This is a genomic window from Bradyrhizobium sp. HKCCYLRH2015 (assembly GCF_051168215.1).
Taxonomy (GTDB): domain Bacteria; phylum Pseudomonadota; class Alphaproteobacteria; order Rhizobiales; family Xanthobacteraceae; genus Bradyrhizobium.
Genome location: NZ_JBNPUO010000004.1, coordinates 391,915 through 448,916, shown reverse-complemented (window position 1 = coordinate 448,916; position 57,002 = coordinate 391,915). Strand labels below are relative to the sequence as shown.

The following is a 57,002-nucleotide window of genomic DNA, read 5'->3' as shown; positions in this document are numbered from 1 at the left end:
GATCCGCCAGGTGCATACGGAAGCGTATTCGCTGCCGCAGCCCATCACCCGCATCTGAACCAGCGGCAGCATCAAAGCTGCCGATCCGCCAGAGGATCCATAGACCTGTCCATCGGCGTAGGTCGCTTTTGCAGCCGCCAATTGTACATGGATCGATCCGAGCTCCGCCGGCTCGCCGGTACGGCCCAGCGGGGTCTGGCCGCCGCGCGTCCAGCGTCTCCATTTCAGCTCCGCCGGAGACCTGAAGCGGGGTCCAGGTCGGCCGGGAGCGACGGCGTTACGAGTACCCTTCGGCCCGGCTGCTTGGCCAACGACTTTACGTAGTTCGTTGGCTGATCCCGGCTTGAGGTGAGGGCAGGCGGCCTTGATGATCCAGAACGGGGCATGAATGTCGGCCTTCATGGTTGCATCGAAATCTTCGGACGAGACGTCCCGGATCGACTGACGCGTCTGCTGCCGCGACGATGTCGAGTCCGCCGAGCGCTTCGATGGCCTGTTGCACCAGCCGCCGGCAGAACTCCTCGTCGCGCAGGTCGCCAGTGATGGCGACGGCCTTCCGCCCTCCCGCCCGGATCAAGGCGATGACCTCCTGCGCATCCGGCTCTTCGGTTGGGTCGTCGCTCGGCGCGTTTCGGCGAGGGCGTCAGTGCGTCCCATGCAGCAGTCGCTCCCCGGTGATCAGCGCCTTGCGCCGGCGAGGGCCTCCGAACTGCGCTGAGCCGGGTGACGCGGTCGATTCTGCGACGTGTTGGCTCAAGGAGGGAACGAACAGGCGTAGCCGGCGTCGTTACGGCGCGAACCGCGGCCGCGTCGGCGCTAGCCAGCTCGGCGCGCTTGGATCACCGACAGAAGGAGCTATCCGATGACGCAGCCAAGCCAAGGCATTGTCAGGACTGAACGCGGCGAGGACCAGCCCGCCGACAAGGAGCGTGCGCAGCGGGTGCATCAGACTACATCGCCGGATGCGCCCTCGCGCGAGGCGACGCGGCATCCTTCGCAGGATCGCAAGCAACACAGCGGAGACTTGGATTCGGACTGAGCGTCCGGCGGGACTTGAGAACAGCCGGTGACGGTCGAACGTTGCCGATCCATTGGCATGGGAGGATCACATGACATCGATGCTCGATGAACGCGAATATGGCAACCTGATTGGAAGCGACAAGGTCGAAGGCACGGCCGTCTATGGCGCCGACGACACCAAGATCGGCACCATCGAACGCGTGATGATCGACAAGCTGAGCGGGCGGGTCTCGTATGCCGTCCTGGGCTTCGGCGGTTTCCTCGGGCTTGGCAATGACCACTACCCGTTGCCCTGGCAATCCCTGAAGTACGACACGCGACTCGGCGGCTACGTTACCGGCGTGACCGAGAATCAGCTGCGAGGTGCGCCGAAATATTCCGACGAGCGTGAGTGGGACTGGGGCGATGCCGGAGCAGGGCGCAAGGTCGACGACTATTACGGCGTCCAACTCGCTTAGGACCGCCGAACCCGTTCATTGCGCTGTCCAGGCCGTTGACGAACCTCGCACGTCGCGGCCATGTCAGCGCTCCCCGATGAAATCTCAGGCGGCCGGCGGCTGAGCGCTGTTTTCGGCCGCCGATCCAGCCATCATGCTGCGGCGGCTCGACAGCCAGATCGGAATCTCGCGGTAGCAGGTGCCTTTTTCATTCATCTCTGCGACCGTCCACCGGCTCGGATGCCGTTCCTTGCCGACGAAGACCCAGTCGTCGGCGGCAGGTGGCGGCTCATTCGGCCTCGTCCTCAGCCATGCCGAACGGGCTCCTTTCGGCAAGCGATCCTGCTTCATCTGATAGAGATCATATACTGGTGAACGCATGACGCTACTCGTCCTCAAGCAACCGCAATTCTCAACACCCTCAGCGTGTCGCGTGGTCGCGGCGGAATTGTGGGAGCGACGCGGCCAGGCTGTGCAATAGCACGATCAAGCCTGTGATGGACGGTCTCTGCCATATTCTTCGCATGACACGCGTATCGTTGCGAAAAAGGCGACGCGCGGGGCCGTTCAATAACCCCGCGAGCCGGGACCGGCGCCGATTGCGTCCGGCAATGAAGAGTACCAGCCCGCGACCGGCGGACTGATCAAATCAGAAGAAAGCGTAGCTGAGATCGAGACCGTAGGTGGCGTGGAGAATGAAGCCAAACGCCGTGGCGCCGCAGAGCATCAGGATCGTGCGCAGCTTCTCGGAGTCGATACGAGTCTCTTCGAGATGGGTCGGGAGAGCCTTGATGAGTGTTGTCATTGTGGGACCTCTGTACGCGAAACGAAGACGGAGAGTGAGTTATGAAAAGTATATCTGAGGTTGTTAGATCCCGTTCTGGGGAGGTGGTTTTTGTAGAGTCCCAGAAGAGTTCTAATTGTGAAAGAGGAACCCAGCATCGTGCAGTTTTTGGGGCAAAGTTGCGGAAAGTAAATGATCAGTAAATTAAATCTGAGGTTGATATTAGTTGCGTACAGTATTGTTGCACGTCTTGGCTGCTGAAAGAAGTTGCCAAGTTGCGGCGACGCGGCGCCGCACGTTTTTAAGCTTAATTCCATCGGGGAAGCGGTTTGAGTGTTCTCAGCCTGTGCGGCCCGCTGGCCGATGAGCAGTGTCCGAGCCACGACGCCAATGCGGTTGCAAAAGCAACTCGAAGTATAGAGGCGGCTCACCTCGACCTCGGCCAATTTGTGACGCGGCGTTAACGGCTATGGCAATGTCGCCACTCGCTCGCCGGCTTCTTTAGCATGACTGGTATCATGTGAGTGGTGACGACGGAAGCCGTTCGCTGAAATCTCGCAGGTGGGTGTGCTCATCAAACAACAGCCGCATAATCATCGAGCAGGGATCGCACGGGCGTCTCGTGTCGAGCCCAGTTGAGGCGCCAGCGTGATGGGCAGTTCATGGATGATGGAGGAAGCGCGCGTGGCATGCCCGCCCTCCGGTGACGGCCTGGACGGATGCTGCGCGTTCTCGCTGCCCTGTCGAGCTTCCGATCACCGGTCCCATCTCAGTACCGGGATGTCCCGACCGGCCGCCCTCCTGATGCGAAGCGGATGACGCCGCAGGCGAATGGGAGCCGGGCCGCGCCCGCGATCCTCCAGCATCCCGCATGATGGGCCCCTGAGGTGGGTGCGGCAATTCGGATACACCAACCATCAACGGTATTTTCGTGTGTTTCTGCACGTTGCAATTCATTTGGCGGTATGTCAGCAGGTAACTTGTTAGGGCGAACGGCCCGCCCGGGCTGCCAGCATGACGCGTGCAAAGGTTTTAGAGTACCGTTCGGACATCGATTGGCTGCGCGCCGTCGCCGTGATTTCGGTCATTGGATTTCATTACGAGTTGCCAGGCTTTGGCGGGGGGTTTGTCGGGGTCGATATCTTCTTCGTCATCTCCGGCTATGTGATCTCCCGTCTCATCTGGACCGGCATTCAATCCAATTCCTTTTCGTTCATCGCCTTCTACGAACGAAGGGCGCGGCGCCTGCTTCCGGCGCTCTATCTGATGATCGTCGTCACCGGGATGGTCGCGTGGTTCTTGACGCCTCCTGGCGACTACCGGATGTTCTTCGGAAGCGCGATCTCCACGGTTCTGTTTTCGTCAAACGTCTTCTTCTGGTCGCAGACCGGCTATTTCGATCTGCCAACGATCGGGAAGATTCTGATCCACACCTGGTCATTGTCGGTGGAGGAGCAGTTCTATTTCCTGTTTCCGGTCGTGACATGGCTCTGGAGCCGGCTGTTTCCCGACCCAACGTCGAAGCCGTCACTCGGGCTGGTCATCCTCGGAACGGTCGCGCTGTGTGTGCTCGACGAGCTTTGGATCAAGCAATCGCCCTCGACCGCCTTCTACATCGCCCCGCTGCGGGCCTGGGAGTTCTTGATCGGAAGCATTGCGTTTTTCCTGCATCGATGGTCACCGGTCAGAGGCGAGACGCGCCTGGCCTTCGCGGCCTTGGGCTTGGTCTCCATGCTGCTCGCCGTGGTCACCTTCCGCGCAGAGACCCGCTTCCCGGGATTGCACGCGCTGATCCCCTGTGTCGGTGCTGCGGTCTACATCGTCGCGTTCAATCAGGAGGAGGGCAGACCCAGGCTGCCATTCAGCGAGATCGGAGCATTCCTCGGTCGTCTGTCCTATTCGCTCTATCTTTGGCACTGGCCGGTTTTCGTCCTCGGCAGGGCCGCGCTGCCGCTGGATGTTGCGACCTCAGCCGCCGCTACAGCTGGACTCCTACTGTGCTCGCTGCTGCTGGCCTATTTCTCCTATGTCATCGTCGAGCGGCCGGCGCGCGCGCGAACCGTGTGGGTCGGCGTGCGTGGCTCACCGGTGATCGCGGGCGTTGCCGCCGTCCTGGTTGCGGTCGGAGTTCACGGCGTCGCGCATGACGGCTACGCCGATCGCTTCCCGCAATCACAGGCGCGAATGCTCCGGTACGATTCCCGGACGATGGAGCCGTTCTATCGGGCGCATAGCTGCTTCTTGCAGCCCGATGAGCCGGCATCGGCCTACGATTTCGAGGCGTGCCTGAAGCCGGCTGCAAACAAGCGCAACATTCTGCTCGCCGGCGACAGCCTTGCCGCGCATTATGCCTGGGCGTTGCGCAGCTACCTATCGTCCGATGCCTACCATCTTCTGCAGCTCACGTCAGGGGGCTGCCCGCCGTTTGTCGAGCTCAAGCTGCGCAGCTCGCGAAACTGTAACGACGTCAATCAGCTGCTACGCGATCAGATCAGGGCGCACCGCTTTGACGCCATCATTCTTTCCGGCAATTGGCGCGCCTATCTCGAAACTTATGGCCAGCCCCCCGCACGGCGCGTCGACGGTTATTTGAACGCGCTGCTGGCGGTCGCTCAGGAAACGGGAGTTCCAGTTCTGCTCCTCGGTCCCTCGATCGAGTTTCCAGCTCCCTTGGCGTCGACGTTGTTCAACCATGAGCAGACGCACGTCCCGATCGGCAATTCGCTGATGCCGAAAGATGCGTCGTTCGAGGCGGACGATCGTCTGCGAGAGATCGCCCGCGCGTATCCGCTCGTTCAATACGTTTCCATTCTCGGCACGATTTGCAGCAAGAGGCGTTGTCCGCTGACGATCGACGCGGAAACACCGATCGTTTGGGATACCATCCATTTCACCCCGGAAGGCTCGAGGTTCGTCGTCTCGCAACTCGCTCCGCAACTGGATGCATTCTTGCAGAGACTGGAGCAGCCCTCCGGGGCCGGGACGAACGAGATCCTGGCGGGTGACGGCCCGACGGCAACCCGGAACCCCGCTCCGTCCCGGATTCAATGATGGGAAGCGACCGAGCACGGGACCTGCGGGAGCCATGAACTTCGGCGAGTGTCGTGCGTTCCCCTGCCGTTGATGTCGGACGTTGCCTTCGCGCGGCCGTGAAAGTGGTCCAACGTCATCGGTTTCTCAAGCCGTTCGGGACGACACACATGAATCCGATCATCAAGGCGATGGCAGTGCTTGCGTGCGCCGCCTGCTGGAGCACCGCCGCGACAGCCCAATCGGTGCGCTGGAACACCTACAGGATCCCGGAGACCGGCACCTCGGTCGACATTCCGGTCTCGATCTTCAGGGACACGGCGGGCCAACCCGAGGGCTACGGCCAACGCTTCCAGACTGCCGACGGCCGCGCCAATCTGACCGTGCAGTCGATATCCAACAACGCGCAGGAGTCACCTGCGCGGTTCCTCGCCAGGAAGAACCCGCCGCCGAACATCCAATACAAGCGCGTCACCTCGCGCTTCTTCGCGGTGTCGAGCTATAAGGGCGACTACGTCTGGTACAATCGCTGCAACTTCGTTGGGGGCTATGTGCACTGCGTGCTGATCAACTATCCCCGGGCCTGGGAACGCGATTGGGACGGCATCGTCACCCGTATCAGCCTGTCGCTGAACCGGAGCTGAGCGGGGCGCCTTTAACGAAGTCTTCGGCTGGCGGCTTTGATCCACCTCAATGATGCCCTCGGGCTCCTCTGAATAAGCTTCGGCTTCATTTCAGCCGCCGCTTACAGACGAGCCAGCCCTACATGGCCGCAGCGTCCTTCACCGTACGAGCCCAAAGCGCCAGCGCGATCGCCACCATCAGGTGCCGCAGCGCGCAGGACGCGCTGCTTACGGCCAACGCCTATCTGCGTCTCGGCGCCGCCTGCGTCAGCATTGAAACGCCGGGCGGACAAAGCATGAGCCCGGATCGGCTCGATGCGTTGCTCAACGAGGCCGGTGGGCGCATCGGCTTGTGAAGCCGGACGGTCCAGCGGCCACCAATTTTCCCTGACGTGATCGTGGCGCCTGCGGAGTGGGCTTCTGAGAGCCTGTCCAGGTCAAGACGAGGACGCCTCCATGCGGTCGTCGGGCAGCGCCGTCGGCCACGAGACGTCCGAGATGTAGGGACCGTACAGAACGTCCTGGCGCCGCTGGTAGATGATCGTGAGGGCAACAACGGCAATGAAACAGATTGCAGTCAGAATGGCCAATTCAAACATGATGCAACTCCATCGCCCCAGACGTGGCGGATGAAGGGCGCCGGCGTCAAATGGAAGCCGGCGTTAAGCTGAAGAGGAAAGCTTAACGCGCGCGGTTCATCCTGCGTCGCAGGCTGCAGGCGAACAGCTAAAGCAGAACCGCTGGGCCCGCGCGGCGGAATCGCAGATCGCGAGTCCTGCCGTTTGGAGCGTACTACTCAGCGACGGTCGATTGATCGGTATCGAGCTCTGGAAACATCGCCCGGCAGCTCAGGCAATAGGACTCGAAAATGAAGCTCAGCAACGTGGACATCGGTAAACCCCATCAGTCGACGTGATGCTCGGCAACATGCCGGGGGTCTGTTTCAAGACGACTTCGTGCGCCCAGCGAAGTGGTTTCGATCGGAGCCAGGAAAGCTTCGCGGTCATAGGACATGGGCGCGCGCACGCTCCTGAAGATGAAGTTGTTGCAATAGTCCTTCCGCTTCCAGAACCATTCGCCATCGGCGCGCTGATGGATTTCCGGGTCGAAGGCAGACAACGGAAGCAATCTCCCGCGGCTCAGGAATTGGCCCTGATAGCCGAGACCCCGCAGGAACAAGAATGTCTCCTTCACCCTGTCGAGCGTCGCCAGGCGGCGGTCGCACTCGACCACGATCAACGGCCGGCATCGGCGCAAGGTGCGCTCGGCGCCGCGCAGCACGTCGAGTTCGGCGCCCTCGACGTCGATCTTGATCGCAGAGACGTTTCCGGTGTCAGGGAGATAGTCGTCCAGCGACGTCGTCTGCACCTGGATCGCCCTCGAGGTCTCGGCGGGCCGGAGCAGCGAGGCCCCGGGCTGATGCCCCTCGGGAACGAACAGGGTTTTCCTGCTGGAGCACGAATAGACGGCGCGCGGTTCGACCACGACATTGTCGAGCGAGAACCGGGAACAGAGCCGCGCCAATCGCTCGGCAAGATCCGGCTGGGGCTCGAAGGCGACGACCCGCCCCGGCGCCGACCACCGTGCCAGCCAGTAGAGAAAACTGCCCTTGTTGGCGCCGATGTCGCAAACGATGTCGCCGCGCCGGATGTGACGCCGCAACTCGGACAGCTCCGTCTTGTGGTCGCGGAATCGGGACCGCAGGATTCTGACCAGAAACCGGGATGCCTCATGCTTCGCCAACCTAGCCTCCCAACGCCATGGCCACGCGCCCGGCAAACGAAGGCAAGCCTAGTGGCGCACGCCCTGTCGCTCACGGCGATGCTTCGAAATGAACGAGCGGCGGGGCGCCACGATGGCGCTGGCGTGGCGATTGGCGATCCCAGCAGGACTCGAACCTGCAACCCGCGGAGTAGAAATCCGCTACTCTATCCAGTTGAGCTATGGGACCGTCGTCGCGAGACGAGCATCGCCGGGTGACCATCCCAAGATGAACGTCCGGAGGATGAGCGTCATGGGATGGGTGCCGGAGGGCGACGTCCGGCCAGCGCGCTTTCCATAGCACGGGTCATATGAAAAATCTTCCGTTTCGCCAAGAGCGGCCGAACCCGACGGAGGCCCGGGGAGACCAAGCGGAGGCGGAGGTGGGTCTATCGCCCCATTTGCGCGTCAGCGGCGTCGGATCAGCGGCCGCCGCGGCTTGTCTGTATGCCATGTCCCGTGAATTGCCCGTCGATGAACAGATTTTCCTGTCGCATGTGCATGCCGATGATCGCGCCTGCGACGGGCCGCTCAGCGGTCCACTGCAACCTTTGCCATCAGTCCGTCACCATTTCGCGTCCATTCTCGCCACGAATCGGCCAAACACGGACATCCCTCCGCGTGTCCCGAACAGCCGCCGAAATCGCCGTCCAAGGAGCTGCCCCATGATCGGTCTGGTCCGCGCCGCCGTCCTCTGCGCCATCATGGCGCTCGGTCTTGCTTCTGCCCACGCCGCCGACAAGGCGTTCAAGCGCGACGACCTGGCGGATGCCGCAATCAAGCTGGAGGCGCAGATCAAGAGCGAGGCGGGGGCGGTGAACAAGCCGCTGGCGACCTTGCGCACGGACGCCGACGCGGCGCTTCGCCGGAACGACCTGCGCACCGGGCTGCAGATCCTCGGGCAGATCGCCACCGCGGCGCCGGATGATTCCGGCAACTGGCTGCGGCTGGCGCGCACTGTGTTGAACCAGATCAAGCCGGCCAACTCGTCGGAGCAGACTTTCCTGCTCGAGCGCGCCTCGACGGCGGCCTACATCGCCTATCAGCGCGCCGGCAATGCCGGGGAGGAGGCCGACGCGCTCGCGGTGCTCGGAAAGACCATGGCCGAGCGCAAGCTGTGGCGTCCGGCGCTGGATACGCTCAGGATGTCGCTCGAGCTCCGTGAGGTCGCCGACGTCCGCGGCCAGTATGAGCGGATGCGCGACGAACACGGCTTCAGGCTGCTCGACTATACCGTGGATTCGGACTCGGCGAGCCCGCGCGCCTGCTTCCAGTTCTCCGAGGATCTGGCCAAGCGCACCGACTTTTCGCCCTTCGTGGCACAGGCCGGCAATGACAAGCCGGCGCTGACCTCGGAGGACAAGCAGCTCTGCGTCGAGGGACTCAAGCATGGCGAGCGCTACAACATCAATCTGCGCGCCGGCCTGCCCTCTAGCGTCAAGGAGAGCCTGCCGAAATCGGCCGAGTTCAATATCTATGTCCGCGACCGCAAGCCGTTCGTGCGCTTCACCGGCAAGGCCTATGTGCTGCCGCGCACCGGGCAGAAGGGCATTCCGCTGGTCAGCGTCAACACGCCCGCGGTCAATATCAACGTGTTCCGGATCGGCGACCGCAACCTGATCAACACCGTCATCGACAGCGACTTCCAGCGTCCGCTGTCGAGCTACCAGCTCACCGATCTCGGCAACGAGCGCGGCATGAAGGTGTGGAGCGGCGAGCTGTCGACCGCGATGACCCTGAACCAGGACGTCACCACTGCCTTCCCGGTCGACCAGGCGCTGAGCGACATGCAGCCGGGCGTCTATGTGATGACGGCCGCGCCGAAGGGCCCGACCAGCGGCAACAGTGACGAGGACAGCGGCGGCCAGCTCGCGACGCAATGGTTCATCGTCTCCGATCTCGGCGTCGCCGCGTTCTCCGGCAATGACGGCATTCACGTGTTCGTCAATTCGCTGGCCTCGACCGATCCGGTCGCGCGCGCCGAGGTGCGGCTGGTGGCACGCAACAACGAGATCCTGGCGACGCGCAAGACCGACGACGCCGGCCACGTGCTGTTCGAGACGGGCCTGGCGCGTGGCGAGGGGGGGCTGTCGCCGGCGATGCTGACCGTATCGGGCGAGAAGACCGACTATGCCTTCCTCAGCCTGAAGACGTCCGCCTTCGACCTGTCCGATCGCGGCGTCGCCGGGCGCGAGGCGCCCACGGGGCCCGACGCTTTCGTCTATTCCGAGCGCGGCGTCTACCGCTCCAACGAGACGGTCTACCTCACCGCGCTGCTGCGCGACGGCAAGGGCAACGCCATGACCGGCACGCCGCTGACGCTCGTCGTCGAGCGTCCCGATGGCGTCGAGTTCCGCCGCGCCGTGCTGCCGGATCAGGGCGCCGGCGGCCGTTCGTTCAGCGTGGCGCTAAACTCGGCAGTGCCGACCGGGACCTATCGCGTCCGCGCCTTCACCGATCCGAAGGGGACGGCGGTCGGCGAGACCACGTTCATGGTCGAGGACTACGTCCCCGAGCGGCTGGAATTCGACTTGTCCTCCAAGGACAAGCAGATCAAGGCTGAGACTCCGGTGGAGGTGAAGGTCGACGGCCATTTCCTCTATGGTGCGCCGGCCTCCGGCCTGCAGCTTGAAGGCGACCTGCTGGTGACCACGGCCTCGGAGCGGCCGGGCTTCCCCGGCTATCAGTTCGGCGTCGCCGACGAGGAGAGCGCCTCCAACGAGCGCACGCCGATCGAGGGGCTGCCCGAGACCGACGACAAGGGCGCGGCGACCTTCCCGGTCAGCCTGCCGAAGCCGCCGTCGTCGAGCCGGCCGCAGGAGGCGCAGATCTTCGTGCGCATGGCCGAGACCGGCGGCCGCGCCGTCGAGCGCAAGCTGGTGCTCCCCGTGGCGCCCAAGGCGGCGCAGATCGGCATCAAGCCGTCGTTTTCCGGCAAGAGTGTCGGCGAGGGCGACAAGGCCGAGTTCGAAATCGTGTTCGTCTCGCCCGAGGGGAAGACGCTAGCGCGCAATGGCCTGCGCTATGAGCTCCTGAAGATCGAGTCGCGCTATCAATGGTACCGGCAGAACTCCTATTGGGAGTATGAGCCGGTGAAGTCGACCAAACGCGTCGGTGACGGCGACGTCGCAATCGCTGCCAACAAGCCGGCGCGGCTGAGCTTCCAGCCGGAGGCCGGACGCTATCGGCTCGACATCAAGTCGGCCGAGGCCGACGGTCCAGTGACGTCGCTGCAGTTCGACGTCGGCTGGTACACCGAGGGCAGCGCCGATACGCCTGACCTCCTGGAGACCTCGCTCGACAAGCCGCAGTACCAGTCGGGCGACACCATGGTGGTGACGGTGAATGCGCGCACCGCTGGCAAGCTCACGGTCAACGTGCTTGGCGACCGGCTGCTGACGACGCAGACCACCGAGGTCAAGGAAGGCACCAACCAGGTCAAGCTCGCGGTCGGCAGGGACTGGGGCGCGGGCGCCTATGTCGTGACGACCTTGCGCCGTCCGCTCGATGCGGCCGCGCAGCGCATGCCGGGCCGCGCGCTCGGCGTTGCCTGGTTCGGCATCGACAAGTCGGCGCGCACGTTGAATGTCGCGCTGACACCTCCGGCACTGGTGCGGCCGGGCTCGGCGTTGAATATCCCGGTCAAGATCGGCGGCCTCAATCCCGGCGAGGACGCCAAGATCGTCATCGCGGCGGTCGATGTCGGCATTCTCAACCTCACCAACTATAAGCCGCCGGCGCCGGACGAGTATTATCTCGGCCAGCGCCAGCTCTCTGCCGAGATCCGCGATCTCTATGGCCAGCTGATCGACGGCATGCAGGGCACGCGCGGCCAGATCCGCTCCGGCGGTGACTCCGGCGGCGCCGAGCTGCAGGGCTCGCCGCCGACGCAGAAACCGCTGGCGCTGTATTCGGGCATCGTCACCGTCGGACCGGACGGCACGGCTGAGGTCAGCTTCGACATTCCGGAGTTCGCGGGCACGGCGCGCGTGATGGCGGTGGCGTGGAGCGCGACCAAGGTCGGCCGTGCCAACATCGATGTCACCGTGCGCGATCCCGTGGTGTTGACCGCGACCTTGCCGCGCTTCCTGCTGTCGGGCGACCGCGGCACGCTGTCATTCGACGTCGACAATGTCGAGGGCGCGCCCGGAGACTATGTCGTGGCCGTGAAAGCGAGCGGTCCGGTCAAGCTGTCCGGCAATGCCAATGTGACGTTGAAGCTTGCGGCCAAGCAGCGGGGCTCATCGACCCTGCCGCTGGACGCCTCGGGCACCGGCACGGCGCAGCTCGACGTCGACATCAAGGGGCCGAACGGGCTGAGCCTCGCGCGGCATTATCAGCTCGATGTCAAGCCGGCGACACAGGTGCTGGCGCGGCGCTCGATCCGGACGCTGGCCAAGGGCGAGAGCCTGACGCTGACGTCGGACATGTTCTCCGACCTCGTGGCGGGCACCGGCACGGTGTCGCTGTCGGCGGGACTGTCGACCGCGCTCGACGCGGCGACGATCCTCAAGGCGCTCGACCGCTACCCGCACGGCTGCTCGGAGCAGATCACCAGCCGAGCGATGCCGCTGCTCTATGTCAATGAGCTCGCGGCCGGCGCGCATCTGGCGATGGACACCGAGGTCGATCAGCGCATCCGCGACTCGATCGATCGCTTGCTGGCGCGGCAGGGCTCGAACGGCTCGTTCGGCCTCTGGTCAGCCGGCGGCGATGATCCCTGGCTCGACGCCTACGTGACGGACTTCCTGACCCGCGCCCGCGAAAAGGGCTTTGCGGTGCCCGACGTGCTGTTCAAGAGCGCGCTGGATCGCGTCAGGAACTCGGTGGTCAATGCCGAGGAGCCGGAGAAGACAGGAGGCCGCGATCTTGCCTATGGCCTCTACGTGCTGGCGCGCAACGGCGCGGCGCCGATCGGCGACCTGCGCTATCTCGCCGACACCAAGCTCGGCAATCTGGCAACTCCAATTGCCAAGGCGCAACTCGCCGCCGCGCTCGCGCTGGTCGGCGATCGCGCCCGCGCCGAGCGGGTCTATGGTGCCGCAGCCGACAGCCTCGCGCCGAAGCCGGTGCTGGTGTTCGGCCGCACCGACTACGGCTCCGACCTGCGCGATGCCGCGGCGCTGGTGTCGCTGGCGGGCGAGGGCAATGCGCCGCGCGCGACGCTGACGCAGGCGGTGGCCCGCGTCGAGGCCGCGCGCGGGCTGACGCCCTACACCTCGACGCAGGAAAATGCGTGGATGGTGCTGGCGGCGCGGGCGCTCGCCAAGGAGACCTTGACGCTCGACGTGAACGGCCAGGCGGTGAAGCAGGCGCTGTACCGTAGCTACAAGGCGGCTGAGCTCTCAGGCCAGCCGCTGAAGATCACCAATACCGGCGATGCGCCGGTGCAGGCGGTGGTCTCGGTGTCCGGCTCGCCGCTGACGCCGGAGCCCGCGGCGTCCAACGGCTTCAAGATCGAGCGCGGCTACTACACGCTCGACGGCAAGCCGGCGGATATCAGAACCGCGAAGCAGAACGACCGTTTCGCTGTCGTGCTGAAGGTCACCGAGGCCAAGCCGGAATATGGGCACATCATGGTGTCGGACTATCTGCCGGCGGGGCTGGAGATCGACAATCCGCATCTGGTGTCGTCGGGAGACAGCGGAACGCTCGACTGGATCGAGGACGGCCAGGAACCGGTCAATACCGAGTTCCGCGACGACCGCTTCGCCGCCGCGCTCGACCGCGCCGCGGATTCCAAGTCCGTGTTCACGGTCGCTTACGTCGTGCGCGCGGTGTCGCCCGGCAAATACGTGCTGCCGCAGGCCTATGTCGAGGACATGTACAATCCGTCGCGCTATGGTCGGACCGGGACGGGGTCCGTGGAGGTCCGCGCGGCGAAATGAGCGAGGCTGGAACGAGCGGTGATGGGCGCAGGACGGAGCCACATACTCCGTCATGCCCGGGCTTGTCCCGGGCACCCACGCTGCCTCCGCACGACGTGGATGGCCGGGACAAGCCCGGCCATGACGGGAGGAGGGGGCGGGGCGTCAAACGGCTGTTGGTGTGTACGCTCCTGTCGATCGTTGCAATCGTTCTCGCACTCACCGCCTACGCCATCTCCCTCGGCCCGCTGCCGTTGCGCGAGGCCGAGGCGCTGTCCACCACCGTCGTCGACCGCCACGGCAAGCTCTTGCGCGCCTATGCGATGGCGGACGGGCGCTGGCGGCTGCCGGTCAGCGCGAAGAAGGACGTCGATCCGACCTATCTGAAGCTGCTGTTCGCCTATGAGGACCAGCGCTTCTACGACCACCACGGCGTCGATCCACGCGCGCTGGCGCGGGCCGCGATCCAACTCGGCTCGCATGGCCATATCGTCTCCGGCGGCTCGACCATCACGATGCAGCTGGCGCGGCTGCTGGAGCCGCGACGGCAGCGTTCGCTGCACGCCAAGCTCAGGCAGATCGTGCGCGCGCTCGAGCTCGAGCATCAGAAGAGCAAGGACGAGATCCTTGATCTTTATCTGACGCTCGCGCCCTATGGCGGCAATCTCGAAGGCATCCGCGCCGCCTCGATCGCATATTTCGGCAAGGAGCCGAAGCGGCTGTCGCTGGCAGAAGCGGCCCTCTTGGTGGCGCTGCCGCAGTCACCGGAGACGCGCCGGCTCGACCGCCATCCCGAGGCCGCTCGACGCGGCCGGGACCGCGTGCTCGACCGCATGGTGTCGGAGAACGTGATCTCCGCCGAGGACGCGGCGCAGGCGAAGGCGCAAGCCGTGCCTACCTTCCGCAAGCCGATGCCGATCCTGGCGCCGCATGCCGCCGACCAGGCCTCGGCGGCCGTCAAGGGTCAGCCGATGATCCGCCTTACGCTGGATGCCTCGCTGCAGAAGGTGCTGGAGCCGCTGGCGCGCGATCGCGCCATCGCATTGGGACCAAACGTCTCGGTCGGCATCATCGTGGTCGACAATGACAGCGGCGACGTGCTCGCCCATGTCGGATCGGCCGACTATTTCGACGAGAAGCGGGCAGGGCAGGTCGACATGACTCGCGCGGTGCGCTCGCCCGGCTCGACCTTGAAGCCGTTCATCTACGGGCTCGCCTTCGAGGACGGCTTCGTGCACCCGGAGAGCCTGATCGAGGACCGCCCGGTGCGCTTCGGCTCCTATGCGCCGGAGAATTTCGACATGACGTTCCAGGGCACGGTGCCGGTGCGCAAGGCGCTGCAACTGTCGCTGAACGTACCGGCGATCGTGCTGCTGGACCGCGTCGGCGCCAGCCGGCTGTCGTCGCGGCTGAAGCAGGCGGGCGGCAATCTGGTGCTGCCGAAGGACGAGGCCCCGGGCCTCGCCATGGGCCTTGGCGGCGTCGGTGTGACCCTGCAGGACCTCGCCCAGCTCTATACCGGCTTTCCGCGGCTCGGCACCACCAGGCCGCTGCGCGAGATCATGACGGCTGACGGTGCGCAGGATAACGCCCGCGAGCCGATGCGGCTGATGGACTCGGCGGCCGCCTGGCAGGTCGGCAACGTGCTGCTGGGGACGCCGCCGCCGGAAAACGCAGCCCGGAACCGGATCGCCTTCAAGACCGGCACCAGCTACGGCTATCGTGACGCCTGGTCGGTCGGCTTCGACGGCCGCATCACGATCGGCGTTTGGGTCGGCCGGCCCGATGGTGCGCCGGTGCCCGGCCTGATCGGCCGCGTCGCCGCGGCGCCGATCCTGTTCGACGCTTTTGCCCGCAGCGGCAAGCTGCCGGCGACACTGCCAAAGGCGCCCAAAGGGGCGCTTGTCGCCAGCAATTCAAAGTTGCCAATGCCCCTTCGCCGGTTCCGGCCGGTCGGGGAATTGGTGCGGACCGGCGCAGAGCAGGCGCCGCACATTCAGTTCCCGCTGAACGGCTCCCGGATCGATGTCGACCGATCCGCGGGACGCGAGGCGTCGGTGATGCCGGTGAAAGTGTCCGGGGGCGTGCTGCCGCTGACCATGCTGGTCAATGGACTGGCCGTCGGCGAGATCGACGGCCGGCGCCAGCGCCTGATCGATCCGCCCGGGCCGGGCTTTGCCCGCCTCACCGTGATCGATGCCACGGGCGCTGCGGACACAGTTGTGGTCAGAATCCAGTGAGGGTTCGCTAAGCGGTTGTCGGCATGGCGGTTTCAGCGTATTCGGAACCCCATGGTCGAGACCTATGCCCGCCCCCGTTTTGGAGAGCCGCGCGAGCCGAAGAACCTGGTCAATCCAGGCAATCGGCTGGTGCGGATGATCGATGCCGTCACCGTGAGCCACACCAGGGCGGTGGCGTTCCTGCTCGTCTGCGGGCTGCTGTTGTTCCTGCCGGGCTTCTTCACCATCCCGCCGATCGATCGTGACGAGGCGCGCTTCGCCCAGGCGACCAAGCAGATGGTCGAGAGCGGCGATTATGTCGACATCCGCTTCCAGGACGACGTGCGCTACAAGAAGCCAGTCGGCATCTACTGGTTGCAATCGGCTGCGGTCGAGACGGCGTCGGCGATCGGGCTGCCGCGTGCGCAGCTCCGCATCTGGGTCTACCGCATTCCCTCGCTGATCGGCGCGACCGGCGCGGTGCTGCTGACCTATTGGACCGCGCTCTCCTTCGTGACACGGCGCGGCGCGGTATTCGCCGCCCTGCTGATGTGCTGCTCGGTCCTGCTCGGGGTGGAAGCCCGGCTCGCCAAGACCGACGCGATGCTGCTGTTCACCGTGGTGGCCGCGATGGGCGCGCTGGCCCGCGTCTATCTGTCGTGGCAGCGCGGCGAGGATCCGGTGCATCCGCCGTGGGGACCGCCTGCGATCTTCTGGACGGCGCTCGCCGGCGGCATCCTGATCAAGGGCCCGCTGATCCTGATGTTCGCAGGACTGACGATCTTGGCGTTGGCGATCATGGATCGCGGCGCCGGCTGGCTGTCGCGTCTGCGCCCTCTGTGGGGGCTGATGTGGATGCTGGTGCTGGTGCTGCCCTGGTTCGTGCTGATCTTCCTGCGCGCCGGCGACACCTTCTTCGCCGATTCCGTCGGCGGCGACATGCTGAGCAAAATCGGCGCCCAGGAGTCGCACGGCGCACCGCCGGGACTTTATCTGCTGCTGCTGTTCATCACCTTCTGGCCCGGCGCGCCGCTGGCCGCAATGGCAGCCCCCGCGGTGTGGCGCGCGCGGCGCGAGCCCGGTGCGCAGTTCCTCCTGGCCTGGCTGGTGCCGTCCTGGATCGTGTTCGAGGCGGTACTGACCAAGCTGCCGCACTATGTGCTGCCGCTGTATCCGGCGATCGCCATCCTGACCGTGGGCGCGCTGGAGCGGCGGGTGCTGTCGCGCTCGTGGCTGCGCCGCGGCGCCGCCTGGTGGTTCGCGATTCCCGCCATCACCTCGGTCGTGGCCGTGATCGGCGCCATCATCGTCGCGCATCAGCCGGTGTTCCTGGCCTGGCCGTTCGTGGCGGCATCGCTGATTTTCGGCCTGTTCGCCTGGTGGCTCTATGACGATGGCCGTGCCGAGCGCTCGCTCTTGAATGCCGGCGTGGCGGCGATGTTCCTGGCGTTCGTGGTGTATGGCGCCGTGCTGCCGGCGCTGACGCCGCTGTTTCCCAGCGCGGAGATTGCGCGCGCGCTGCGCAACGTGGTCTGCGTCGGGCCGAAGGCGGCGGCGGCAGGTTTCCACGAGCCGAGCCTCGTGTTCATGACGGGAACCTCGACCCAGCTCACCGACGGTTCGGGGGCGGCCGACTTCCTCAACCACGGCACGTGCCGCTTCGCGCTTGTCGAGCAGCGCACCGAGCGCGCCTTCGTGCAGCGCGCCGAGGCGATCGGGCTGCGCTACAACGTCGCCAAGCGGATCGACGGCTACAACATCTCGCAGGGCCGCCCGGTCTCGATCGCGATCTATCGCTCGGAGGGCACCGAATAGATGTCGGCGCCCGACACCTCTCCGTCTTCCTCCGGCTATGTCTCGCAGCTCGCGCTGGTCGGCAAATTCTCGCTGGGACGGCTGGTGCGCCGGCCGCAGACGGCGCCTGATGCAGCGAGCCGGCAGCGTCTGTGGCGCGAACTTCTCCTGCTGATTGGCATCGGTTTGGGCGCGATCGTGATCCTGATGGTTGCCTTCGATGCCTATGAGATCGGGTTGATGCCCGCCCGCGGCACCCCCAGCATGTGGCCATGGCGCATCGTCACCGAGTTCGGCCAGGATGAATACGTGCTGGGTCTGCTGGCAGTCGGCGTCATCGTGACGATCCTGATCGCGCCGCTATGGCCCGAGGCCACGCGCAGCCGCCTGCTGAATTTCGCCGGCCACGTTCAGTACGCCTTCTTCGCGGTGCTGGGCTCGGTGCTCATGGCTCAGGTGCTGAAATACATCATCGGGCGCGGCCGTCCCTTCGTCGGCGGCAAGGCGAATGCCTTCAACTTCGACCCGTTCAATGGCACACCTGCCTATTTCAGCATGCCCTCCGCGCATGCGGTGACGGCCTTCGCGCTGGCCTTCGCCGTTGCCGCCGTCTGGCCGCGATGGCGCGTTCCCGCGTTCATCTATGCCGTCGTGATCGCCCTGAGCCGGCTGGTGCTGCTGGCCCATCATCCAAGCGATGTGGTCGCCGGCGCCGTGGTCGGATTGGCCTGCGCCATGCTGGTCCGCTACTGGTTCGCAGCCCGGCGGCTGGGTTTCCGCCTGGGCAAGGACGGCCAAATCGTACCGCGCTAAAGGGGTTGATAGGCGGCCCCAAGCCCCATAAGAAGCCTCCGCCGCAGCGCCCGGGGCAGCAACCGGTCCAGTCACGCCATTACGAGTTCTCATCTTGTCGACCGAAACCCCCGTTGCCGTCTCCATCGTCGTTCCCGTGCGCAACGAGGCCGGCAATATCGTTCCGCTGATCACCGAGATCGCGGCGGCGCTCGATGGTCTGTGGTCCTACGAGATCATCTACGTCAACGATGGCTCGACCGATGACACCGCGCAGCGGCTCGCCGAGGAAATGGCACGGCGGCCGAACCTGCGTGTGCTGCGGCATGAGAAATCGACCGGCCAATCGGCTGCGGTTCGTAGCGGCATCCGCGCGGCCCATGGCGCCATGGTGGCCACGCTGGATGGCGATGGCCAGAACAATCCCGCGTTCTTGCCCGACCTCATTGCCGCGCTCGAAAAGGGCGGTGCAGGCGTCGGCCTCGTCGCAGGGCAGCGCGTCGGCCGCAAGGATACCGGCTTCAAGAAGCTACAGTCGCGGCTGGCCAACAAGATCCGCAATGCGGTGCTGCATGACGGCACCCGCGATACCGGCTGCGGCCTCAAGGCGGTCCGTCGCGACGTGTTCCTGATGATGCCGTATTTCGATGGTCTGCACCGCTTCCTTCCCGCCCTGGTGCGGCGCGAGGGCTACGACATCGCCTATATCGACGTGATCGATCGTCCCCGGCATTCGGGCGTGTCGAACTACGGGTTCTTCGACCGGCTGTGGATCGGGATCATGGATCTCGCCGGCGTGTGGTGGCTGATCCGCCGCAAGAAGCCGACGCCGGTTGCGATCGAGGTGAAGTCATGCTGATTCAATTCGGGCAGGCGTTCAGCAACTATCTCTATGACATCTTCGTCGCCAAATTCGATTTCTGGCTGGTGTTCGGCCTTGCCGCCCAGCTGGCCTTCGCCGCGCGCTTCGTTGTGCAGTGGATCGCCAGCGAGCGCGCGGGCAAGAGCGTGGTGCCGATCGCCTTCTGGTTCTTCTCGATCGGGGGAGGGCTGATGACGCTGATCTACGGTCTCGTGAAGCGCGAGCCGGTCATCATCTTCGGCCAGCTGCTGTCGAACATCATCTACGTCCGCAACGTGATGTTGATCTTCAAGAACCGCCAGCGGGAATCCCAGACGCTGAGCAATTGATCGGGGCCGTCTTCAGGTTCACAGGGCGGATGTTCGCTGGCGCAGGACAGGCATTGCCTCTCCCATCGCAGTTCGCGCCCAGCTCTCTCCGCGCCGAAGGCGCTTCGGCCCCGGCGCGGGCATGCGGAACAACCGGTTCGTAGCGCCGTCCTACGCTCAGCGCGGCAGCGGCTTTGCAGAGGATGCGGGCAGGGCGACGGTGGCCCCGCTGTCTGCCGCCTCGCTGCGGCGGCTGGCCGCTTCGCCGGCCGCGTCCAGGACGGGATAGGCGACCGAGCAGATGTGGGAGTGGATACGCCTGAGGTCACGCAGCACGTCGAGATGCAGTGAGGTGGTTTCGAGCGTCTCCGAGCGGCCCTCGCGCAGACGTTCGAGGTGCCGCTCGGTCGCGCCGAGCTCTGCGTTGCGGAGCTCGGCTTTCTGATCGAGCAGTTGGTGGGCTTGCTGCGCATCGCCGGACATGAAGATGCCGAACGCGACGCGGAGCGCCTCCATGATCTGGCGGTGAAAGGCCTGCAGCTCGTCGGCGCCCTCCGCAGAGAACTGGAACCTGCGCTTGATCTTCTTGGTCGCGAGCTCGCTCAGGTTCTTGTCGATGATGTCGCCGATGTGTTCGAGGTTGATCGCGAAGGAGATGATCTCCATCGCGCGCTTGCCCTCACGGTCGTCCAGGCTGCCCCGCGTCAGCTTGGTGATGTAGAGCTTGATGGCTTCGTCGAGCCGGTCGACGACATTGTCCGCGCGTGACACCTGATCCACGAGGCCACGGTCGTTGGTCATCATCGCGGTCATGACATTGCGCAACATGGTCTCGACCAGATCGCCCATTCGCAGCGCCTCGCGCGCGGCGTCCGCAAGCGCCAGCGACGGTGTCTCCAGCGCGGTCTCGTCGAGATAGCGCGGTTTGGCCGGATCGACCTCCGCCGGGCGGTCGGGGAACAGTCTGACGAGCAGCTTCTCCATGACGCCGAGCAGGCCGATGAACACCACGGCCGTGCCGAGATTGAAAGCCATGTGGAACTGGGCCGTCAGCTTCGACAGATCGGGCTGAAATTGCTGCAATTGCGCTGCGAGCGGATGCAGGAACGGCGCGATCAGCGCGACTCCGATGACACGGTTGAGGAGATTGCCGACGGGCAGGCGATAGCTCGCCGGGTTGTCACGGCGCGCGCCCTCGAACACCGGATTGACGGCGCTGCCGAGATTGGCGCCAAGCACGAGCGCCAACGCGGCATCGGCCGTGATGAAGTGCGCATAGGCCAGCGACATCACCAGCAGCACGCTGGCGACGCTGGAATGCACGATCCAGGTGACGACGGCGCCGAAGATGATGCACAGCGTGACATCGGCCGTGATCGCCTGCATGAACACGCGCATCGCCGGCGCTTCTTCAGCGGGCGCCAGGGTGTCGATCAGGATGTGCAGCGACAGCAGCATCAGGCCGAGGCCAATCGACACCCGCCCCAGGTCCTTGATGCGCGATCGCGGCCCGCTGCGGAACGCCACCAGGCCGAGCACGAACAGGATGGGGGCGACCGCCGCCACGTTGAACGACAGGACCTGCACGATCAGCGTGGTGCCGATATTGGCGCCGAGCATGATCGCCAGCGCCGGGATCAGGCCGACCAGGCCTTCCGCCGCGAAGGAGGTCGTGATCAGCGCGGTCGCCGTGCTGCTCTGGAGCAGAGCGGTCAGACCGAGTCCGGCGGCGAGCGCGCTGAAGCGGTTACGCAGCGCCCGCGATAGCAGCAGCCGGAGATCCGGGCCGAAGGCGCGAAGAATGCCGCTGTGGACCATGTGAAGGCCCCACAGCAGCAACGCCACGCCGCCCATCAGATCGAGCAGAACCATGATTTCCGTTCGTTCCAGCTTTCCTTGCCGCGCAGGCTACCCCCAATCGGCGGGACATCAACGCCAATTTGTCAGCCCAGGCTGCCCGATCGCGCGACGCTCCGCTTGCTGCGGGCGTGCTTAAGCTGCGTTGAACGCCGCAAAGCCTCGGTCGAGATCCTCCTTGAGGTCCTCTACATTCTCCAGGCCAATATGCAGACGCAGCGTGGGGCCGCCGGGCGCCCAGGTGGTGGCCGTGCGATAGCTCGCGCAGTCGAACGGAATCGCCAGGCTCTCGAAGCCGCCCCAGGAATAGCCCATTCCGAACAGCGTCAGCGTGTCGAGCATCGCATCAACCGCGGCTTGCGGCTTTGGTTGCAGCACGATGCTGAACAGGCCGGAGGCGCCGGTGAAGTCCCGCTTCCAGATCGCATGCCCCGGATGGCTCTCCAGCGCAGGATGCAGGACCTCGATCACCTCGGGGCGGGCGGCGAGCCAGCGTGCCATCTCCAGGCCGGACCGATGATGCTGCGCCAGCCGCACGCCGAGCGTCCGCACGCCGCGCAGCGCCAGGAAGACGTCGTCCGGCCCGGCGCAGACGCCGAGCAGGCGGATGCCTTCGGAGATCAGCGGCCACGCCTTCGCATTGGCCGAAATCGTCCCGAACATGATGTCGGAGTGGCCGCCGATATATTTGGTGGCCGCCTGCATGCTGACGTCGACGCCCTGGTCGAGGGAGCGGTGGTAGAGCGGCGTCGCCCAGGTGTTGTCGTCGATGACGAGTGCGCCATGCGCATGCGCAACCGCCGCAATGGCGGGGATGTCCGGCATTTCGAACGACTGCGAGCCGGGCGCCTCGACCACTACCGCGCGTGTATTTGGTTTGAGCAGTTGCTCAATTCCTGTGCCGATCAATGGGTCGAAATAGGTCGTCTCGACGCCGTAGCGCGCCAGCATGCCGTTGCAGAAATTGCGGGTCGGGCGATAGATGCTGTCGCAGACCAGCACGTGGTCGCCGGCCTTGAGCACCGACAGCAGGGTCGTCGAGATCGCCCCGAGACCTGACGGCGCGATGCCGACGCCGGCGCATTGCGGGCCCTCCAACGCCATCAGCGCCTGCTGCAACGCCTTCGTGGTCGGCGTGCCGTGGCGGCCATATTGGAATTCGCCGCGGTGTGCATGCAGATCTTCAGCCGTTGGATACAGGACCGTCGACCCATGAACGACCGGAGGATTCACGAATCCGTGCTGCGCTTTCGTGTCCCGCCCCGCCGTGACCAGCCGTGTCTCGACGTTTTGTCGCACCGCCGCAGCGGGGTCGTTCGATAATGCCATTCGCGTGTCTTTTCTCTTTGAACCTGCCGGGATAGCTGGAAATCAGGCCGCACTGCGGTCGTTAATAACAGAATGCAGAACAGGCCCGTCAACCCCTTGACCCGGACCGCCAGTCGTTCTGTGATGCCGGCGCAATTCGATCGCTGCACGTTGAGGGGCTTGCCGCGATTCCCGCTTCATCTCGCATGCACGGCTCCGTTGTGCATTGCGTGCGCCATATTCTTGGTATGGCGTTTGCAAAGGCGGATTCAGGTCGGCCCCATCTTCGCGCTGAGATTTCATCGCTCCCCAAGGACGACCGCGAAAGGCTGTATTTATGAAACGCGTCACTCTGGCTCTCACTCTTGCTCTCGCCCCGATGCTGGCGAGCGTCGGCGCCCAGGCCGAAACGCTCAAGACCGTCAAGGATCGCGGCATGCTCGCCTGCGGCGTCAGCCAGGGCCTGCCCGGTTTCTCGAACCCGGACGACAAGGGCAACTGGACCGGGCTCGACGTCGACGTCTGCCGCGCCATTGCCGCCGCGATCTTCAACGATCCGACCAAGGTCAAGTTCGTGCCGCTCTCCGCCAAGGATCGCTTCACCGCGCTGCAATCGGGCGAAGTCGACGTGCTGTCGCGCAACACCACCTGGACCCTGTCGCGTGACACCTCGCTCGGCGCGAACTTCGCCGGAATTACCTATTATGACGGCCAGGGCTTCATGGTGAAGAAGGCCCTCAAGGTCAACTCGGCGCTGGAGCTGAACAGCGCTTCGGTTTGCGTGCAGACTGGGACCACGACCGAGCAAAACCTCGCCGACTACTTCAAGGCCAACAAGATGAAGTACGAGGTGATCGCGTTCGCCGGCGCCGACGAGACCGTGAAAGCCTATGAATCCGGCCGCTGCGACGTGTTCACCACCGACGTCTCCGGCCTCTATGCCGAGCGCCTGAAGCTCTCCAATCCGGCCGACCATGTTGTGCTGCCCGAGGTGATCTCGAAGGAACCGCTCGGCCCAATGGTGCGCCACGGCGACGACCAGTGGTTCGACATCGTGAAGTGGACGTTGTTCGGGCTGATCACGGCCGAGGAAATGGGCGTCACCCAGGCGAACGTGGACGAGATGGCCAAGTCGGACAAGCCTGATTTCAAGCGCGCCTTCGGCACCGATGGCAATCTCGGCGAGCAGCTCGGCCTCACCAAGGACTGGTTCTCCCGGATCGTGAAAGCGGTCGGAAACTACGGCGAGATGTATGACCGCAACGTCGGCGCGGGCTCCAAGCTGCAGATCGCGCGCGGTCTGAACCAGCTCTGGAACAAGGGCGGCCTGCAGTACGCGCCGCCGATCCGCTGATCACTGCACGATAGCGGGGCTGCGGCGAATGAGTATCGAAGCGAGGTTACCGCCTGCGCAATATGGGCTTCGGCTGAAGCGCATGCTGGGTGGCAAGGCAGGATGGAACGGCATCATCCTGCAGATCCTGTTCGTCGCAGTCCTGGTGTGGGTTGGCTACGAGATCGTGGCCAACGCACGCAGCAACCTCGCCGCCCAGCGCATCACGTCGGGCTTCGGTTTCCTCAACAACACGGCCGGCTTCGACGTCAACCAGACCCTGATCAGCTACTCCGGCTCCGACAGCTACAGTCGCGTGCTGATCGTCGGCGTGCTGAACACGCTGCTGGTCTCCGTCATAGGTATCGTGCTGGCGACCATCCTTGGCTTTCTGGTTGCGCTTGGCCGCTTGTCACCGAACGCATTGCTGTCGCGAGTCTCCGGCGCCTATGTCGAGCTGATCCGCAACCTGCCGCTGCTGTTTCAGATCCTGTTCTGGTATCTTGCGGTGTTGGCGGCTCTGCCCGGACCGCGACAGAGCATCTCTCTTTTCTCGACCTTCTTTCTCAACAACCGCGGCTTCATCGTTCCGCGCCCGATTGAGGAGCCCGGCTTCATGCCGTTCGTGATCGCGCTCGGTGTGGCGATCGTGGTCTCGGTCGGTCTGCATTATTATGCGCGGCGCGAGCTGTTCCTCCGCGGCCATGTGATGCGGATCTGGCCCTGGGTGCTGGGGCTGCTGATCGGCCTGCCGCTGATTGCAGCGCTCGTGTTCGGCGTGCCTATTTCGTTCGAGGTACCGGCGCTCAAGGGATTCAACTTCGCCGGCGGTTCGCGCATCATTCCAGAGCTCGTCGCGCTGACCCTGGCGCTGACCATGTACACGGCGTCGTTCATCGCCGAGGTCGTGCGCGCCGGCATTCTCTCGGTCCACAAGGGACAGATGGAAGCGGGGCTCTCGCTTGGACTGAGCCGAGGCACCGTGCTGCGCCTGATCGTCGTGCCGCAGGCGCTTCGCGTCATCCTGCCGCCGCTGACGAACCAGTATTTGAACCTGACCAAGAACTCCTCGCTCGCGGTCGCTATCGGTTATCCCGATCTCGTGTCGGTGTTCGCGGGCACGACGATGAGCCAGACGGGTCAGGCCATCGAGATCATCGGAATCACGATGGGCGTCTATCTGGCGCTGTCGCTGATCACGAGCGCGATGATGAGCTTCTACAGCTGGCGGCTTGGGAAGAGACTTGGCGCATGAAGAGACTTGGCGCATGACCGACATCACGGCCTCAACCTTCATCCGTCAGGACATGGCCGGAGAACGCCCGGCGCCCATCAAGACGACGGGTTTCGTCGGCTTCGTTCGCACGAGGCTGTTGAACTCGCCGACCAATATCCTGCTCACCCTGGTGAGCGCGCTGTTGATCTGGTTCACCGTGATCCCGGCGGTCAAGTTCCTGCTGGTCGACGCGGTGTGGGTCGGCAAGGACCGCGAAGCATGCCTGGCGCAGAACGCCGGCCATCCGGTCGGCGCCTGTTGGCCCTACATTTCGGCGAAGTTCGGCCAGTTCATGTACGGCTTCTACCCGGAGGCCGACCGCTGGCGCGTCAATCTGACCTATGTGCTGGCGGTGGTGCTGCTGGTGCCGCTGCTGATTCCGCGCCTGCCTGCCAAAGGATTGAACGCGGGCCTGTTCTTCTTCGCGCTGCCGGTGGTCGCGTTCTTCCTGCTCTATGGCGGTGGGCTGGAGGGCTTCGGCGTGAGCTGGACCACAGGCGCCCTCCAGGTGTTCGTCGAGAGCATCGATACGGCCGGCAACGCGCTGATGCGCGCCGGCGACAACGTGCCGGTGGTCGGCATGCTGCTGTGGCTGCTCGGCAAGCTGGTCGTTCTGATCGGAACGCTCGCATCGCTCGTGATCTGGCCACTGGTCTGGATCCGCAACGAACTGCAGCAATCTCACCAGCCCGTGTGGAATGATCTCGCGCTCTCGGCGATCATTGTCACCGCGCTGGTGTTCATCGTCGGCGGCGGGAGCAGGGCGCTGCGCAGCGTCATCGCCACGGCCGCGACCTTCGCTGGCATTGCCGTCGTCATTGCGATCATGGGCCTCGATCGCGGCGGCCTTCCCATCGTCGACACAAGGCTGTGGGGCGGAATGCTGGTGACGCTGGTCGTCTCGGTGATCGGCATCGTTGCGTCGATGCCGATCGGCATTGCGCTTGCGCTCGGCCGCCGCTCGACCATTCCACTGATCCGCATCTTTTCGATCGCCTTCATCGAGCTGGTCCGCGGCGTGCCGCTGATCACCGTGCTGTTCTTCGCCACCTACATGCTGCCGCTGTTCCTGCCCGGCAATGCCAGGGTCGATGGCCTGGTACGGGCGCTGATCGGCGTTGCGCTGTTCTCCGGCGCCTACATGGCCGAGGTGATCCGCGGCGGTCTGCAGGCCATTCCGCGCGGCCAAGCGGAGGCGTCGAGCGCGCTCGGCCTGTCCTGGTGGAAGACGACGAGCTTCATCGTGCTGCCGCAGGCGCTGCGCCACGTGATCCCCGGCATCGTCAACAGCTTCATCTCGCTGTTCAAGGACACCTCGCTGGTGTCCATCGTGGCGCTGTTCGACCTGCTCGGCAGCCTCAAGGCCTCGTTTGCCGATCCGGTCTGGGCGACGCCGACCACGGCCTTCACCGGCTTTGCCTTCACGGGGCTGATCTACTTCGCCTTCTGCTTCGGCATGTCACGCTACTCCCTGCTGGTCGAGCGCCGCGTCAACGCGCACCGGCGCCATTGAGCCAGAGATCATCGAGAGATCCATGACTGCAAATTCGATCGTCAGCATTTCCGCCCTCAACAAGTGGTACGGCGAATTCCACGTCTTGCGCGACATCAATCTCTCGGTCGGGAAGGGTGAGCGCATCGTGATCTGCGGGCCTTCGGGCTCAGGCAAGTCGACCTTGATCCGCTGCATCAACGCGCTCGAGGAATTCCAGGAGGGCGAGATCAATGTCGACGGCATCGACCTCGGTCCGAACCTCAAGCGCGTGGACGAGGTTCGCCGCGAGGTCGGCATGGTGTTCCAGAGCTTCAACCTGTTTCCGCACCTGACCGTGCTGGAGAACTGCACCCTGGCGCCGATCTGGGTGCGCAACATCCCGCAGAAGGAAGCCGAGGCGACCGCGATGAAGTTCCTGGAGCGGGTCAAGATCCCGCATCAGGCGCAGAAATACCCGGGCCAGATGTCGGGCGGTCAGCAGCAGCGTGTCGCCATCGCGCGCGCGCTGACGATGAACCCCAAGGTCATGCTGTTCGACGAGCCGACCTCGGCGCTCGATCCGGAGATGGTGAAGGAGGTGCTCGACACCATGGTCGATCTCGCGAAGGAGGGCATGACCATGCTGGTCGTGACCCACGAGATGGGCTTCGCGCGCGAGGTCGCCAACCGCGTCGTGTTCATGGACGCCGGCCAGATCATCGAATCGAACACGCCGCAGGAGTTCTTCGCCAATCCGCAGCATGCGCGCAGCAAGCTGTTCCTGAGCCAGATCCTGCGGCATTGATGGGGCGAATTGGGAGATGCGAATAGCGAATAGAGGTCGTTTCTCGTTCGCTACTCGTCTTTCGCGTCCTACATGAACGGCGGCTTGATCCCGCTGCGCTTCTCGAGCCAAGCCGGCACCGGCAGGTTCTTCGAACGCATGAACTCTGGATTGTACAGCTTCGACTGATAGCGGGTGCCGGAGTCGCACAGGATGGTCACGATGGTGTGGCCGGGGCCGAGCTTCCGGGCGAGCTGCACCGCGCCGGCGACGTTGACGCCGGTCGAGCCGCCCAGGCACAGGCCTTCATGCTGCACGAGGTCGTAGATCGTGTTGACGGCATCCTCGTCGGACACCAGGAACGCGTCGTCGACCTTGGCGGTCTCGATCACGGGCGTCACGCGACCGATGCCGATGCCTTCGGTGATGGAGTCGCCGGGCGTCGACTTGACGACGCCGTTCTTGAACCATTCGTACATGGCGAAGCCGTGCGGATCGGCGCAGGCGGTGACGATATCCTTGTTCCTGTCCTTCAAATAGCGGCTGGTGCCGGCAATCGTGCCGCCGGTGCCGACCGCGCAGATGAAGCCGTCGACCTTGCCGTTGGTCTGCTCCCAGATCTCGGGTCCCGTGGACGCATAATGCGCCTTGGCGTTGTCGAGGTTGTTCCACTGGTCGGCGAACAGCACGCCGTTCGGCTCGGTCTTGCGCAGTTCGTCGGCGAGCCTGCGGCCGACATGCTGATAGTTGTTGGGATTGCTGAACGGCAACGCCGGCACCTCGACCAGCTCCGCGCCGCACAGCCGTAGCATGTCCTTCTTTTCCTGGCTCTGCGTCTCCGGAATCACGATCAGCGTGCGATAACCGCGCGCGCTGGCGACCACGGCCAGACCGATGCCGGTGTTGCCGGCAGTGGCCTCCACCACGAGGCCGCCCGGCTTGAGATCGCCACGTCTCTCGGCCTCCAGGATCATCCACTTGCCGGCACGGTCCTTGACCGACTGGCCCGGGTTCATGAACTCGGCCTTGCCGAGAATGGTGCAGCCCGTCGCCTCCGAGGCGCGCTTGAGCTTGATCAGCGGCGTATTGCCGATCGCCGCGACGACGTCGTTATGAATGGTCATTTTGCAGATACCGTAGGAGTTTCCTCGAGCACACTTAAGAGGACCCTAGCCTGATATCCAGGGGAGCGTAAGCCGGCTGGATCAGCCCCCTGATTTCGCAAAGACCACCTGGCGAACATCGATGTTCCCAGAGAGGAAACCTGCTTCGCAGTAGGACAGATAATATTCCCAGAGCCGCCTGAAGCGCTCGTCGAATCCGGCGGGCGTGAGGTCAGGCCAAGCCTCTCGGAAGTTATTTCGCCAGATCGCCAGCGTCCTGGCATAATCTTCCCCGAAGATGCGCTCGCGGATGACGGGTATGCCAAAGCGGTCGCCAAGCGACTTCAGGATCTGCGGTGTTGGCAACATGCCCCCCGGGAAAACGTAGCGCTGGATGAAGTCGACCTCGCGGCGATAGTGCTGGAACAGGCTGTCCTGGATGGTAATGGCCTGGACACCGGCCAGTCCGCCCGGCAGCAGACGGTCTCGCAGTTGCGAGAAATACTTCGGCCAGAACTGCTCGCCGACCGCCTCGATCATCTCGATCGAGGCGATACGGTCGTAGCGGTCGCGCTCGTCGCGATAGTCCTGCAGGCGGATCTCGACTTTCTCGGCGAGCCCGGCCTCGTGGATGCGGCGCTGTGCAAAATCGCGTTGCTGCTGGCTGATCGTCAGCCCAACGACCTTGGTGCCGAACGTCTTGGCGGCATATTCGGCAAAGCCGCCCCAGCCGCAGCCGATCTCGAGCAGCTTCTGCCCGGGCTTGAGATCGATCGCCTCGGCCAGCCGCTTGTACTTGTTGGTCTGCGCAGCGGTGAGGTCGGTGGTGTGCTCCTCGAACAAGGCCGAGGAATAGGTCATGCTCGGATCGAGCCAGGCCGAGTAGAACGAATTCCCGATGTCGTAATGGGCGTAGATGTTGCGCTTCGCCTGACGTTTGGTGTTGCGGTTGAACCAGTGCCGGACCAGCTGGGCAAACCGGATCAGCGGCTTGTCTTCCAGCATCGACTGCAGCAGGTGCTGGTTGACGCAGAACAGATAGAGAAACTGCGTCAGGTCCGGCGTATCCCATTCGCCGTTCAGATAGGCCTCGGCGATGCCGATGTCGCCGCCATTGAGAAGGCGCGATGCGAAGCCGTAATTGGCCAGGATCATTGCGGCGGCCGGCCCGGGCTCAACGCCGCCGAGCCGGATCACCCGTCCGTCCGGCAGGGTCACGTCGAGCGTGCCTTTTCGCAACCGCGATCCGAAGCCGAGGGCAAGGCGGGGCAGGCGGGGAAGATCGGCAAGCACCTTGTCGATGGTATCGGGGGTGACTGGGATGACGTCCGGCATGGCAGGTCCACTCACGCAAACGGCTCCAGCCCACGTCCCCGTCGGCTGGCCGGTGTGGCACCTGTGCGGGCAGGGAATCACGGACGCAGAGCGAGCCGGCCGTTTCCGGTCAGCGTCGTGATATATAAGCGTGGCTGCCGTTCCCCGCCAAGCCGGTATTGGTTCCAGGGCCTGCAATGATTTCGCCGCGCGGCACGAGCCGGACGCCTTTGGCCCACAGCCGCAGTGCCTCCCAATGGATCGCGGCGAAGATTTTGACAGTCACCAGCGGGAGCGAGACGAAGGCAGCGAGCAGGGAGCCGGACGTCAGCCCGCGACGACGGCCGGAGAAGGTTGCAGCGAGCAGGGGCCCGTCGGCGCCAGTTTCCAGAATCCGCAACTTGACCTTGTCGCCCGGCGGCATGATGCGGAAATGGTAGCGCATCGCCATGTCGATGAACGGCGAGACGTAGAAGGTCTTGTCCTGCGTCTGGCGCAGCCCTGCCGCGGACAGCTCATTGGGCCTGACGGGCAGCACATAGGGCTTGATCTCGCCGAAGGTGTTGCGGACCTCGTAGATCATCAGCGCCAGGGTGCCGTCGCTGCGATGGCAGAAATAGACCGACAGCGGATTGAACACGTAGCCGAGCAGCCGCGGATAGCACAGCAGCAGCACGCGTCCGCCGCTGAGATCGATCCCCTGATCCGCCGCGCAGGTCTGCGCATAGGCCAGCAGCGACGAGCCGTCGCGCGGACCGTGGTCGGCCTCGTGGAAGCTGTAGAGCGCGCGCCGATTGACCCCGAACAGCGAGGTCTGCCGGTCCGCCTGGTCGAGCCGGCCGAGATCGATCAGCAGGCTCATCACGCGATACCGGAAGCGATGCGTGGTCGGCCGCATGCGGGCGTGCATGACCTCTCCGACATAGAGCGCGGCCGCTTCTGTTCGTTCTTCCGGCCCCGAGTGATCCATGTCCATGTCGCGCCTATTCCGCAGCCTCGGCGAGCTCGGTTGGAAACCCGCGCCATGGCACGCTCGCGCCGAGCGCCTCCGCCACGGCGAGACCCGAGCGCAGCCCGTCCTCATGGAAGCCGTAGCCGGTCCAGGCCCCGCAGAACCAAGTATGGCGCTGCCCCTGAATCGCTGCCAGACGCTTCTGCGCCGCAAAGGCGGCAGCCGTATATTGTGGGTGCTCACAGATATATTTGCCAAAGGTCAGCTCCGGAGCCGGAGCGAAGGGTGGATTGAGGCTGACGAACAGCGGCCTGGCGTCGTCGATGTCCTGCAGATTGTTCATCCAATAGGTGACGGCGACATCGTTCATGGGAACGCCTTCACGCCGCCAGCGCAGGAAATTCCACGAAGCCCAGGCGCGGCGGCGCTTTGGCATCAGCCGGCTGTCACGGTGCAGATAGATCGTGTTGGGCGAATATTTGATCGCACCGAGGATGCCGCGCTCCCGCTCGTCCGCGTCGGTGAGCATCGACAAAGCCTGGTCGCTGTGCGCGGCAATCACCACATGATCGTAGGTATCCCGACGTCCGCTGCTATCTTGGACGACGACGCCGTGGCCGGTGCGTTCGATGCTCGTCACAGCGCTGCCGAGCCTGATGTGGTTGCGGAAGCTCGACGTCAGCTTCTCCACGTAGCGGCGGCTGCCGCCCTTGACGGTGCGCCAGACCGGGCGATCATATTGCAGCAACCTGTGATTGCTGAAGAACGCGACGAAGTTCTCGGCCGGAAAGTCAAGCATCTCGGATGCCGGGGCCGACCAGATCGCGGCACCCATCGGCGCCAGATAGTCGGTCAGCAGGCGCGGCGCGAAATGGTTGCGGCGGAAATAGTCGCCAAGCGTCAGGCCCTCGAGACGACCGGCCTTGAAGTCCGCTGTACTCTGCTCGTTGAAGCTCAGGATGTCCCTGAGCATCCAGAGATAGGATGTCGACAGCAGGTTGCTCGGCTGAGCGAACAGCCCCTTGGCGGTGTCGAGCCAGGTGTTGCCGCCACCTTTCCATTCGAACCGGCCGGCATCCGCGGTGACGGCAAAGCTCATGCTGCTGTCGACCGTCTCGACCCCCAGGTGATCGAACAAGGCGGTGAGCTCAGGATAGTTCAGCTCGTTGTAGACGATGAAGCCGATGTCGACGGAGACCGGAGCGCCGTCATAGTCGATCGTCACGGTGTGGCTGTGGCCGCCCGGACGGAGATCGCGCTCGTAGACGGTGATCGGATAACGCTTCGCCAGGGACCAGGCCGCGGCGTTACCCGCAATACCCGTTCCGACCACCGCAACTCGCATGAATGCCCCCTGAAGTTCACGTGCAAGTTACGGAGTCCCCGCCAAAGGGTTTCACGGGCGCGCTCGCCGCGTCACACCCCGCCTAAAACGGCATTGGACAGATGAAATCTTGGTAAGGCGGCAGCCATGGCCCGGGGCCGCGTCTGCACGAAACTCTGCTGATTTACGGGAGATTTGTCGATTCGGCGGACTTTATCGGCACCATCGCTGCCGGGGAGACGGGGGCTGCAGGGCTGTCCGGCGCCGTGGGCTGCGGCTAGAATGATTCCCAAGACTACAGGGAAGCATCACGCCAGTGTCCACCGTGCCGATTGCCGTCGACGAGCCTTGCCGCGCGTCCGCTGACCCGCGGATCGTTGCCGGGAAGCGGGATAATAGCGCTCCGGCGGGCCTGCGGCATTTCGTCCGCTGGATCGCGGCGATCGGCCTGGCGGCAAGCTCGGCCGGCTGCCTGCTGACGCAGGATATTCCCGACCCGGCCCTCGACATGCCCCGGCGCTACAAGGCGGCGTCCGGTTCCGATATGGCGGCGCCACCGCCGCTCGATTGGTGGCGCGGCTTCGGATCACGCGAGCTGACCCAGCTGATGGAGGAGGCGCAGACCGTCAACCTCGATATAGCCGCTGCTGTGGCCAGGTTCAGGCAGGCCGATGCGCTGGCGCGGCAGGCCGGCGCGGCGCTGCTGCCGAGCCTGTCGAGCACGGGGCAGGAGACCTATTCGCGCACGTCCGGGTCGAGCTCCAGCGGGCTCACGAATGGCGGCCGCGAGGTCGTCAATTACCAGGCCTCGCTCTCTGCGAGCTACCAGCTCGACTTTTTCGGCCAGAATCGCGACGCGCTGCAGGCGGCCGAGGAGACCGCATTGGCCAACCGCTTCGACCGCGACGTCACGCAGCTGACGACGCTCGCCACCGTCGCCAATGCCTATTTCCAGGTGCTGGCCGCCCAGGATCGGATTCGGACGGCGGAGCGCAACATCGCCAGCGCCACGCGTGTGCTCGATGCCATCCGCGAGCGGCAGAAGGCCGGCACCGGCAATGATCTTGACGTCGCGCAGCAGGAGAGCGTGCTCGCCAATCAGAAGGCGGCGGTGCCGCCGCTGCGCCAAACGCTCGATCAGAACGTCAATGCCCTGGCTGTGCTGGTCGCGCGATCGCCCGAAGGCATTCGGGTCATTGGCGGCTCGCTCGACCAGATCAGGACTCCGCGGGTCACGCCTGGTCTGCCGTCGGAGATCCTGACGCAGCGTCCCGACATCCGCCGGCAGGAGGCCCAATTGGCGTCAGCCACCGCCAATGTCGGCAGCGCACGGGCGCAATTCTTTCCGAGCATCCAGTTGACCGGAAACGGAGGCTATCAAAGTGCAGCGCTGACCTCGCTGTTTCAGCCGCATGCGGCGTTCTTCAGCCTCGCCGGCAGCCTGACCCAGCCGATCTTCGACGGCGGCCGGATTCTCGGCAATTTCGAGAATGCCAAAGCGCGCCAGGATGAGCTGCTGCAGACCTACCGCAAGACCGTAATCCAGGCCTTCACCGACGTCGACAATGCGCTGTTCTCGATCAAGCAGACCACGATCAGGCTTCAACTGCAGCGCCAGGTCGTTACCGCCTCGCGTCGTGCGTTCGAATTGTCCGAGCAGCAACTGCGCGCGGGAACTGCCGACATCGTGACAGTCTTGAATACGCAATTGACGCTGTTCCAGGCCGAGGACGCGCTATGGCAGGCGCAACTGGCGCGCCTGCAGGCGTTCGTGAGCCTCTATCAGGCGCTCGGCGGCGGCTGGGAGCCGCGCATGGAGAAGTCGGCCGATGCTCTTTAAACCGGACGAGAAGGGAGCAGTGAAGCGCGCGCGGTCCAGCGTGGCGCGGCGGCTGGTGTCGATCACGATCACGCTGCTGATCCTGGGCGGCCTCGGCTATATCGGCTGGTCGGCGATGCAGCAGAAGCAGCAGACCAATAACCGCTTCGCGCGGCCCGACCTTCCCGTTCCGGTCCTGGCCGCCTCGCCTGCCATCAAGGACGTGCCGGTCTATCTCGACGGCGTCGGCTCGGTCCGCGCGCTCAATACCGTCACGGTTCGCTCCCAGGTCGACGGCAAGCTGATCGCGGTCAATTTCGTCGAAGGGCAGGACGTCAAGAAGGGCGACGTGCTCGCCGAGATCGATCCGGCGATCTATCAGGCGCAATACGACCAGGCCGTCGCCAAGAAGGCGCAGGACGAGGCGCAGCTCGCCAACCAGAAGCTCGACCTCGCCCGCTACGAGCAGCTCGCCGCCAGCAATGCCGGCACCAAGCAGCAGGCCGACACGCAGCGCGCGGTGGTGGCGCAGCAGCAGGCGCTGATCAAGGCGGATCAGGCCGCGATCGACAACGCGGCGACGACCTTGAGCTACACCAAGATCGTGGCGCCGCTCTCCGGCCGCGCCGGTCTGCGCCAGGTCGACCAGGGCAACGTCGTTCATGCCTCTGACGCGACCGGCCTCGTCGTCATCACGCAGCTGCAGCCGATTGCGGTTCAGTTCAGCCTGCCCCAACAGCAGATCATGCGCGTCAATGCGGCCGCCGCCAACGGACCGCTCGCCGTCGACGTGTTCGGCAATGACGGCGTCACCGTCATCGACACCGGCACGTTGCGGGGCATCGACAACCAGGTCGATCAGACGACGGGCACGCTGAAGCTGAAAGCCGAATTCCCCAACGGCAAATTCCAGCTCTGGCCAGGACAGTTCGTCAATGTCCGGCTCAAGGTCGAGACCCTGTCGCAGGCGATCACGGTGCCGACGTCGGCCGTACAGCGCGGGCCGGCAGGTACGTTCAGCTACGTGATTGGCGAGGGTGACATCGTCTCTGCGCATCCGGTGGCGGTCGTGCAGCAGAATGAGAGCGAGGCCGTGATCGCGAGTGGCTTGAGCCCCTCGGACCGTGTGGTGACGACAGGTTTTGCCAACCTCGCCGAGGGCGTCAAAGTGGTGGTCGGGCGCGCCGAGCAGACGCCGCAGGCCGATCTGGCGCCACGCAAACGCGGCCGCAATCCGCAAGCAAAGGATCAAGGCAAGGACCAGGCGAAGGAGGGCGGAGCGCCGCCTGACGGCGCGCCGAAGGACGGCGAGCGGCGTCGCAGGCCTCAGGCCGCGGGCCAGACCGATGCCGGTGCAGCGCCCCAGGGAGGCAGTGAAGCAGGTCGCGGCGCGAAGGCGCAGCCATGACGCGACCGCAGGAGTGACGAGCAGTCGCGATGAGCGTCTCCGAACCCTTCATCCGCCGTCCTATCGCGACCTCGCTGCTCGGCGTCGCGCTGCTGATCGGCGGCCTGCTCGGCTATCTCGCGCTGCCGGTCTCGGCGCTGCCGCAGGTCGACTTCCCGACCGTCCAGGTGACGACGCAACTGCCGGGCGCCAGCCCCGATGTGATCGCCTCGCTGATCACGGCGCCGCTGGAGCGCCAGCTTGGGCAGATCCCGTCGCTCTCGGCGATGAACTCGACGAGCTCGTTCGGCGTCAGCCAGATCTCGTTGCAGTTCGATCTCGGACGCGACATCGATGGCGCCACGCAGGACGTCCAGGCGGCAATCAATGCCGCCGCCGGCGTCTTGCCGAAGTCGCTGCCCTATCCGCCGACCTACGCCAAGGTCAATCCGGCCGACGCACCGGTCATGACGCTCGCGCTGACCTCGGACACGATCTCCCTGCGCGCGATGAGTGACATGGCGGACACGATCATGGCCCAGCGGCTGAGCCAGGTCTCGGGCGTCGGCCGTGTCTCGGTGCTCGGCGGACTCAAGCCCGCGGTGCGCGTGCAGGCCGACCTGGCGCGGCTCGCCGCCTATGGCATCTCGATGGAGGACCTGCGCGCCGCCATCGCAGGCGCCAACGTCTCCGGTCCCAAGGGATCGCTCGACGGGGCGCAGCAGGCCTATCTGATCACGGCCAACGACCAGATCGCGGCCGCCGACGCCTACAAGCCGATCATCATTGCCTACCGCAACGGCTCGCCGGTCACGATCGGCGATGTCGCGACGATTATCGATGGTTTGGAGAACGATCGGACCGGCGGCTGGTACCAGGGTGTCCCTGCGGTCATCCTCGACATCCAGCGCCAGCCGGGTGCCAACGTCATCGAGGTCGTCAAGCAGATCCGTGCCGAGATCCCGAAGCTGCAGCGCACGCTTCCCGCCGGCGTGAAGCTCGCCATCGTCAGCGATCGCACCGTGACCATCCGCGCCTCGGTGCACGACGTGCAGTTCACGCTGGTGCTCAGCGTGGTGCTGGTGACGCTGGTCGTGCTGCTGTTTCTGCGCTCGCTGCGCGCCACGATCATCGCCGGCGTCGCGCTGCCGCTTTCGCTGATCACGAGCTTCGGCGTGATGTACTTTGCCGGCTTCAGTCTCGACAATCTCTCGCTGATGGCCCTCACCATCGGCACCGGCTTCGTCGTCGACGACGCCATCGTGATGATCGAGAACATCGTGCGCCACATGGAGAATGGCGAGAGCGCGATGAACGCCTCGCTGCGCGGCGCGCGCGAGATCGGCTTCACCGTGATCTCGCTGACCGTGTCGCTGATCGCAGTGTTCATTCCACTGCTGTTCATGTCCGGGCTGGTGGGCCGCATGTTCCGCGAGTTCGCTTTGACCCTGACGATCGCAGTGGTGACGTCGGCGTTGGTCTCTCTGACCCTGACACCGATGATGTGCTCGCGGCTGTTGAAGCATGCCAGCGAGGAATGGGTGCTGCCGGGGCTGAATGCCATCAGCCGCTTCATCGACCGCACGGTGGCGGTCTATCACCGCAGCCTGCTCTGGGTGCTCGACCGCCAGACCGAGACGCTCGTCGTGACCTTCGCGACCTTGGCGGCGACCTTGGCGCTCTACGTCGTCGCGCCCAAGGGCTTCCTGCCGCTGCAGGATACCGGCTCGATCACGGCGGTGACCGAAGCCGGCCCCGACGTGTCGTTCGCCGAAATGAAGAAGCGCCAGGCGGATGTCGCCGCCGCGATCCAGGCTGATCCCGACGTCGTCGGCGTCGTCTCGGTGATCGGCGCCGGATCGGTCAACCCGACCACCAATGTCGGCCGTCTCGTCATGACCTTGAAGCCGCTCGGCGACCGGCAGGATGGCGTCGCCGAGGTGATCGACCGGCTGAAGCAGAAAACCTCGGGCGTTCCCGGCATGACCGTGTACTTCCAGCCGGTCCAGGACGTGCAGATCTCGACCCAGGCGAGCCGTTCGCAGTATCAGTACACGCTGACCGGTGCCGATGCCGCCGAGGTGTCGAAATGGGCGAGGCAGCTTGTCGGAGAAATGCGTCGCGACCCTCTGTTCCGCGACGTCTCCTCCGAAGCCCAGGAGGGCGGCCTGCGCGCGGAGCTGACCATCGACCGTCAGCGCGCCGGCCAGCTCGGCGTCAGTCTGCAGGGCGTCACCGACACGCTCAATGACGCCTTTGCGCAGCGGCAGATCTCGACGATCTATGGCCAGGCCAACCAGTACCGCGTCGTGCTGGAGGCGCTGCCGATGTATCAGCGCGATCCCTCGATCCTGTCGAAGCTCTATCTGCCTGGCGCCGGCGGCCAAGTGCCGCTCTCGGCGGTGGCAAGCCTGAAGCGCACCACCGCGCCGCTGGCGATCTCGCACCAGGCGCAGTTTCCGGCGGTGTCGCTGAGCTTCAATCTCGCGCCCGGCGTGGCCCTGAGCGAGGCGGTCGACGCGCTCCATGCGACCGAGAACCGCATCGGCATGCCCGGCAGCATCATCGGCGTGTACTCGGGTGATGCCGCCGAATTCGCCAAGTCGCTGGCCGGCCAGCCGTGGCTGCTGCTGGCGGCCGTGGTCACGATCTACATCGTGCTCGGCGTGCTCTATGAGAGCTACATCCATCCGATCACGATCCTGTCGACCTTGCCGTCGGCGGGCGTGGGCGCCATCCTGGCCCTGATGCTGTTCGGCCAGGATCTCTCGGTCATCGGCTTGATCGGCATCATCCTCCTGATGGGCATCGTCAAGAAGAACGCGATCATGATGATCGACTTCGCGCTCGAGGCGGAGCGTCACGAGAACCGCACGCCTTACGACGCGATCGTGCAAGCGTGTCTCCTGCGCTTCCGCCCGATCATGATGACGACCCTGGCCGCGCTGTTCGGTGCGCTGCCGCTGGCGATCGAGAGCGGCACCGGCTCGGAGCTGCGCTTTCCGCTCGGCATCTCCATCATCGGCGGCCTGCTGCTCAGCCAATTGCTGACCCTGTACACGACGCCGGTCATCTATCTCGCGCTCGACCGCATCAATCGTCGCTTCGAGCGCGCGCTGCCGCCGGCGCCGAACCTGCCGTCGCCGCCGATTGCAGGTGCGACCGAAGGCGTCCAGTGATGGCCTCGATCTCCGAGCCGTTCATTCGCCGGCCGGTCGGCACCACACTGCTCTCGATCGGCCTGTTCCTGGTCGGGATCGTCGCCTACATCTTCCTTCCGGTCGCGCCGGTGCCGAACGTCGATTTCCCGGCGATCTTCGTCAGCGCGTCGCGCCCGGGCGCGGACCCGTCCGTCATGGCGGGGACGGTCGCGGCGCCGCTGGAGCGGAGGCTCGGCGAGATCGCGGGCGTCAACCAGATCACCTCGACGAGCTCGCTCGGCACCACCAACATCCAGATCCAATTCTCGATCGGCCGCGACATCGACAAGGCCGCGCGCGACGTGCAGGCGGCCATCAATGCCTCGCTGTCGGACCTTCCGAGCGACCTTCCGGCGCTGCCGCGGTTCCGCAAGGCGAACACGGCCGCGGCTCCCGTATTCGTTCTGGCGCTGACCTCGAAGACGATGACGACGAGCGCGATGTATGACGTCGCCGACACCGTGCTCGCGCAGCGGCTGTTCCAGGTACCCGGCGTCGGTAACGTCACGGTCAGCGGCGCCGATCAACCCGCCGTGCGCATCGCGCTCAATCCGGTCTCGCTCGCCAATGCCGGCATCTCGACCGACGATGTCCGGACGGCGATCATCAATGCCAATCCGATCGGGCCTGTCGGCATCTTCGAGGGCGGCCGCCAGAGCGAGACCATCGCCATCAACCGGCAGATGCGCAGCGCGGCCGAATTCCGCGACATCCTGATCAAGAGCAGCAATGGCAGCTTCGTACGGCTGTCGGATGTCGCCGACGTCGAGGATTCCGTGCGCAACGTGCGTTCGATCGCCTGGTTCAACAAGCAGCCGGCGGTGCTGATCCAGATCGCCAAGCAGGGCGATGCCAACGTGATCGAGACGGTCGACCGGGTGAAGGCGCTGATCCCGGAGCTCAAGCAATGGCTGCCGGCGGGGATCGAGATCTCCACGCTGGTCGACCGCACCGGGACCATTCGCGCCTCGGTCGATGACATGCAGTGGACCTTGCTCGCGACCGCCGTGCTGGTGATGATCGTCGTGTTCCTGTTCCTTCGCCGTCTGGTGCCGACGGTCGCGGCCGGCGTCTCGGTGCCGCTGGCGCTTGCCGGTACCTGCGCGGCGATGTGGCTCGCAGGCTTCTCGATCGACAATCTGTCACTGATGGCGCTCGCGATCTCCGTCGGCTTCGTCGTCGACGACGCCATCGTCATGATCGAGAACATGTACCGCAATCTCGAGCATGGCCTGTCGCCGATGCGCGCCGCGCTCGATGGCGCCCGCCAGATCGGCTTTACCGTGTTGTCGATCAGCCTTTCTCTGATTGCAGCCTTCGTGCCCTTGATCTTCATGGACGGCGTCGTCGGCCGTCTCCTGCGTGAGTTCTCGCTGACGCTGACCTTCGCGATCGTCGTGTCGACATTGGTATCGCTGACGGTGACGCCGATGATCTGCGCGCATTACATCAAGGAGACGCTGTCCGATCGTGCCACCTGGTTCGACCGTATCGTCGAAGGCGCGCTGTCCGGCATGGTCCGCTTCTATGCCTGGACGCTGCGCGGCGTGCTGGTTTATCCGTTTCTCACCCTGATCGTGTTCTTCGCCACCATCGCGCTCACGGTGACGCTCTACATCAAGGTGCCCAAGGGCTACTTCCCGACCGACGATTCCGGCTTCGTCATCGGTGCGACGCGCGCCTCGGCCGACATTTCGTTCCAGTCCATGCTGGGCCTGCAGCAGCGGCTTGCCGACATCGTGATGGCTGATCCCGCCGTGGCCGGTATCGGCTCGACGGTCGGGGGTGGCGGCGGGCCGGGCGGCGCGACGTCCAACCGCGGCACCATGTTCATCAACCTCAAGCCCCCGGCGGAGCGCGAGGGCGTCTCGACTGAGCTCGTGATCAACCGCCTCAGGCGGAGCCTCGCGATGGTCCCCGGCATTCGGCTCTTCATGTTCGCCGCGCAGGACGTGCGCACCGGCGGCCGCCAGAGCGATTCCGACTACCAGTACACGTTGAGCAGTCCCGATCTCGACCTTCTGCAGAAATGGGCGCCGATTGTCGCCAAGCGCCTGGAGTCGGTCGACGGCATCACCGACATTTCAAGCGACCGCGATCCCGGTGGCCTGCAGCTTGCGCTGCGGATCGACCGACAAACGGCGGCGAGCCTCGGCGTCCGCGTCCAGGATATCGACAACGCGCTCAACAACGCCTTCGCGCAACGCCAGATCTCGATCGTCTACAGCCAGCGCAACCAATACATGGTCGTGCTGGAGATCGACCCGAAGTTCCAGACCGATCCCTCCAATCTCGACCGCATCTATGTGGCCGGGGCAGGGGACGCGCAGGTGCCGTTGTCGGCGCTGGTCAAGGCCGAGCGCGGTCTGTCACCGCTGGCGGTGTATCATTCACAATCGTTCCCTTCGACCACCGTCTCGTTCAACCTGCTGCCGGACGTGCCCTTGCAGACCGCGACCGCCAACATCCAGCGCGCCGTCGACGAGCTGCACATGCCGGAGGGCATCCGCGGCAGCTTCGACGGCAATGCCGGGGACTTCAACAAGAGCAGCGGCCGCCAGCCTCTCTTGATCCTGTTCGCCCTGGCCGCGATGTATATCGTGCTCGGCGTGCTCTATGAGAGCCTGGCGCATCCGCTGACGATCATCTCGACCTTGCCGTCGGCCGGGCTCGGCGCGCTGCTCGCCTTGCAGGTTACCAACACGCCGCTGACGGTGATCGCCTTCGTCGGCATCATCCTGCTGATCGGGATCGTCAAGAAGAACGGCATCATGCTGGTCGATTTCGCGCTGGAAGCCGAGCGGCAGCGCGGCATGTCATCGGCCGATGCGATCTTCGAGGCCTGCCGGGTGCGATTCCGCCCGATCCTGATGACGACCCTCGCCGCGCTGTTCGCCGGCCTGCCGCTGGTGATCGCGACCGGTCCCGGCACTGAGCTGCGCCGCCCGCTCGGCATCACCATCATCGGTGGGCTGCTGGTGTCGCAGATCCTCACCCTCTACACCACGCCGGTGATCTATCTGCTGATCGACCGGCTGCGCCGCCGCTCGGCGCCGGAGCCGCTCGCAGCTCCTGCCGAATGAGCCGTTGTCGCGACGTTCAGCGGCGCGTATAGGCGCGGCATGCCAGAGACACACAACCATCCGCCGCTTGCCACCGAGGCGCCACCCGACTGCCCGCGCTGCCAGAAGCCGCTGCCGCTGTGCATCTGCGACAGCGTCACGCCGCTGGAAAGCCGGCTGGGGCTCCTGATCCTGCAGCACCCGCAGGAGCAGGACCGCGCGCTCGGCACCGCGCGGCTCGCCGCCCAGCATTTCAAGAACGCGGTGGTCAAGGTCGGGCTGTCCTGGCCGAGCCTCGCCAGGGCGCTGGGACGGCCGGTTGCCGATCCCGCGCGCTGGGCCATTCTCTATCTCGGCTCGGCCAAGGCGGCCGAGCTCGATCCTGAGACCGAGGTGGTCGCGCTGACCCGCAAGGGCGAGGTGGCCGACAACCAGCGCGCCATCCTCAAGTCGATCGAGGGCGTGATCCTGCTCGACGGCACCTGGAGCCAGGCCAAGGCGCTGTGGTGGCGCAATCCGTGGATGCTGAAGTGCCAGCGCGTGATCCTCGGGCCGCGGCAGCCGTCGCGCTACGGCCGGCTGCGCCGCGAGCCGCGCCGCGACGGGCTGTCGACCATCGAGGCGGCGGGGATGCTGATGGCCGCGCTGGAACGCCGGCCGGAGATCGCCACGACCCTCGACGCCAGCTTCGAGCGCATGCTGGCGCGGTATCGGGAGGTGGAAAAAGAGCAACCGGAGCTCACGCCCCGCCCAAAGGCCCGCAAGCCGGATTGGCGCGGCCGTAAACGCCGGGTTTAGGAACCGGGGGTACGCTTCTTGCATTGCAGCATGGAACGAGGATCAGAGCCATGCAGGAAGCAGAAAAATCCAATGTGGTGCAGTTCCGGGATTACGCGCCCCGGCTGGCCGGCAGGTCCGGCTCGGATCGGGGCGGCGTCTCGGCCGGTGAACGAGGGGCAATTCTGACCTGGCCGCGCGCGCAGGTCAGCTATCCCGGCGGCATCGACGATCTGCCCATCTAGCGCCGGCCGCGGCCAATGGGTGGTCCAACCCGCTTGATCTTGATTGAGTGGAGGCCACGACCAGAATTGAACTGGTGTAAACGGTTTTGCAGACCGCTGCGTAACCACTCCGCCACGTGGCCCCTGTGGGCGGAGCAATATAGGCAATCGGTCGCTTAGGCAACCACTCTCGTCGCGAAGCCGACTCCATCGATCCGGGCCCTCAGCCAGCCGGACGTTCGATCCGCCGAGCCGCGTTTCGAACTGGTCGGCATCGGGCTCGGCAGCGCGTAGGGGTGTTGTCGCGCCGTTCTCATCCCGACCCTGGTCCACATCTCGCGTGGTCGAAAATTCCAGACGGAGCAGGCGATGCGGCGGCTGCCGATCACCAGCAGCTTTCGCCGAACTGTTGCATCGGCAATGACGCGCAGCAGCGACGATAGTTGAAAACATCGCGGCGAAATCGCGCAACGCGCCTTGATTTCGTCAGGTTGTGTTGTTCTAATTGTTCTATGTCAGGGTGCGCTGCGGGACGCCGGACTTTAGAGCAGCATTCCCACGACTCAAGCACACAACTTCACACGCAAAGATCTGTCATGGATGATCACCCGACACGCCGCTCGGTGGTTTTCGGCACGCTTGCCGCATGCGCAACAGTCGCCAGCGCAGCGGCCGATGACGATGATCCTCGCAAGGAGAAGCGGCCGCAAAAAGGCGACCTGATCGTGTTCTCGGAAGGGGAGCGCGAAGGGCAGACGATCACGCCTGACGACTTGAAGATCGGCGAGCCACCGGTTCATGGGTGGCCGAAGGATCCAGCGAATGCGATCGTGCGTGACGGATCGCGATTGAACGAGGTGGTGCTCGTCAGGCTCGATCCAAACGAACTGGACGACGACACGCGTCGGCGCGCAGCCGAAGGAATCGTGGCCTATTCGGCCATCTGCTCGCATGCGGGATGCCCGGTCACGGCCTGGATCAAGGCGACCGAGGGCAACGACGATGTCTTCAAATGCATGTGCCACAATTCCGAGTACGACCCGAGGCGCGGGGCGCAGGTCGTGTTCGGCCCCGCGCCGCGGCGGCTTGCCGCGCTTCCCCTCGCGATCAAGGACGGCACGCTCCTGATCGCCGGGCCCTTCATTGGGAAGGTAGGTGGCCAACAGGGCTGATGAGATCCCATGTCCCTATCGGAACTCGCATCGTCTCGACACCCGTCACGACAACAAGTGAATCGAAAAACGAAGCAGGGGAGGTTTGTCCATGTCCATCACGTCCACCGCGATCAAGCAATGGCTGCTATCGAGCACCGTGGCGTTCACCTGTCTCGCCGCACCGGCAGCCGTGGCCGGCCCGATCGACAACTATAGTCCCGTTACGCCCGCGCGGCTCGAAAATCCCGAACCGGGCAACTGGATGCTCTACCGCCGGACCTATGATGGCCAGGGGTATAGTCCGCTCGACCAGATCAACACCACGAACGTCAAGGACATGGTGCCGGTCTGGACCTTTGCCACCGGCGTGGTCGAGGGGCACGAAGCGCCGCCGCTGGTCAACAACGGCGTCATGTTCATCACGACGCCGATGGGGCAGGTCATCGCGCTGAATGCCAAGACCGGCGATCAGTACTGGCGCTACAAGCGCGAGCTCCCCGAGGATCTGTTCCAGCTGCATCCGACCAATCGTGGCGTCGGCCTCTGGCAGGACAAGCTCTACCTCGCCACGACGGACGATCATCTGGTCGCGCTCGACGCCAAGACCGGCAAGGTGCTGTGGGACAAGAAGGTCCAGGACTACAGGAAGGGACAATATCTCACGCTGATGCCGCTGATCGTCGACGGCAAGGTGATGGTCGGCGGCTCCGGCGGCGAGTTCGGCGTCCGCGGCTACGTTGCCGCTTATGACGCCGAGGACGGCAAGGAGCTTTGGCGCACCTTCACGATTCCGGCCGAAGGCGAGCCCGGGCATGACACCTGGAGCGGCGACGACTGGAAGAACGGCGGCGGCTCGGCCTGGATGACCGGCACCTACGACAAGGACACCAAGACGGTGTATTGGGGCGTCGGCAACGCCGCGCCCTGGCCAGGGGGCCTGCACCCCGGCGACAATCTCTACACCAGCTCGGTGATCGCGCTGGATCCTGCGACCGGAAAGATCAAGACGCATTTCCAGTATCACCAGAACGACTCGTGGGACTGGGACGAGGTCGATGCGCCGATGCTGGTCGACCTGCAGCGCGACGGCCGCAGCTTCAAGAGCCTGATCCATCCCGGACGCGACGCCATCTTCTGGGTGCTCGAGCGCACGCCGGAGCGCATCAACTACGTCAATGGCTGGAACTTCGTCCACACCGATGTCTGGAAGGGCATCGAGCCCGAGACGGGACGGCCGATCGTTGATCCCGCGCACAAGCCGACGCTCGGCAAGCGTGTCGACTTCTGTCCCTCGTTGTGGGGCGGCAAGGACTGGCCGTCCGCGGCCTACAGCCAGAAGACGCGCTTCGTCTACGTGCCGGCGAACGAGAATTTCTGCGGCGGCTTCACCGGGGAAAAGCTGCCGCTCGTTCCCGGCCAGCTCTGGCTCGGCACCAAGGCCGAGGACATCGGGCTCACGGTGCGGCCCGGTGCCGACCATTTCGGGGAGCTGCAGGCCTGGGATCCCGCGACAGGCAAGAAGGTGTGGTCGCACAATTTCCCGAAATCCCAGCTGTTCGGGTCGGTGACCGCGACGGCGGGCGATCTCGTTCTGGTCGGCGGCACCAACGACCGGATGTTCCGGGCGTTCCATGCCAAGACCGGCGAGCTGCTGTGGGAGCAGAAGACGAACTCGGGGATCATGGGCATGCCCGTCGCCTATGAGGTCGATGGCACGCAGTACATCGCCGTGCAGTCCGGCTGGGGCGTCGATGCGCAACGCATCCAGGATGCGCTCTCGAAAGGCAACATCGGTCTGGAGGACAACGTCCCGCAAGGCGGCGTCGTCTGGGTGTTCGCAGTCAAGAAGTAGCGCCGGCGATCTGAGGGGCGGCGGCCTCCGCCGTCGCCATCTCAGAAAATGAAGACCGCAGCAGTGTTCCGGCAAAGACGTGCCGATCCACTGGCTTGCATGACGACCGAAGATCGCGCGTCAGCAGGCCGCGAACCAGCCGTCCGGAAACGGGATCAGCGGCCAGGCGCCCTGGTTGTCGTTGGCTGCCGTGGGGAGATGCAGAATCGCGAACAAGCGGGCCATGGAATCGGTCTCGGTCTCGGGCGCAATAGCGGTTCTCACAACATCCATCAACAACTCGTATTCGGCTTCGCTCATCTCGCCCTCGCACAAACTGCGAGCCACGATGGCAAAATTCCACTTTGTTCAAATTGAGCGGATCGCTCAAATTCTAACGATCGGGCACGAAGGACCTAATTGGTTACCGGTGCCCTTCGTTCCAAAAGATACCGCGGTCCGCGCCGTTCCAGTGTGAACGGGCTCACATCCCAAGGCTTCTCGTCGTCCGTCGACCCGTCTGCCCGTGCGGCAGGTGATGCCCTGCAGCGATCACGAGTCCGCCCGTAGCCGACCGTGAGCAAGAGATCCAGAACGTCTGCCGCGCGTCGCAAGCTGCCTTGCCGGAGAGAGGCGACCCGCTCCAAACGCCCGGCTCGACGCAAGCAGCAGAATCGCTGGCGGTCAGACCGCCACGGCGAGAAGCTCGGTGTCCTGCGCCAGAATGTCACGCATCAGCTGCGACAGGTCTTTCGGCTTGAACGGCTTCGCCAAACGATGAAGGCCGACCACTTTGGGCGAGGGGGAGAGCAAGTCAGGCGCCCCCTGTCCTGACTCGAGCACCATGCCCGACATCATCACGATCGGCATCGTGGGCCGGGCCGCGCGCGCAGCCCGGATGACGTCGTTGCCGTCCATGTCGGCCAGGTTGAGATCGATCAGGGCCGCAGCGAAATCGTCGCGGGACACGGCATCCATGGCCAGCCGACCGTCGGTGACGGCCGTGACCGCGTAGCCCTCGCGAACCAGAAGATGCTGGATGACACAGCAAACGCCGACTTCGTCATCAACGACCAGGATGTTCATCATGAGCCCTTCCTGACAGACGTGGATGAGGAGCCACGCGCCGCGCCTCGGTCAGAAGTCGTTGCCGCACCTCGATCGCACGATCGACCGCTTCGAGCAGATCGAGGATGTCGAACGGCTTCTGCAACGCTGCCGTTGCTCCGAGCTTGATTGCCATACCGAGGAAGTCTGGAGCTCCCAGTTTCTTATCGGTGAACGCGTAGCCGGAGATTGCGATGAACGGGACCGTGGGATCGAGCTTGATGAGCTCGCGAATGGTTGCGATGCCGTCCATGCCCGGCATGAACATGTCGATCACGACGGCATCGAAGGACACGCTGCCGATCAATCGAATGCCGGTCGGACCATCCGGCGCGAGAAACACGCAGAACCGCTTCTTCTTCAATAATGTTTCCAGCGCAGCGCGCGTGGCACAATCATCGTCAATAATGAGGACAGTAGGCATGGGCCACCTCAGTATCAGCGGGACTGAAGGACTCTCACGCTACAAGGACAATAGGCTGAGGCTCAAAAATGGCAAAGTAGTTAACACTGAATTAGTTGCTGCGATTCTGCAACCAGGAGTTTTACGGAACTTCCCTGTCCGGACCGCAGGCAGATCTTCTGTTGTGCATCATGCGATGAAGATGGAACTATGATGTCCGGGTCGATGGCTCCGGCTGTTTGACGAATCTCAATCCGGCTTGAGCAAGGCGACGATGACCAGCCCGACTGCGATCAGCGCCGCGCAGCAAAGCCGTTGCGGCGTTGCACGCTCTTTCAGGAACAGCACGCCGATCAGCGTCGCAAACAGGACGCTGCATTCGCGAAACGCGACCACATTGGCGATCGGATTGCGGCTCAAGGCCCAAAGGAATACCACGAATGACGTCAGCCCCAGGGTGCCTGCGATCAGCACCGGAGTCCGGGCGTCTCGGATCTCCAACACCAGCGCAGGTCCGCGCAACATCATTGCGACGAGAAAGAACACGACACTGTCGAGCACGATCATCCAGACCGTGAACGAAGCCCAGCCTTCGGTCTGCCGAGTGCCTGCCGCATCGACGACCGAATAGCCGGCGACCAGTGCGGCGGCGCAGACCGCAGCCCAGAACGCGCGGCGGTCGATCGGACCGTGGATGCGGTCGCGTGCCAGGCCGGTGATTCCGAGGACGATGACGGCGATTCCGATCAACTGCCCGCTCCGTGGCAGTTGCTGCAGACCCAGCGAGGCAAATAGCGTTGCGAACAGCGGAACGGTGCCACGCGCGATCGGGTAGGTACGTCCAAGCTCGGCTGAACGGTAGGCCATTGCGAGGCTCGCCTTGTAGCCCGCGTGCAAGACCAGCGAGGCCACGATGAGCGGCCAGGTCGAAAGCGCCGGAACGGGAACGAGAAACATGAAGGGCAGGATCAGGGCGCTGCTCACCAGACCCATGCCAGCCAGAAGGGAGAGGCTGCTGCCGGTCTTGACGATGGCATGCCAGCTCGCATGAAGCAGACCGGCCATCAGCATGAGAATTGCGGCGACAGGATCCAAGGACTCGAGTCCGGTTCAGCTCTCGGGCCGCCAGCTCGCGGCAGCGAAGTAGGGGACCGGGTCGTGCTGGAGCGCCTGACGCGAGATGATCCGGCTCGATGGCGACACCGGGAGCTGGTCCCATTCCCCACGATCGACGAATCGGAGGCTCGCGATCTCCTCGCCGTCAGGCGCAAGCGCGCCGCCTTCGATGACGGCTTCGAAGGCGATGACCGTATAGTAGGTCAGATCACCGTTGGGATAGCGGATGAGGAACTCCGGGCCGCCGAACACCCCGAGCAGACGTTTCGGGCGGACCACGAGGCCGGTCTCCTCAAAGCATTCGCGGGTGGCGGCGTCGGCCGGATGCTCATTCGGATCGATGGCGCCGCCGGGCAACGTCCAGAGGCCCGTCTCCGCGTCGCGCCCGAGCAGAATGCGGCCCTGGTCGTCGAACACGGAGATGGAAACCGCCGTGGTCGCCAACAGATCATGGCCGATCTTGCTGCGGACGGCTCTCAGATGATCGGAAATCGGCATCGCTGGTCGTCACTGCAGAAGGAGTGCCCCCGCTTGCCCGACGCCCCATGCGCGGTCAAGGGAAGACAGTGAAGATCGGCGCCCGTTCGCTGCCAACCGGCGGATGTCCCGCGTCACAAGAAAGAAGGATTGGGAGGATAAAGAACCATTCGGCATGGCCAGAATGGCTCCCCGGGCTGGATTCGAACCAGCGACCATTCGATTAACAGTCGAATGCTCTACCGCTGAGCTACCGAGGAACAGGCGAAGCAATGTTCGCGAATGCGGCTGCGTATAACAAAGCCGTTTCGCCTTGCATAGAACGAAATCGCATCTTTGCGACGATCGCGGGCTCAGGAATAAAATACCGAAATTTCATATGGTTAGATTGATTTTGAACGCTTGCTGGGCAGCGGCCGCCCACAGTTCGATGACAGGAAATTCACTTGGAGGGGAGCAAACCGGCCCCGATAGTTTGCTGGAACCGGCCAGTCCCCCGCGGTCATGGAGTGTCGTAGATGCCAAACACCGTCATCCCATTCGCTGAAGAAGTCTCCGCGCCCTCGTTGATTCCCGACCAGGTCGAGCGTCTCAGCGACGACGAATGTCTCACGCGGTTGGCCGACATGATGACGCGAGGTGATTCCGAACATATCGACGAGATCGTGCAGTTGCTCGGGCGACTGGCCGTGGTGATCGAGTAGCCGGCGGTCGGCGCCCTCACAGGCGGTGTCCCTGCGGCTCCGTTGAAACCCGCATGTTGCCTTTTCGAGGGCCTTGTACCAAAAGATTGCGCAGATCGTCCGCGGTCCATCCGCTTTGCTTGCAGGTCTGCTCATGTCTTCATTCGCGACGGCGCGCCAGAAAATGGTCGATGGTCAGGTCCGGACCAACGACGTCACCGATCACCGCGTGCTGGATGCGTTGTTGACCGTGCCGCGGGAAGCCTACGTTCCCACAGATAGGCAGGCGCTGGCCTATCTCGACCTGGATCTCGACGTCTCCGAGTCCGCTTCGACCAAGCGGTATCTGATCAAACCGATGCTGACGGGAAAACTGCTGCAGGCTGCCGAGATCAAGCCGACCGACAGCGTGCTGGTGGTTGGATGTGCGACGGGCTATCTCGCCGCGCTGGCCGCCCGGCTTGCTGGCAGCGTGACGGCGACCGAGGCCGACTCTTCGGTTGAAGGGCGCGCCAAGCAGGTGCTTGCCGCCGTCGATGGCTGCCCGGTCACGATTCGGGTCGCGCCGGCCGCGGAGGGTGATCCGGCGGACGGCCGCTTCGACGTGATTCTCCTCAATGGTGCGACCGAGGTCGCTGTGGACGGTCTTTGCCGTCAATTGAAAGAGGGCGGCCGCCTGGTCGGCGTCTTCGCCACCTCGCGACCCGCCCGCGCCATGATCTTTACGCGATCGCATGGTGATATCGGCAGCAGGGTTCTGTTCGATGCCGCGGCGCCGGTCATTTCCGGCCTCGAACGGGTCCCCGAGTTCGTTTTTTAGGTCGTCAGACGAAGTTCTTGGCGACCCCTCTGAACTGCCGGCATCCCGTCGCGCAGTACGGCTTGGTGCGTTGTCTTCGCGGCTGCGGGCGGGCAAAATTCTGTTTTAAATCAGAAGTGTGGCCTGGATGCTGCACGTTGACAGTTTTCGATACGGGTTCCAGGCTTGGGTGGTTCCGTTGCGCTTGCATGGGGAATAAGGTGCGAGGTGCGCGGGAGTCTCTTCAACAGGTTACGGCCCGGCTCTGGCGTTCGAGCCGGTAACAAATGAATGGAACAGGGATGTTTGGGGTGAAGCTCGTCACCGCAGCGGCGGCTGTGGTCCTCGTGATGGCTTGTGCAGGCCCGACGCCTGCGCTGGCCGACACGATCGAGGCTGCGCTGGTGCGCGCCTATCAGAACAACCCGCAACTGAACGCGTCGCGGGCCCAGGCTCGTGCGGTCGACGAAGGCGTTCCGCAGGCACTCTCGGGGTATCGGCCGAAGGTCAATCTGACTGCGACGGCGGGCATTCAGTATACGGATTTGCAAGCGGCACCCGCGACGCCGGCCGTCAGCGGCGTGCAGAGGCCGCGAAGCGTCGGCCTGACGGTCAACCAGAATCTGTATAACGGTCAGCAGACGGCAAACGGCGTGCGCAAGGCCGAGGCGAACGTCTCGGCGCAACGAGAGGCTCTCCGCATTCTTGAGCAGCAGGTGCTGCTAGCCGCGGCCACGATCTATATGGACTATCTGCGCGATGCGGCGATCGTCGAGGTCCAGCGCAGCAACACGCGAGTGCTGGAGCAGACGCTCAAGCAGACTCGGGATCGGTTCAACGTCGGCGAGGTCACCCGCACCGACGTCGCGCAATCCGAGGCTCAGCTCGCCGCCGGCCGCACGCAGCAGCTCACAGCAGAGGCCCAGCTGACGGCGACCCGCTCGAACTTCCGCCGAATCATCGGCAACGATCCCCAGAATCTGGCGCCGGGCTCTCCTGTTGATCGTTACTTGCCGCCGAGCCTCCAGCAGTCGGTCGAAACGGCCCTGACGGAAAACCCGAGCGTGACCGCGGCGATGTACGGCATCGACGTCCAGTATCTTGACACGAAGATCAAGGAAGGTGCGCTGCTGCCGTCCGTAAACGTCCAGGCTCAGGCTCAGCAGGGCTATGAGTCGAGCCTGCAATCCTATCGTGGGTTCAGCGCGTCGGCTGTCGCCTCGCTGAACGTTCCGATCTACAACGGAGGGGCGGAATATTCGCTGATCCGGCAGTCCAAGGAGTCGCTGGCACAGCAGCGTCTGGTCCTGGAGCAGACGCGTGATCAGGCTCGCTCCGACGTGGTATCTGCCTGGGGCAAGCTGCTCGCGGGCAAGGCTCAGGTGCAGTCGGCGCAGGCCCAGGTGGCGGCCTCCGAGATCGCCTTGAACGGCGTGCGCGAGGAAGCCAAGGCGGGCCAGCGGACCACGCTGGATGTCCTCAACGCTCAGCAGGCGCTGGTCAATGCGCGGAACTCGCTGGTGAACGCACAGCACGATCGTGTGGTGGCGTCCTACTCGGTGCTTCAGACCGTCGGTCGGCTGTCGCCGCAGGTGCTGAACCTGCCGACGACCACCTACGATCCCAGCGTTCACTACCAGCAGGTCCGGGATAACTGGGCGGGTGTACGGACGCCGGATGGTCGTTAGTACATTCTTAATATCGACCCTGATCCCTCGGTCCTTGGCCGGGGGATTTTTTTGTGGCACATGCTGTGGTTGTGACGAATGGGCGACGCTTGACAGGCGACCTCCGTGCTCCACCGGGTTCGCGGCCGGCGTTGCTTGCATTCATTTGTTGCCATGACATAGCCTCAAAATGGCCGCCGAACGATTCGGACTGCGTCGGAAGTTCTTCCAAGAATAGTCTCCGACATGGGCAGTATCGTTCTGTTGTTTTGCATCGATCAGGCCTTGTCCGGAGACAAGTTGGCATGTCCGTTGAGAAGTCCAAGCCTCTTGGATCCGGCGCCCGGGACTTTTGCGCCGCGCCGATACGTAGGGCGGCGTTGCTGATTTGGAGTCGGAAATGACGCAGCCTGCGAAGGTCCAAGAACCCTCCATGGAGGAGATTCTGGCGTCGATCCGGCGTATCATTGCCGACGACGAGGGCAAGCCGCCGGCGGCGGACAAGGCTGCCGCGCCGGAGCCGGTGAAGGCCGAGAAGCCGGCGGCCCCGGCCGCGAAGCCGGTGATGAACGACATCCCGCCTTCGAAGATCGCTGCTGCGGCCCCCGCCAAGCCCGCGCCACCACCACCTGCGCCGCCGCCCGCGGCGGCTGCGGCGCCCAACAGTCAGGATGACATTGACGCATTGCTGGCGGGTTTGGATGAAACGACTCCGGCGGCAGAGGTCAGGCCGGCCGAACCCGAGCCGGATCCAGAACCTGAAGTACTCGAGTTGACGGACGACATGGCAGTGGCCCCACCGACTCCCGCTCCAGCGCCAGCCCCCGCCGCGGCATCCTTCCGAAAGGTGGATCCGCAGAACGATATCGAGTTCATCGAGTCCGGGCGGCTCAACCAGAAGGCCGCGAGCTTCGAGTCGTCTTTCGAGCAGGCCACGCCGAAGCAGCCGATCCTGGCGCCGTCCACGGTCAACGCCGTCGAATCGGCATTCAATGCGCTGGCCAACACGGTGCTGAGCAACAACGCCCGGACGCTTGAGGACCTCGTCAAGGAGATGCTGCGTCCGATGCTGAAATCGTGGTTGGATGACAATCTTCCGGCCCTGGTGGAGCGCATCGTCAAGGCCGAGATCGAGCGCGTCTCGCGCGGCCGCTGACGCCGAGAGGGGGCACGAACTCGCATTCCGTTCTGGAGCGAGCCGCGGCGGGCGGTAGGCCCTTTCCGTCAATGTTCGCCGCTGCTGTTGACTTGGCGCGCCGCGGCGGCTTTCTAGCCCTGTCAAGCTGATCCCTGCCGGACGGATCGAGAGGGCTCCTCCGGGAGCACGGTCCGCGGTCGGACATCAGTCCGAAAACAGCCCAAGCACCAACAGCTTGCGTGAGCTTTTTCAGGTCATGTCACAAAAGGCCCGGACGAGTTCCGCGACATCCCGAATTGGACAGCCGGCCCCACGCCGCTGGAAATGCCATGATCGATAAGAATTATCAGCCCACCGATCTCGAAGGTCGCATGTCCCTGGTCTGGGAGGATGCCCGGGCGTTCTCCGCCGGTCGGCCCGATCGCCGCGATGCCGATCCCTTCACCATCGTGATTCCGCCGCCGAACGTCACCGGCTCGCTGCACATGGGGCACGCGCTCAACAACACGCTTCAGGACATCCTGTGCCGGTTCGAGCGCATGCGCGGCCGCGACGTGCTGTGGCAGCCAGGCACGGATCACGCGGGCATCGCCACGCAGATGGTGGTCGAGCGCCAACTGATGGAGCGCCAGCAGCCCGGTCGCCGCGAGATGGGCCGCGAGAAGTTCCTCGCGCGCGTCTGGCAGTGGAAGGACGAGAGCGGCGGCACCATCATCAACCAGTTGAAGCGTCTCGGCGCCTCCTGCGACTGGGGCCGCGAGCGCTTCACCATGGACGAGGGCCTGTCCAAGGCCGTCGTGAAGGTGTTCGTCGAGCTGCATCGCGCCGGCCTGATCTACAAGGACAAGCGGCTGGTCAACTGGGACCCGAAGCTGCTGACGGCGATCTCGGACCTCGAGGTCCAGCAGATCGAGGTCAAGGGCAACCTCTGGTACCTGCGCTATCCCATCGAGGGCAAGACGTTCAGCCCGGAGGATCCGACCAGCTTCATCGTCGTTGCCACCACGCGTCCCGAGACCATGCTGGGCGACAGCGCGGTCGCCGTGCATCCGGATGACGAACGTTATCAGCACCTGGTCGGCAAGCGCGTGATCCTGCCGCTGGTCGGGCGCGAGATCCCGATCGTCGCCGACACTTACTCGGATCCGGAGAAGGGCACCGGCGCGGTCAAGATCACGCCGGCGCACGACTTCAACGATTTCGAGGTCGGCCGCCGCCACGGCCTGCCGCAGATCAGCATTCTTGATCGCGAAGGCTGCATTGCGCTGGTCGACAACGAGGACTATCTGCGCGGCCTTCCCGAGGGCTCCGAGGAGTTTGCCAGGGAGTTCCACGGCATCGAGCGTTTTGCTGCGCGCAAGAAGATCCTGGAGCGACTGGAATCCTTCGGCTTCCTCGAGCGGGTCGAGCCGAACACGCACATGGTGCCGCATGGCGACCGCTCCGGCGTCGTGATCGAGCCCTATCTGACCGACCAGTGGTATGTCGACGCCAAGACCCTGGCGCAGCCGGCGATCGCGGCGGTCAGGTCGGGCGCGACGACGTTCGTGCCGCGCAACTGGGAGAAGACCTATTTCGACTGGATGGAGAACATCCAGCCCTGGTGCATCTCGCGCCAGTTGTGGTGGGGCCATCAGATTCCCGCCTGGTACGGCCCTGACGGCAAGGTCTTCGTCGCCGAAACCGAGGAGGAGGCCGTCGGCCACGCCATCGGCTACTACGTCGAGCAGGAGGTCATCACGGCGGAGCAGGGGCGCGAGATGGCGCTCGACCGCAACAAGCGCGAAGGCTTCATCACGCGTGACGAGGACGTGCTCGACACCTGGTTCTCCTCGGCGCTGTGGCCGTTCTCCACGCTCGGCTGGCCCGACGACACGCCCGAGGTGAAGCGCTACTATCCAACCAACGTGCTGGTCACCGGCTTCGACATCATCTTCTTCTGGGTCGCCCGCATGATGATGATGGGCATCCACTTCATGAAGGAGGTGCCGTTCTCGACCGTCTACATCCATGCGCTCGTCCGCGACGAGAAGGGCGCCAAGATGTCGAAGTCGAAGGGCAACGTCATCGATCCCCTCGCGCTGATCGACGAGCACGGCGCCGACGCGCTGCGCTTCACCCTGGCGGCGATGGCAGCCCAAGGCCGCGACATCAAGCTGTCGACGCAGCGCGTCGACGGCTACCGCAAGTTCGCCAACAAGCTCTGGAACGCCAGCCGCTTCGCCGAGATGAACGGCTGCACGGTGCCCGAGGGCTTCGACCCGGGCTCCGCGAAGGAGACCCTGAACCGCTGGATCGCGCATGAGGCGGCCGCGGCGACGCGCGAGGTCACCGAGGCGCTCGAGGCCTATCGCTTCAACGACGCGGCCAACGCGATCTACCGTTTCGTCTGGGACGTCTATTGCGACTGGTATGTCGAGCTCTCCAAGCCGACCCTGCTCGGCGAGGACGGGCCCGCCAAGGCCGAGACCCGCGCGATGGTGGCCTGGGCGCGCGACGAGATCCTCAAGCTCCTGCATCCCTTCATGCCCTTCATCACCGAGGCGCTGTGGGAGTCCACCGCCAAGCGCGACAGTCTGCTGACCCTGTCACCCTGGCCGCACCGCACCGACAGGCCGACGGTGGCCGAGATCGCCGCGCTGTCCGCGGCCAGCTTCGGCGATCCCCTGGTGCCGCCGCTGCTGATCTCGTTCGACGCCGCCAGCTTCAAGGACGAGGCGGCCGAGGCCGAGATCGGCTGGGTGGTCGATCTCGTTACCGCGATCCGCTCGGTCCGCGCCGAGATGAACATTCCGCCGGCGACTCTGATGCCGCTCGCGCTGGTCGGGGCCTCCGCCGAGACGAGGGAGCGCGCACCGCGCTGGACCGAGGTCATCAAGCGCCTCGCGCGGCTCTCCGACATCAGCTTCGCCGACGCCGCGCCTGACGGCTCCGCCCAGCTCGTCGTGCGCGGCGAGGTCGCCGCGCTGCCGCTCAAGGGCGTCGTCGATCTCGCCGCCGAGCGCACCCGCCTGGGCAAGGAGATCGCCAAGGCCGAGGCCGACATCGAGCGCGTTGACAAGAAGCTCGGCAACGAGAAGTTCGTCGCCAACGCACCGGAGGAGCTCGTCGAGGAGGAGAAGGAGAAGCGCGAGGCGGCGCTGGCGCGCAAGGCCAAGTTCCAAGAGGCGCTGTCGCGGCTGCAGGGCGTCTGACACGACGCTCTCTCCTCCGTCATTGCGAGCGAAGCGAAGCAATCCCGAGTCTCACGCGCAGCCCTGGATCGCTTCGTCGCTTACGTTCCTCGCGATGACGGCGGAAATGGCTTGCTCAGGAACCGCGAGCCCTTCAGGCCGAAACGCCACGGCAGCTCGACGGCCTTGGTGATGCCGATGCGGATGCCGGCGACGACCTCGACATCATCTGGTCGGGCGAACAGCTCGATCGGCGGAGCATCGAGCGGAAGCGCGTTATGCGCGATCGTGATGCCCATCGCTTCCGTCAGCTTGCCCGGCCCCGAGCACAGCATCCTGATATCCTCCAGCCCGCGCCGTCGCTGCATCTCGCCAATCCCCAGCGTCGGCTCCACCGCCCGGATCAGCACCGCGCTGGCCGATCCCTCCGCCTCGCAGACGAAGTTCACACACCAGTGAATGCCGTAGGAGCGGTAGACATAGGCGAAGCCGGGCGGGCCGAACATCACCTGGTTACGCGGCGTCGGGCCCCGGAACGAATGCGCCGCCGGGTCGGTGTGGTGATAGGCCTCGACCTCGACGATGATCCCGCCGACGCCGTCGACCAGGAAGGTCGCCCCGATCAGCTCCGGCGCCACCGCGAGAACATCGCGGGCAAAGAACGCCCGCGTCAGCCGCTTGGCCGCCGCATTGCGCCGCGGCCGGGAAACCCCGGGGGCTTTTGCCGGTTTTTGCGCCATTCTCGAGGAAATCCGACCTGATC

Annotated in this window: 45 protein-coding genes, 3 tRNA genes and 1 pseudogene (1 of these 49 running past the window's edge); 29 read left to right on the top strand and 20 right to left on the bottom strand. The window is 64.6% G+C overall.

What is annotated here, in order from left to right; all coding sequences use genetic code 11:
- A protein-coding gene (locus tag ACQR1H_RS13195; protein ID WP_316178652.1) for a hypothetical protein crosses the window boundary here: on the top strand, positions 1 to 58 show its end. The gene continues 74 nt to the left of window position 1, outside the view; only the last 58 of its 132 coding nucleotides appear in the window; its start codon lies beyond the left edge, outside the window; it ends in the stop codon at positions 56 to 58.
- Positions 59 to 72: 14 nt separating this feature from the next.
- Here ACQR1H_RS13195 and ACQR1H_RS13190 read toward each other — a convergent pair.
- A pseudogene (locus ACQR1H_RS13190) lies at positions 73 to 733 on the bottom strand (SDR family oxidoreductase); the annotation flags it as partial.
- A 129-nt stretch (positions 734 to 862) separates the two neighbouring features.
- Here ACQR1H_RS13190 and ACQR1H_RS13185 point away from each other — a divergent pair.
- Positions 863 to 1,039: a hypothetical protein gene (locus ACQR1H_RS13185; RefSeq protein ID WP_434907640.1), complete on the top strand. Its 177-nt coding sequence runs from the start codon at positions 863 to 865 to the stop codon at positions 1,037 to 1,039.
- A gap of 70 nt (positions 1,040 to 1,109) precedes the next feature.
- Positions 1,110 to 1,478 (top strand): PRC-barrel domain-containing protein, encoded by a 369-nt coding sequence (locus ACQR1H_RS13180; RefSeq protein WP_315738064.1) that lies wholly within the window; start codon positions 1,110 to 1,112, stop codon positions 1,476 to 1,478.
- 84 nt (positions 1,479 to 1,562) lie between these two features.
- On the opposite strand, the gene ACQR1H_RS13175 is transcribed toward ACQR1H_RS13180, so the two are convergent.
- Both ACQR1H_RS13175 and ACQR1H_RS13170 read right to left on the bottom strand, forming a co-directional pair.
- A complete protein-coding gene (locus ACQR1H_RS13175) occupies positions 1,563 to 1,838 on the bottom strand; it encodes a hypothetical protein (RefSeq protein ID WP_315799898.1) in 276 nt (91 codons plus the stop codon).
- 268 nt (positions 1,839 to 2,106) lie between these two features.
- A complete protein-coding gene (locus ACQR1H_RS13170) occupies positions 2,107 to 2,262 on the bottom strand; it encodes a hypothetical protein (protein ID WP_315738062.1) in 156 nt (51 codons plus the stop codon).
- Between the two features lie 993 nt (positions 2,263 to 3,255).
- Here ACQR1H_RS13170 and ACQR1H_RS13165 point away from each other — a divergent pair.
- From ACQR1H_RS13165 to ACQR1H_RS13155, 3 genes are all read left to right on the top strand, one after another.
- Positions 3,256 to 5,292: an acyltransferase family protein gene (locus ACQR1H_RS13165; RefSeq protein ID WP_316236442.1), complete on the top strand. Its 2,037-nt coding sequence runs from the start codon at positions 3,256 to 3,258 to the stop codon at positions 5,290 to 5,292.
- Between the two features lie 149 nt (positions 5,293 to 5,441).
- Positions 5,442 to 5,915: a hypothetical protein gene (locus tag ACQR1H_RS13160; protein WP_315799900.1), complete on the top strand. Its 474-nt coding sequence runs from the start codon at positions 5,442 to 5,444 to the stop codon at positions 5,913 to 5,915.
- 122 nt (positions 5,916 to 6,037) lie between these two features.
- Entirely contained in the window at positions 6,038 to 6,250 is a 213-nt protein-coding gene (locus ACQR1H_RS13155; RefSeq protein ID WP_315799901.1) for a hypothetical protein, read from the top strand.
- 81 nt (positions 6,251 to 6,331) lie between these two features.
- Here the strand turns inward: ACQR1H_RS13155 and ACQR1H_RS13150 are convergent, their stop codons facing one another.
- The 3 genes from ACQR1H_RS13150 to ACQR1H_RS13140 form a co-directional block, all read right to left on the bottom strand.
- A complete protein-coding gene (locus ACQR1H_RS13150) occupies positions 6,332 to 6,493 on the bottom strand; it encodes a hypothetical protein (protein WP_315799902.1) in 162 nt (53 codons plus the stop codon).
- Between the two features lie 304 nt (positions 6,494 to 6,797).
- On the bottom strand, positions 6,798 to 7,637 hold the full coding sequence (locus ACQR1H_RS13145) for an FkbM family methyltransferase (RefSeq protein WP_316178951.1): 840 nt from the start codon (positions 7,635 to 7,637) through the stop codon (positions 6,798 to 6,800).
- Positions 7,638 to 7,768: 131 nt separating this feature from the next.
- Positions 7,769 to 7,845: transfer RNA gene (locus ACQR1H_RS13140), tRNA-Arg, on the bottom strand.
- Between the two features lie 475 nt (positions 7,846 to 8,320).
- Between ACQR1H_RS13140 and ACQR1H_RS13135 the strand changes: the two genes are divergently transcribed.
- From ACQR1H_RS13135 to ACQR1H_RS13110, 6 genes are all read left to right on the top strand, one after another.
- Positions 8,321 to 13,543 (top strand): alpha-2-macroglobulin family protein, encoded by a 5,223-nt coding sequence (locus ACQR1H_RS13135; protein ID WP_434907639.1) that lies wholly within the window; start codon positions 8,321 to 8,323, stop codon positions 13,541 to 13,543.
- On the top strand, positions 13,540 to 15,762 hold the full coding sequence (gene pbpC / locus ACQR1H_RS13130; protein WP_315799904.1) for a penicillin-binding protein 1C: 2,223 nt from the start codon (positions 13,540 to 13,542) through the stop codon (positions 15,760 to 15,762). The genes ACQR1H_RS13135 and pbpC overlap by 4 nt, the downstream gene beginning before the upstream one ends.
- A 51-nt stretch (positions 15,763 to 15,813) precedes the next feature.
- The gene (locus ACQR1H_RS13125; RefSeq protein ID WP_434907638.1) at positions 15,814 to 17,556 is read left to right on the top strand and encodes an ArnT family glycosyltransferase; all 1,743 of its coding nucleotides are present in this window, start codon (positions 15,814 to 15,816) and stop codon (positions 17,554 to 17,556) included.
- Complete coding sequence (locus ACQR1H_RS13120; RefSeq protein ID WP_434907637.1) at positions 17,557 to 18,348, top strand: phosphatase PAP2 family protein; 792 nt, start codon at positions 17,557 to 17,559, stop codon at positions 18,346 to 18,348. It abuts the gene before it with no gap.
- A gap of 94 nt (positions 18,349 to 18,442) precedes the next feature.
- The gene (locus tag ACQR1H_RS13115; protein WP_315799907.1) at positions 18,443 to 19,186 is read left to right on the top strand and encodes a glycosyltransferase family 2 protein; all 744 of its coding nucleotides are present in this window, start codon (positions 18,443 to 18,445) and stop codon (positions 19,184 to 19,186) included.
- Complete coding sequence (locus tag ACQR1H_RS13110; protein WP_434839874.1) at positions 19,180 to 19,518, top strand: lipid-A-disaccharide synthase N-terminal domain-containing protein; 339 nt, start codon at positions 19,180 to 19,182, stop codon at positions 19,516 to 19,518. The genes ACQR1H_RS13115 and ACQR1H_RS13110 overlap by 7 nt, the downstream gene beginning before the upstream one ends.
- 156 nt (positions 19,519 to 19,674) lie before the next feature.
- Here ACQR1H_RS13110 and ACQR1H_RS13105 read toward each other — a convergent pair whose 3' ends face one another.
- Both ACQR1H_RS13105 and metC read right to left on the bottom strand, forming a co-directional pair.
- Positions 19,675 to 21,369, bottom strand: coding sequence for a Na/Pi cotransporter family protein (locus ACQR1H_RS13105; protein WP_434872827.1), 1,695 nt, complete (start codon positions 21,367 to 21,369; stop codon positions 19,675 to 19,677).
- Positions 21,370 to 21,489: 120 nt separating this feature from the next.
- A complete protein-coding gene (gene metC / locus ACQR1H_RS13100; RefSeq protein WP_316178668.1) occupies positions 21,490 to 22,683 on the bottom strand; it encodes a cystathionine beta-lyase in 1,194 nt (397 codons plus the stop codon).
- A 316-nt stretch (positions 22,684 to 22,999) separates the two neighbouring features.
- On the opposite strand from metC, the gene ACQR1H_RS13095 reads away from it, so the two are divergent.
- Genes ACQR1H_RS13095 through ACQR1H_RS13080 form a run of 4 tightly spaced genes read left to right on the top strand, consistent with a single transcriptional unit; the run spans position 23,000 to position 27,550 of the window.
- Complete coding sequence (locus ACQR1H_RS13095) at positions 23,000 to 24,016, top strand: amino acid ABC transporter substrate-binding protein (protein ID WP_315799911.1); 1,017 nt, start codon at positions 23,000 to 23,002, stop codon at positions 24,014 to 24,016.
- 28 nt (positions 24,017 to 24,044) lie between these two features.
- Entirely contained in the window at positions 24,045 to 25,250 is a 1,206-nt protein-coding gene (locus ACQR1H_RS13090) for an amino acid ABC transporter permease (protein ID WP_315799912.1), read from the top strand.
- A gap of 13 nt (positions 25,251 to 25,263) precedes the next feature.
- A complete protein-coding gene (locus tag ACQR1H_RS13085) occupies positions 25,264 to 26,784 on the top strand; it encodes an amino acid ABC transporter permease (RefSeq protein WP_315799913.1) in 1,521 nt (506 codons plus the stop codon).
- Between the two features lie 22 nt (positions 26,785 to 26,806).
- The gene (locus tag ACQR1H_RS13080) at positions 26,807 to 27,550 is read left to right on the top strand and encodes an amino acid ABC transporter ATP-binding protein (RefSeq protein ID WP_315799914.1); all 744 of its coding nucleotides are present in this window, start codon (positions 26,807 to 26,809) and stop codon (positions 27,548 to 27,550) included.
- 68 nt (positions 27,551 to 27,618) lie between these two features.
- Here the strand turns inward: ACQR1H_RS13080 and ACQR1H_RS13075 are convergent, their stop codons facing one another.
- From ACQR1H_RS13075 to ACQR1H_RS13060, 4 genes are all read right to left on the bottom strand, one after another.
- Positions 27,619 to 28,653 carry a cysteine synthase A gene (locus ACQR1H_RS13075; RefSeq protein ID WP_315799915.1) on the bottom strand — a complete coding sequence of 345 codons (1,035 nt, stop codon included), beginning with the start codon at positions 28,651 to 28,653 and terminating at the stop codon, positions 27,619 to 27,621.
- An 81-nt stretch (positions 28,654 to 28,734) separates the two neighbouring features.
- Positions 28,735 to 29,967, bottom strand: coding sequence for a cyclopropane-fatty-acyl-phospholipid synthase family protein (locus ACQR1H_RS13070; protein WP_315800423.1), 1,233 nt, complete (start codon positions 29,965 to 29,967; stop codon positions 28,735 to 28,737).
- Positions 29,968 to 30,076: 109 nt separating this feature from the next.
- Positions 30,077 to 30,922 (bottom strand): DUF1365 domain-containing protein, encoded by an 846-nt coding sequence (locus ACQR1H_RS13065; protein WP_315799916.1) that lies wholly within the window; start codon positions 30,920 to 30,922, stop codon positions 30,077 to 30,079.
- Positions 30,923 to 30,929: 7 nt separating this feature from the next.
- Positions 30,930 to 32,243 (bottom strand): NAD(P)/FAD-dependent oxidoreductase, encoded by a 1,314-nt coding sequence (locus tag ACQR1H_RS13060; RefSeq protein ID WP_434907636.1) that lies wholly within the window; start codon positions 32,241 to 32,243, stop codon positions 30,930 to 30,932.
- A gap of 295 nt (positions 32,244 to 32,538) precedes the next feature.
- Here ACQR1H_RS13060 and ACQR1H_RS13055 point away from each other — a divergent pair, with 295 nt between their 5' ends.
- From ACQR1H_RS13055 to ACQR1H_RS13030, 6 genes are read left to right on the top strand one after another with little or no spacing between them, the layout of a single operon-like run.
- Positions 32,539 to 34,062 (top strand): efflux transporter outer membrane subunit, encoded by a 1,524-nt coding sequence (locus ACQR1H_RS13055; RefSeq protein WP_434907635.1) that lies wholly within the window; start codon positions 32,539 to 32,541, stop codon positions 34,060 to 34,062.
- Positions 34,052 to 35,449, top strand: a complete 1,398-nt coding sequence (locus ACQR1H_RS13050) for an efflux RND transporter periplasmic adaptor subunit (protein ID WP_434907634.1) — start codon at positions 34,052 to 34,054, stop codon at positions 35,447 to 35,449. The genes ACQR1H_RS13055 and ACQR1H_RS13050 overlap by 11 nt, the downstream gene beginning before the upstream one ends.
- 29 nt (positions 35,450 to 35,478) lie before the next feature.
- On the top strand, positions 35,479 to 38,607 hold the full coding sequence (locus ACQR1H_RS13045; protein WP_434907633.1) for an efflux RND transporter permease subunit: 3,129 nt from the start codon (positions 35,479 to 35,481) through the stop codon (positions 38,605 to 38,607).
- Positions 38,607 to 41,711: an efflux RND transporter permease subunit gene (locus tag ACQR1H_RS13040; protein ID WP_316236452.1), complete on the top strand. Its 3,105-nt coding sequence runs from the start codon at positions 38,607 to 38,609 to the stop codon at positions 41,709 to 41,711. Before ACQR1H_RS13045 ends, ACQR1H_RS13040 begins: the two co-directional genes overlap by 1 nt.
- Positions 41,712 to 41,750: 39 nt before the next feature.
- Positions 41,751 to 42,488: a tRNA-uridine aminocarboxypropyltransferase gene (locus ACQR1H_RS13035; RefSeq protein WP_315799922.1), complete on the top strand. Its 738-nt coding sequence runs from the start codon at positions 41,751 to 41,753 to the stop codon at positions 42,486 to 42,488.
- A 50-nt stretch (positions 42,489 to 42,538) separates the two neighbouring features.
- The gene (locus ACQR1H_RS13030; RefSeq protein WP_315799923.1) at positions 42,539 to 42,712 is read left to right on the top strand and encodes a hypothetical protein; all 174 of its coding nucleotides are present in this window, start codon (positions 42,539 to 42,541) and stop codon (positions 42,710 to 42,712) included.
- Positions 42,713 to 42,760: 48 nt separating this feature from the next.
- Here ACQR1H_RS13030 and ACQR1H_RS13025 read toward each other — a convergent pair.
- Positions 42,761 to 42,834, bottom strand: a tRNA-Cys gene (locus ACQR1H_RS13025).
- Positions 42,835 to 43,287: 453 nt separating this feature from the next.
- Here ACQR1H_RS13025 and ACQR1H_RS13020 point away from each other — a divergent pair.
- Positions 43,288 to 43,863 carry a ubiquinol-cytochrome c reductase iron-sulfur subunit gene (locus tag ACQR1H_RS13020; RefSeq protein ID WP_316236454.1) on the top strand — a complete coding sequence of 192 codons (576 nt, stop codon included), beginning with the start codon at positions 43,288 to 43,290 and terminating at the stop codon, positions 43,861 to 43,863.
- A gap of 91 nt (positions 43,864 to 43,954) precedes the next feature.
- Complete coding sequence (locus ACQR1H_RS13015; protein WP_316178687.1) at positions 43,955 to 45,697, top strand: methanol/ethanol family PQQ-dependent dehydrogenase; 1,743 nt, start codon at positions 43,955 to 43,957, stop codon at positions 45,695 to 45,697.
- Positions 45,698 to 45,817: 120 nt separating this feature from the next.
- On the opposite strand, the gene ACQR1H_RS13010 is transcribed toward ACQR1H_RS13015, so the two are convergent.
- The 6 genes from ACQR1H_RS13010 to ACQR1H_RS12985 form a co-directional block, all read right to left on the bottom strand.
- On the bottom strand, positions 45,818 to 45,997 hold the full coding sequence (locus ACQR1H_RS13010) for a hypothetical protein (protein ID WP_315799925.1): 180 nt from the start codon (positions 45,995 to 45,997) through the stop codon (positions 45,818 to 45,820).
- A 363-nt stretch (positions 45,998 to 46,360) separates the two neighbouring features.
- Positions 46,361 to 46,765 carry a response regulator gene (locus ACQR1H_RS13005; RefSeq protein ID WP_315799926.1) on the bottom strand — a complete coding sequence of 135 codons (405 nt, stop codon included), beginning with the start codon at positions 46,763 to 46,765 and terminating at the stop codon, positions 46,361 to 46,363.
- The gene (locus tag ACQR1H_RS13000) at positions 46,743 to 47,207 is read right to left on the bottom strand and encodes a response regulator (protein ID WP_315799927.1); all 465 of its coding nucleotides are present in this window, start codon (positions 47,205 to 47,207) and stop codon (positions 46,743 to 46,745) included. Before ACQR1H_RS13000 ends, ACQR1H_RS13005 begins: the two co-directional genes overlap by 23 nt.
- A gap of 228 nt (positions 47,208 to 47,435) precedes the next feature.
- Entirely contained in the window at positions 47,436 to 48,281 is an 846-nt protein-coding gene (locus ACQR1H_RS12995; RefSeq protein WP_434839881.1) for an EamA family transporter, read from the bottom strand.
- A gap of 15 nt (positions 48,282 to 48,296) precedes the next feature.
- Positions 48,297 to 48,800, bottom strand: a complete 504-nt coding sequence (locus tag ACQR1H_RS12990) for an NUDIX domain-containing protein (protein ID WP_315799929.1) — start codon at positions 48,798 to 48,800, stop codon at positions 48,297 to 48,299.
- Positions 48,801 to 48,964: 164 nt separating this feature from the next.
- A tRNA-Asn gene (locus ACQR1H_RS12985) sits at positions 48,965 to 49,039 on the bottom strand.
- A 258-nt stretch (positions 49,040 to 49,297) separates the two neighbouring features.
- Here ACQR1H_RS12985 and ACQR1H_RS12980 point away from each other — a divergent pair.
- The 5 genes from ACQR1H_RS12980 (at position 49,298) to ACQR1H_RS12960 (ending at position 56,260) form a co-directional block, all read left to right on the top strand.
- The gene (locus tag ACQR1H_RS12980; RefSeq protein ID WP_315799930.1) at positions 49,298 to 49,483 is read left to right on the top strand and encodes a hypothetical protein; all 186 of its coding nucleotides are present in this window, start codon (positions 49,298 to 49,300) and stop codon (positions 49,481 to 49,483) included.
- A 133-nt stretch (positions 49,484 to 49,616) separates the two neighbouring features.
- Positions 49,617 to 50,282 (top strand): protein-L-isoaspartate O-methyltransferase family protein, encoded by a 666-nt coding sequence (locus ACQR1H_RS12975; RefSeq protein WP_434839902.1) that lies wholly within the window; start codon positions 49,617 to 49,619, stop codon positions 50,280 to 50,282.
- A gap of 281 nt (positions 50,283 to 50,563) precedes the next feature.
- Positions 50,564 to 51,949 (top strand): TolC family outer membrane protein, encoded by a 1,386-nt coding sequence (locus ACQR1H_RS12970; RefSeq protein WP_315799932.1) that lies wholly within the window; start codon positions 50,564 to 50,566, stop codon positions 51,947 to 51,949.
- Between the two features lie 379 nt (positions 51,950 to 52,328).
- The gene (locus ACQR1H_RS12965) at positions 52,329 to 53,084 is read left to right on the top strand and encodes a PopZ family protein (RefSeq protein WP_315799933.1); all 756 of its coding nucleotides are present in this window, start codon (positions 52,329 to 52,331) and stop codon (positions 53,082 to 53,084) included.
- A gap of 311 nt (positions 53,085 to 53,395) precedes the next feature.
- Positions 53,396 to 56,260 carry a valine--tRNA ligase gene (locus tag ACQR1H_RS12960; RefSeq protein ID WP_434907632.1) on the top strand — a complete coding sequence of 955 codons (2,865 nt, stop codon included), beginning with the start codon at positions 53,396 to 53,398 and terminating at the stop codon, positions 56,258 to 56,260.
- 80 nt (positions 56,261 to 56,340) lie between these two features.
- Here the strand turns inward: ACQR1H_RS12960 and ACQR1H_RS12955 are convergent, their stop codons facing one another.
- Entirely contained in the window at positions 56,341 to 56,979 is a 639-nt protein-coding gene (locus tag ACQR1H_RS12955) for a DNA-3-methyladenine glycosylase (protein ID WP_434907631.1), read from the bottom strand.
- Positions 56,980 to 57,002: the final 23 nt, after the last annotated feature.

What these genes read in the sequence shown, in the direction of transcription:
- ACQR1H_RS13185 (WP_434907640.1), top strand. Translation starts at nt 863, where the DNA reads ATGACGCAGCCAAGCCAAGGCATTGTCAGGACTGAACGCGGCGAGGAC.
- ACQR1H_RS13180 (WP_315738064.1), top strand. Translation starts at nt 1,110, where the DNA reads ATGACATCGATGCTCGATGAACGCGAATATGGCAACCTGATTGGAAGC.
- ACQR1H_RS13175 (WP_315799898.1), bottom strand. Translation starts at nt 1,838, where the DNA reads ATGCGTTCACCAGTATATGATCTCTATCAGATGAAGCAGGATCGCTTG.
- ACQR1H_RS13170 (WP_315738062.1), bottom strand. Translation starts at nt 2,262, where the DNA reads ATGACAACACTCATCAAGGCTCTCCCGACCCATCTCGAAGAGACTCGT.
- ACQR1H_RS13165 (WP_316236442.1), top strand. Translation starts at nt 3,256, where the DNA reads ATGACGCGTGCAAAGGTTTTAGAGTACCGTTCGGACATCGATTGGCTG.
- ACQR1H_RS13160 (WP_315799900.1), top strand. Translation starts at nt 5,442, where the DNA reads ATGAATCCGATCATCAAGGCGATGGCAGTGCTTGCGTGCGCCGCCTGC.
- ACQR1H_RS13155 (WP_315799901.1), top strand. Translation starts at nt 6,038, where the DNA reads ATGGCCGCAGCGTCCTTCACCGTACGAGCCCAAAGCGCCAGCGCGATC.
- ACQR1H_RS13150 (WP_315799902.1), bottom strand. Translation starts at nt 6,493, where the DNA reads ATGTTTGAATTGGCCATTCTGACTGCAATCTGTTTCATTGCCGTTGTT.
- ACQR1H_RS13135 (WP_434907639.1), top strand. Translation starts at nt 8,321, where the DNA reads ATGATCGGTCTGGTCCGCGCCGCCGTCCTCTGCGCCATCATGGCGCTC.
- pbpC (WP_315799904.1), top strand. Translation starts at nt 13,540, where the DNA reads ATGAGCGAGGCTGGAACGAGCGGTGATGGGCGCAGGACGGAGCCACAT.
- ACQR1H_RS13125 (WP_434907638.1), top strand. Translation starts at nt 15,814, where the DNA reads ATGGTCGAGACCTATGCCCGCCCCCGTTTTGGAGAGCCGCGCGAGCCG.
- ACQR1H_RS13120 (WP_434907637.1), top strand. Translation starts at nt 17,557, where the DNA reads ATGTCGGCGCCCGACACCTCTCCGTCTTCCTCCGGCTATGTCTCGCAG.
- ACQR1H_RS13110 (WP_434839874.1), top strand. Translation starts at nt 19,180, where the DNA reads ATGCTGATTCAATTCGGGCAGGCGTTCAGCAACTATCTCTATGACATC.
- ACQR1H_RS13105 (WP_434872827.1), bottom strand. Translation starts at nt 21,369, where the DNA reads ATGGTTCTGCTCGATCTGATGGGCGGCGTGGCGTTGCTGCTGTGGGGC.
- metC (WP_316178668.1), bottom strand. Translation starts at nt 22,683, where the DNA reads ATGGCATTATCGAACGACCCCGCTGCGGCGGTGCGACAAAACGTCGAG.
- ACQR1H_RS13095 (WP_315799911.1), top strand. Translation starts at nt 23,000, where the DNA reads ATGAAACGCGTCACTCTGGCTCTCACTCTTGCTCTCGCCCCGATGCTG.
- ACQR1H_RS13090 (WP_315799912.1), top strand. Translation starts at nt 24,045, where the DNA reads ATGAGTATCGAAGCGAGGTTACCGCCTGCGCAATATGGGCTTCGGCTG.
- ACQR1H_RS13085 (WP_315799913.1), top strand. Translation starts at nt 25,264, where the DNA reads ATGACCGACATCACGGCCTCAACCTTCATCCGTCAGGACATGGCCGGA.
- ACQR1H_RS13080 (WP_315799914.1), top strand. Translation starts at nt 26,807, where the DNA reads ATGACTGCAAATTCGATCGTCAGCATTTCCGCCCTCAACAAGTGGTAC.
- ACQR1H_RS13075 (WP_315799915.1), bottom strand. Translation starts at nt 28,653, where the DNA reads ATGACCATTCATAACGACGTCGTCGCGGCGATCGGCAATACGCCGCTG.
- ACQR1H_RS13070 (WP_315800423.1), bottom strand. Translation starts at nt 29,967, where the DNA reads ATGCCGGACGTCATCCCAGTCACCCCCGATACCATCGACAAGGTGCTT.
- ACQR1H_RS13065 (WP_315799916.1), bottom strand. Translation starts at nt 30,922, where the DNA reads ATGGACATGGATCACTCGGGGCCGGAAGAACGAACAGAAGCGGCCGCG.
- ACQR1H_RS13060 (WP_434907636.1), bottom strand. Translation starts at nt 32,243, where the DNA reads ATGCGAGTTGCGGTGGTCGGAACGGGTATTGCGGGTAACGCCGCGGCC.
- ACQR1H_RS13050 (WP_434907634.1), top strand. Translation starts at nt 34,052, where the DNA reads ATGCTCTTTAAACCGGACGAGAAGGGAGCAGTGAAGCGCGCGCGGTCC.
- ACQR1H_RS13045 (WP_434907633.1), top strand. Translation starts at nt 35,479, where the DNA reads ATGAGCGTCTCCGAACCCTTCATCCGCCGTCCTATCGCGACCTCGCTG.
- ACQR1H_RS13040 (WP_316236452.1), top strand. Translation starts at nt 38,607, where the DNA reads ATGGCCTCGATCTCCGAGCCGTTCATTCGCCGGCCGGTCGGCACCACA.
- ACQR1H_RS13035 (WP_315799922.1), top strand. Translation starts at nt 41,751, where the DNA reads ATGCCAGAGACACACAACCATCCGCCGCTTGCCACCGAGGCGCCACCC.
- ACQR1H_RS13030 (WP_315799923.1), top strand. Translation starts at nt 42,539, where the DNA reads ATGCAGGAAGCAGAAAAATCCAATGTGGTGCAGTTCCGGGATTACGCG.
- ACQR1H_RS13020 (WP_316236454.1), top strand. Translation starts at nt 43,288, where the DNA reads ATGGATGATCACCCGACACGCCGCTCGGTGGTTTTCGGCACGCTTGCC.
- ACQR1H_RS13015 (WP_316178687.1), top strand. Translation starts at nt 43,955, where the DNA reads ATGTCCATCACGTCCACCGCGATCAAGCAATGGCTGCTATCGAGCACC.
- ACQR1H_RS13010 (WP_315799925.1), bottom strand. Translation starts at nt 45,997, where the DNA reads ATGAGCGAAGCCGAATACGAGTTGTTGATGGATGTTGTGAGAACCGCT.
- ACQR1H_RS13005 (WP_315799926.1), bottom strand. Translation starts at nt 46,765, where the DNA reads ATGATGAACATCCTGGTCGTTGATGACGAAGTCGGCGTTTGCTGTGTC.
- ACQR1H_RS13000 (WP_315799927.1), bottom strand. Translation starts at nt 47,207, where the DNA reads ATGCCTACTGTCCTCATTATTGACGATGATTGTGCCACGCGCGCTGCG.
- ACQR1H_RS12990 (WP_315799929.1), bottom strand. Translation starts at nt 48,800, where the DNA reads ATGCCGATTTCCGATCATCTGAGAGCCGTCCGCAGCAAGATCGGCCAT.
- ACQR1H_RS12980 (WP_315799930.1), top strand. Translation starts at nt 49,298, where the DNA reads ATGCCAAACACCGTCATCCCATTCGCTGAAGAAGTCTCCGCGCCCTCG.
- ACQR1H_RS12975 (WP_434839902.1), top strand. Translation starts at nt 49,617, where the DNA reads ATGTCTTCATTCGCGACGGCGCGCCAGAAAATGGTCGATGGTCAGGTC.
- ACQR1H_RS12970 (WP_315799932.1), top strand. Translation starts at nt 50,564, where the DNA reads ATGTTTGGGGTGAAGCTCGTCACCGCAGCGGCGGCTGTGGTCCTCGTG.
- ACQR1H_RS12965 (WP_315799933.1), top strand. Translation starts at nt 52,329, where the DNA reads ATGACGCAGCCTGCGAAGGTCCAAGAACCCTCCATGGAGGAGATTCTG.
- ACQR1H_RS12960 (WP_434907632.1), top strand. Translation starts at nt 53,396, where the DNA reads ATGATCGATAAGAATTATCAGCCCACCGATCTCGAAGGTCGCATGTCC.
- ACQR1H_RS12955 (WP_434907631.1), bottom strand. Translation starts at nt 56,979, where the DNA reads ATGGCGCAAAAACCGGCAAAAGCCCCCGGGGTTTCCCGGCCGCGGCGC.